Here is a 57,671-nt window from a genome sequence, read left to right as displayed (position 1 = left end):
CGTAGCCCGTTTGATATGCGGCGTTACGCTGAGGAGTTAGCTCGCTCGCGCGGATGGACGAAAGAAACGATGTTGTTTATGGTTCAAGTGTTTGCGGAACTCGGCTTTGTTACAGTCGAAAACGGAATTGTTTCTTTAGTCCGTCATGTGCAAAAGCGCGATTTAACGGAATCGCCGTCTTATCGGTTAAAACAAGCCCAAGCGGAGCTTGAGCACATGTTTTTATACTCATCTTATTCCCAACTGAAACGTTGGTTTGATTCATTGTATGAGGAGGAAAATGTCAATGGATTTAAAACAATACGTCACGATTGTTCCTGATTTCCCAAAACCAGGTATTCAATTTAAAGATATTACGACTATTATGGACAAAGGTGAAGTGTATAAATACGCGACAGATCAAATTGTCAATTATGCGCGTGAGAAGAAAATAGATGTCGTCGTTGGACCAGAAGCGCGCGGATTTATTATCGGTTGCCCAGTCGCTTATGCGCTTGGTGTCGGCTTTGTTCCTGTCCGTAAAGAAGGAAAATTACCTCGCGAAGTGATTCGAGTAGAATACGGTTTAGAATACGGCAAGGACGTATTAACGATGCATAAAGATGCGATTAAGCCAGGTCAGCGCGTCCTTATTACAGACGATTTGTTAGCAACTGGCGGAACAATTGAGGCGACGATTAAGCTCGTCGAACAGCTCGGTGGGGTTGTCGCAGGCATTGCGTTTTTAATTGAATTAACGTATTTAGAAGGTCGCGAAAAGTTGAAAGGATACGATATTTTAACGTTAATGCAATTTTAAGGAAGGAGGGGCAAAACGCTCCTCTTTTTCGCATCATTGCTCTTTACATTTGAGAAAATTTTCATGATAATATTGTCAATACGTTTAAAACAAAGGTGATTGCATGGCAAATGAACAAGTATTAACGGCAGAACAAGTAATTGAAAAGGCGAGCCGTTATTTGTCGAAGGAAGATGTACAGTTTATTGAACGGGCATATGAGTTTGCAAAAGAAGCGCATCGCGAGCAATATCGGAAGTCTGGAGAGCCATACATCATTCATCCGATTCAAGTGGCTGGCATTTTAGTCGATTTAGAAATGGATCCTGCGACAATTGCAGCCGGGTTTTTACACGATGTCGTTGAAGATACGTCTGTGACAAAGGAAGATGTAGAAAAAGAATTCGGAAAAGAAGTAGCGATGCTCGTCGATGGGGTGACGAAGCTCGGAAAAATTAAATATAAATCGCATGAAGAGCAACAAGCGGAAAATCACCGAAAGATGTTTTTAGCGATGGCGCAAGACATACGGGTGATTTTAATCAAATTGGCGGACCGTTTGCACAACATGCGGACGTTAAAACATTTGCCGCTTGAAAAACAACGGCGCATCGCGAACGAGACGCTTGAAATTTTTGCACCGCTTGCGCATCGTCTAGGAATTTCAAAAATTAAATGGGAGCTAGAAGATACGGCGCTCCGCTATTTAAATCCACAACAATATTATCGCATTGTCAACTTAATGAAAAAGAAGCGCGCCGAACGTGAACAATATTTGGAAGAAGTCATTCAAGACATGCGTGAACGGCTAAACGAAGTTGGCATTCAAGCTGAAATTTCTGGACGCCCAAAACATATTTATAGCATTTATCGCAAAATGGTGTTGCAAAATAAACAATTTAACGAAATTTACGATTTGCTCGCTGTGCGCATTATCGTTGAAAGCATTAAAGATTGTTACGCTGTTCTCGGCATTATTCATACGTGTTGGAAGCCGATGCCGGGACGTTTCAAAGACTATATTGCCATGCCGAAGCCGAACATGTATCAATCGCTTCATACGACGGTTGTCGGTCCGAAAGGCGAGCCGCTTGAAGTGCAAATTCGGACGTTTGATATGCATCATATCGCAGAGTTTGGAATTGCTGCCCATTGGGCGTACAAAGAAGGAAAAACGATTCGTCCCAATACGTTTGAAGAAAAGTTATCATGGTTTCGCGAAATTGTCGAATGGCAAAATGAAACGAACAACGCGGAAGAATTTGTAGAAACGTTAAAGATGGACTTATTTTCCGACATGGTGTTCGTTTTTACACCGAAAGGCGACGTCATTGAGCTTCCTGCTGGTTCGGTGCCGATTGATTTTGCATATCGCATTCATTCCGAAATTGGAAATAAAACGATTGGTGCGAAAGTAAACGGAAAAATGGTGCCGCTCGATCATCCATTGCAGACGGGTGACATTGTTGAAATTTTAACATCAAACCATTCATACGGCCCGAGCCAAGATTGGTTAAAAATTGCACAAACATCGCACGCTAAAAATAAAATTCGACAATTTTTCAAAAAGCAGCGCCGTGAAGAAAACATTGAAAAAGGGAAAGAGCTTATTGAAAAAGAAATTCGCAATATGGGCTTCGATGTCAAAGAAGTGCTTACCGCGGAAAATATAAGACGCGTTGCAGAAAAATTTAATTTTGCGAATGAAGAAGATATGTATGCGGCTGTTGGCTACAACGGTATTACAGCTGCTCAAGTGGCGCATCGTTTAACAGAAAAGTGGCGAAAACAACGCGACTTAGAAGAACAAGCGAAACGTTTGTCCGACATGTTACAAGAGGCAAAAACGGTGACCCCGATGAAAAAGCGAGATTTTGGCGTATGCGTCGAAGGGGTCGACAATTTGCTTATTCGTCTGTCGCGCTGCTGTAATCCAATGCCGGGTGATGAAATTATCGGCTTTATTACGAAAGGGCGAGGCGTTTCTGTCCATCGTGCAGATTGTCCGAATGTGCTTGCAGAAGAAGCGAAGGAGCGGCTTATTCCTGTGCAATGGGAGAGCGGAGCTAACTGTCAACGGGAGTATACGGTGGACATCGAAATTACCGGTTACGATCGGCGCGGTTTGCTTAACGAAGTGCTGCAGGCTGTTAATGAAACGAAAACGAACATTTCCGCTGTATCAGGAAGAACGGATCATCGCAATAAAATGGCGACGATTCATATGACTATTTTTATTCATAATGTAAGTCATTTACAAAAAGTAGTTGAGCGAATTAAGCAAATTCCAGATATTTATTCGGTACGACGGATCATGAACTAGAAAGGGTTGTCGCAATGAGAGTTGTCGTTCAGCGGGCGAAAGATGCGAAAGTTACTGTCGGTGGTGAAGTCGTAGGAGCGATCGATTTCGGCCTTGTATTGTTAGTTGGTATTACGCATGATGATACGGTTAAAGACGCAGCATTTGTCGCCGACAAAATTGCCCACTTACGCATATTTGAAGATGAACATGGAAAAATGAACGTGTCGCTTTTAGATGTTGGCGGATCGATTTTATCAATTTCCCAATTCACGTTGTATGGGGACTGCCGTAAAGGGAGAAGACCGAACTTTATGGATGCCGCAAAACCGGAGCATGCGGAACAAATATATGAAGCATTGAACGAACAATTACGCCAAAAAGGAATTCGGGTGGAAACGGGCATATTCGGAGCGATGATGGATGTACAACTGACAAACGTTGGCCCGGTGACGCTTATTGTTGAAAGCAAATAGAAACCGAGCTCTCCTGTGGGACGAGCTCGGTTTTTTTATCCTCGCGCTAAATGTTTCTTTAGTTTTTGGACGTCGCGAAGAGAAAGTCCGAATTCGGAGGCGAGTTCAAACGATGTCAAGTCGTTTTCTTTTTGAATAAATGAATGAAAGTCGACGTGCATAAGCGGTGATTGCGTATGAATAAATTCCCCTTTTTCGCTATGACGCATAACGAATCTCCTTTCGTGTCACATGTCGTTCGTATTATTCCCAATTTTTCTACCTTTTCATTCAAAGAAGGATTTTTTTTCTTTGTGAAGAAATAAAGTAGCGACTATCGACAACGTAGGGGGACTTACAACATGAAAAAATCGCTGATCATGTCATGGATCGTTTTTTGTTGTTTGTTGCTTATCGCTCAAACGGCGACAGCCGCAATGAACGTGCGCATTGCTGTCGACCGATTAAACGTGCGCACAGGGCCAGGCTTTACGTTTTCCGTGCAAGAAAAAGTAGCGAAAGGAAAGCAATATGCGGTCGTTCAAACGCGGGGAAAATGGCTGCAAATTCGGCTTGCTGCCAATCGAACAGGATGGGTGCATGGAAACTATGTCGACATTCAGAAAGAAAAGCCGGAAACGAGAAAACAACTGCAACAATCGGTTGTATGTCAAGCAGACGGATTGCGTATTCGTAAAGGACCGGGTGCGACGTTTGCGATCATCGGATATGTGAATCGTAATGAAAAAGGGACGGCAACATCGATTCAAGGCGATTGGATGTACGTTCGTTGGGAAGGAAAAGAAGGATGGGTACATCGTTCGTACGTCACGAATATAGAGCAAAATAGCGAACAAAAGACGTACGTTCAAATGTTATATGATTATACGAATATTCGCGCCGCTGCTTCCACACAAGCGCCCGTCATCGCTAAAGCGAAACGCGGAGATCGTTTTGCGGTCATTCGCAAGGAAGGACAATGGTACGTCATTCAAGTAAACAGTGAAACGATTGGTTATGTAGCGGAATGGGTCGTTCAACTGAATGAACAACCAATGGAACAACTTCCACCATCGCAACCTCAAACGACGTTGGGAAAAACGGTGGTGATTGACGCCGGACATGGTGGGAAAGATTATGGAGCAACGGGGGTCAATGGAACAATCGAAAAAATGTTAACATTACAAACTGCGCTATTGCTTAGCGAAAAGCTAAAACAGCGAGGGGTAAACGTCATTTTAACGCGTGCCGACGATCGTTTTTTATCGTTAAGTGAAAGAGTTCAAGTTGCGGCGAGAAATAAAGCGGATGCGTTCGTTAGCATTCATTACGACAGCGCATTAAACCGAACGGCAAACGGATTAACGATATACTACTATAAGCAAATGGACCGATCGCTCGCAGATGCGCTTTTTGAACCGCTCAGTCGATTAACAGGCATTCAACAGCGTGGCGTTCGCGTAGGTAACTACCATGTTTTACGGGAAAATAGCCGCCCTTCTGTACTGCTTGAGCTTGGCTATTTAAGCCATCCGAATGAGGAATTGTTCGTCGCGTCATCGACATATCAACAAGCAGCAACCGAAGCGATCTGTAATGGCTTGCTTCGCTATTTTGAAAAATGAAGGTCGTCTTGACAAATCGTTTTTTCGTACGTAATATAAAAGAAAATTCAACATTTCACCGATGATGGAGAAAAGTAGTTAAGAGTACACATGGACAGAGAGGAAATGCCGCGGGCTGAAAGCATTTCTCCATGATGACTTAACGAACGAACACTCCGTAGGTTTCTCTTTGAACGCGCAATCGTTAGTAGGAGAGAACGCCTCCGAGCGTTAACGGAACAAGTGGAAGCATGCGCTTCAACTAGGGTGGCACCACGGGAATTCGTCTCTCGTCCCTAATTTATTAGGGATGGGAGATTTTTATTTGTACATCATCATCAAGGAGGGAATGACATGTCATTTCAAATTCCGCGCGGAACGCAAGATATATTGCCAGCTCAAGCAGCAAAATGGCAATATGTTGAGCAAATTGCGCGCGAACTTTGCCGTCGCTATAACTATCAAGAAATTCGCACACCGATTTTCGAGCATACAGAACTATTTTTGCGCGGTGTTGGCGATACAACCGATATCGTTCAAAAAGAAATGTACACGTTTGAAGACCGCGGCGGTCGGAGTTTAACGCTCCGCCCAGAAGGAACGGCAGCAGTCGTTCGTTCATTTGTAGAAAATAAAATGTACGGGTATCCGAATCAGCCAGTCAAACTGTATTACATGGGGCCGATGTTTCGTTATGAGCGTCCGCAAGCTGGTCGTTTCCGCCAGTTCGTGCAATTTGGTGTTGAAGCGCTCGGAAGCAACGATCCAGCAATCGATGCGGAAGTGATTGCTTTAGCGATCGATATATATCGTTCGCTCGGATTGAAAAAGTTAAAGCTCGTTATCAACAGCTTAGGTGACGTTGGAAGTAGAAAAGCGCACCGTCAAGCGTTAATCGACCATTTTCAACACCGCATTCACGAGTTTTGCGATGATTGCCAAGCGCGGTTACATAAAAACCCGATGCGCATTTTAGATTGTAAAAAAGACCGTGAACATGAATTAATGCGCACCGCCCCATCGATTTTAGATTACTTAAATGAACAATCGTACACGTATTTTAATAAAGTGCAAATGTATTTACGAAAGCTTGGCATCGCATTTGAAGTCGACCCTCGGCTCGTGCGTGGATTAGATTACTACAATCATACCGCATTTGAAATTATGAGCGAGGCGGAAGGATTTGGTGCAATTACGACGTTATGTGGTGGCGGCCGTTATAACGGTCTCGTTCAAGAAATTGGCGGACCTGAAACGCCAGGGATCGGATTTGCATTAAGCATTGAACGGTTGCTTGCGGCATTGGATGCAGAAGGTATTTCTTTGCCGGTTTCAGAAGGCATTGATTGTTATGTTGTTGCGTTAGGCGAGCAGGCGAAAGAAGAAGCCGTTGCCCTCGTCGCCTCACTTCGTCAAGAAGGAATTGCTGCAGAAAAAGATTATCAAGATCGCAAGGTGAAGGCACAGCTAAAAGCGGCTGATCGTTTGCATGCGAAATATGTCGCTATTTTAGGTGAAGACGAGCTGCAAAAAGGGATCATTAACGTCAAATGTATGGCAACAGGAGAACAGCAGGAAGTATCGCTTGATACATTTATTTCGCATATGAAAAACGCATTGCAATAGGAGGGGACAATATGTTTGGAAGGACGCATTATTGTGGAGAAGTGACGGATACAGCAATCGGTCAAACGGTCCGTTTAAAAGGATGGGTACAAAAGCGCCGCGATTTAGGTGGGTTAATTTTTATTGATTTGCGCGATCGGACGGGCATCGTGCAAATTGTATTTAGTCCGGATGTATCAAAAGAAGCATTACAAGTAGCAGAAAAAATTCGTAGCGAATATGTACTAGACGTAGAAGGAACGGTCGTACGTCGTGAAGAAGGACAAGTAAATCACAATTTACCGACAGGGACGGTTGAGGTGCATGCGACGCACGTCACGATTTTAAGTGAAGCAAAAACGCCGCCATTTCCAATTTCAGATAAAACAGACGTATCGGAAGACGTTCGTTTAAAATATCGTTATTTGGACTTACGTCGCCCCGTCATGTTTCAAACGTTTCAATTGCGTCATCAAGTGACAAAAGCCATTCGTGACTTTCTAGACGAAGAAGGTTTTTTAGAAGTAGAAACACCTATTTTAACGAAAAGTACGCCAGAAGGGGCGCGTGATTACTTAGTGCCGAGCCGCGTTTATCCTGGTGAATTTTATGCGTTGCCACAATCGCCGCAAATTTTCAAACAGCTATTGATGGTTGCAGGATTCGAACGGTATTATCAAATTGCTCGCTGCTTCCGTGATGAAGATTTGCGTGCCGATCGTCAGCCGGAATTTACACAAGTCGACATCGAAACATCGTTTATGAGTCAAGATGATATTTTAGCGATGGTAGAGCGCATGATGGCGCGCGTCATGAAAATCGCAAAAGGGATCGACATTCCTACTCCATTTCCGCGCATGTCGTACGATGAAGCGATTGCACGCTACGGCTCAGATAAACCAGATACACGTTTTGGGCTTGAGCTTGTTGACTTATCTGAACAAGTCAAACATTGCGGCTTTAAAGTGTTTGCGAGCGCAGTACAAAACGGTGGGCAAGTGAAAGCGATCAACGTAAAAGGGGCAGCGGATAAATATTCGCGCAAAGATATTGATGCGTTAACCGAATACGTTGCTCGCTATGGTGCAAAAGGATTAGCATGGCTAAAAGTCGAAAGCGACGGGCTGAAAGGGCCTATTGCTAAGTTTTTCAATGAAGAAGAACAAAAGCAAATGATACAAACGCTTGAAGCGGAAGTGGGCGATTTATTATTGTTTGTAGCCGATAAAAAATCAGTCGTCGCTGATTCCCTCGGTGCGTTGCGCTTAAAACTCGGAAAAGATTTACAATTAATTGATGAATCGCTATTTCATTTCTTATGGATTACGGATTGGCCGCTTTTTGAATACGACGAAGAAGAAGGACGTTATTACGCGGCGCATCATCCGTTTACGATGCCTGTTCGCGAAGACGTGCCAAAATTTGATACAGATCCGGCAAGCGTTCGTGCACAAGCGTACGATCTTGTGCTAAACGGATACGAATTAGGAGGAGGATCCCTCCGCATTTTCGAACGCGATATACAAGAGAAAATGTTTACAACACTTGGTTTTACAGAACAACAAGCGCGCGAACAGTTCGGTTTCTTGCTTGAGGCGTTTGAATACGGCACTCCTCCGCATGGCGGCATCGCGCTCGGCTTAGACCGGCTCGTGATGTTGCTTGCGGGTCGTTCCAACTTGCGCGATACGATTGCTTTCCCGAAAACAGCAAGCGCGAGCTGTTTGTTAACGGAAGCGCCAAGCGCAGTAAGTGAAGCACAACTAGACGAACTGCATTTGCGCGTGAAAGACGTTCAAAAAGTAGACTAAATTTGTGACGTTGCAAAACGATCGAAAGTGTGCTAACATACAAATAACACGGAGTCCTGATGTGTTTGTCGTATCACCTATTGTTTTGACCGAACAATGTGTGATACGGGAGCTCGGGTTTTCAGGTGGCGTACATGCCTCATTTACATACCGAGGACGTACAAAAGCTTGAAACAGGGCACCCACCTGTGAGAGAGCGGGTTCAAAACAAAGGCCATCAGCGACGGCACGATTGGGACTACAGAAACAAAAACGAATAAAGCCTTGACGTAAAGAACATGCTTTACGTTGAGGCTTTTTTTGTGTCATAATGCATGTATATCCGATTGAAATACTTACATATGGGAGGAACAACATGTTACATCAATTTTCTCGCAATGAACTCGCAATCGGGAAAGAAGGTTTAAAAAAATTAAGCGAAAGCACAGTGGCCGTTCTTGGCATTGGAGGTGTCGGATCGTTTGCGGTTGAGGCGCTTGCTCGTTCAGGGGTTGGACGTCTCATTTTAATTGATAAAGACGATATTGACATTACAAATGTGAACAGACAAATTCATGCGCTATTATCTACTGTCGGTCGTCCGAAAGTGGAAGTGATGAAAGAGCGCATCGCTGACATTAATCCAGCGTGTGAAGTCATTGCATTAAAAATGTTTTATACGGAAGAGACATATGAGCAAATTTTTTCGTATGACATCGACTACGTCATTGATGCATCGGATACGATTTCATATAAAATTCACTTAATGAAACAATGTTTAGAGCGCAACATTCCGATCATCTCGAGCATGGGTGCGGCAAATAAAATGGATCCGACCCGTTTTCGCATCGCTGACATTTCAAAAACGCATACGGATCCGATTGCAAAAGTGATTCGCACCCGTTTACGAAAAGAAGGAATTAAAAAAGGGATTACGGTTGTTTTTTCAGATGAAAGTCCAATCGTCATTCGCGAAGATGTGCGAAAAGAAGTAGGAAACGATGAAGCAACGATTCGTAAGGCAAAAATGCCGCCGTCATCGAATGCGTTCGTTCCATCTGTCGCTGGTCTCATTATGGCGGCGCACGTCGTACAACAATTATTAAAAGATATTCCAATTCAACGTGTTGATCAACAATAAGCGCAAGGGGGAGCCTTTGCGCTTTTTATTTTCTATTTCAGCGCACATCGGAAGTTGCAAAATGAGAAAAATTGCATTATAGTTGTGTTATGACTATATAGTCGTAAAAAAACGACCGATTGGTCATATTATAAAAAGAAGGGAAGAGAAGCATGTTAACAAGGTTTAGTTTAAAAAATGCGGTCGCCGTATTTATCATTTCATTTTTACTCATATTAGGCGGACTATATTCGTTTTCTTCTTTAAAAGTAGACTTGTTGCCAAACATTGAATTTCCGCAACTGTCTGTTGAAGTTATTTACCCAGGTGCTTCACCAGAAGATATGAATGAGCAAGTAACAACAAAATTGGAAGAAAAGTTGAAAGCTATTGAGGGAGTAAAAAAACTCCAAAGTACATCGTTTGAAAGTATCGCAATCATTAACCTCGAATTTCCATTTAATACAGACATGGAAGAAGTAGAGCGGCAAGTTGAGTCGCTCATGAAAGAAGCGAATTTGCCGGAAAACGTGCAGACAAAAGTGAATCGCTTCTCGTTCGGGACATTCCCAATTTATAACATTTCGCTATTTGCTAAAGGGGATACGAACATCCAGCAATTGTTAGATGATACGATCGTTCCTGAGTTGAAAAAAATTAACGGTGTCAATTCCATTTCGGTTGGCGGGATGGAAGAAAACTTAATTCAAATTACTGTAGATAAACAAAAAGCATTGCAATATGGGTTGAGCTTGACACAAATTAAAGAACAAATTAATGAAAAGTTTTTAGCTTTCCCGGCTGGTAACGTACAGACAGAGACGTTACAAATTCCGATTCGCGTTCAACAAAAAATCGAAACGATCAAACAGCTTGAAAACTTACCTTTATCTTCGCCGCTTATGAACGCATCACCAGGTGCGCCAGCGAGCGGTCAAGAAGCGCCGATGACCATTACGTTAAAAGATGTCGCTACCGTTGCACCTGTGACGGAGCAAGGGGAGATCACGCGCTACAATCTACAACCGTCGCTATCGATGGCGATTACGAAAAAACAAGATGCGAATACGGTTGAAGTCGCTGAAAAAGTGTTAAACGTGCTTGATCAATATAAAGATAAAATAGACTATGCGATCGGCTTCGATTCCGCCGAGGGAATTAAAAAGTCAGTGGAAACGCTCGTGCGCGAAGGCTTGCTCGGTGCGTTATTTGCATCTATCGCCGTGCTCGTCTTTTTACGAAACGTGCGCGCAACAATAATTGCGATCATTTCTATTCCGCTATCTTTACTCGTTGCGTCAATTTTCTTACAACGCATGGACATTTCTTTGAATATTATGACGCTCGGTGGAATGGCGGTGGCGGTCGGACGCGTAGTTGACGATAGCATCGTTGTCATTGAAAACATTTTCCGACGCGTGCGCAAGTCAAAGTCTGGAATGACGGATGAGCTTGTCGAAGATTCAACGAAAGAAATTTTAAAGGCGATTACGTCATCGACGATTACGACTGTTGTCGTGTTTTTGCCGCTCGGATTTGTCGGCGGTGTCACCGGTGAGTTTTTCTTGCCGTTTGCATTAACAATCGTCTTTTCGCTCTTAATGTCACTCGTTGTTGCGATTACGATCGTTCCAATTTTAGCGAAGTTTTCATTTAAAAAAGTGCCGCCAGAAGAAAAAGAAGGAGCGCTACAACGTATATACGGTAAAGCGATTGAATGGGCGCTCGATCATAAACGGCTCGTCTTATTTTTATCCGTTTTACTGCTCGGCGGTTCATTTGCGATCGTGCCTAAGCTTGGATTTACATTTATTCCAAATGAAGAACAAAAAACATTAATTGCAGCGGTTGAACTGCCGTCATCGACACCGTTAGAAAAGACGAACGATGTGTCGCTAAAAATGGAGAAGATGTTTAGTGAAAAAGAAGAAATTAAAGAAGTGACTGCCGGAATTGGTACGCGCGATTTCCGTAGCGGCTTAAAACGGAAAAATCAAGCGAACTACTTTATTACGCTCAAAGAAAGTGCCAACGTCAGCGCGTTTATTAAAGAGCTAGAACGAGATATGGAAAATATTGCACAAGCGGAGGTTAAAGGGGCAAAAGTAGGTGTGCAAGAGCTACAATCTGGTGGACCACCATCAAATAACAACGTCAATATTGATTTGTATTCGACGAACTTAACAGCGTTGCAACAAGCTGCCAAAGACGTAGAAGCTCACTTAAAAATGCGCGACGATTTGAAATATGTGACAAACAACTTTGCTGATAAACAAAAACAAGTCGTTGTAAACATCGACCCACAAAAAGCGGCACAATATGGCGTTTCCGGATTCCAAATTCTCGGAACAATCGCTGATCAAACGCGTCCAGTTCAAGTCGGTACGTTAACATTGGATGGAGAAGAGCGGACTGTGCAACTGTCGTATGATGAACAAATGACGTCGCTTGAACAGCTAGAGAAGACGCTCATTTTTACGAAATTTGGCCCTGTACCTGTAAGCGAACTTGCGGAAGTAAAAGAAGTAGATACGTTTACGTCCATTCAAAAACTTGATGGAAAAGTGTTCGCCCGTGTGTCTGCGCAAATTGTCGGAGACAACATTCAAAAAGTAACTCAAGATGTAATTAATAGCGTGAAAAATGAAGTAGACTTACCGAAAGATGTATCCCTTCAAGGCGGCGGCGGAAGCGATGAAACGGTAGAAACGTTCCAACAGCTCGGTTTAGCGATGATTGTAGCCATCGGACTCGTTTACATTACGATGCTGATTACGTTCGGAAAAGCGCGCATTCCGTTTATTATTTTATCATCGCTCGTGTTCGTTCCAATTGGTTCATTGCTCGGATTGTTTATCGCTAATGAGCCGATGTCGGTGAGCGTAATGATCGGGCTGCTCATGCTCATTGGAATTGTCACAACAAATGCGATCGTTCTTGTTGACCGAATCGGACAAAATCGCGAACAAAAAGGAATGACGATTCGTGAAGCGTTAATCGAAGCAGGAAAGACGCGGTTACGCCCGATTTTAATGACGGCATTTGCAACGGTTGCCGCACTCATTCCACTCGCGCTGACGAAGTCGTCCGGTACGCTTATTTCTAAAGGATTAGCGATTACGGTCATCGGTGGACTGACATCGTCAACGTTGCTGACGTTAATTCTCGTCCCGGTTGTATACGAATTATTTTTCTTCCTTCAAGCGAAAAAAGAACGCCGAGTGTAATGCGACATACAACAGGCTGACTGAAAGGTCAGCCTGTTGTGCTATAATAAAACGAAGAAACGAACAGTAAGGATGGGGCGGTATGAGTAGAAAAGAGCAAATTATTGAAGTCGCCATGAAGCTATTTGCAGAAAAAGGGTATCATGCGACATCGATGCAAGAAATTGCTGAACATAGTCATTTAGCTAAAGGGTCGCTATACAACTATTTCAAATCGAAAGAAGAAATTGTATTATCTATTTTTCAATACCATTACGATCAGTTGTTTCAACAGTTTGCACACATTGCATCAGACCGTTCGTTAACGGCGCGAGAAAAATTTTTAAAGCAACTTTCGCTACAAATTGAGGCGTTTGAACAACATAAAGAAATTGTACAAATGCATATGGGCGATCACGCTCAAAAAGTAAGCGAAGATGTTCACGCCCTCGTTTTGCGCATTCGTTCTCATTTGTTTGACTGGTACGTTCAATCGCTCATAAATATGTACGGTGAGCGCATCCGTCCGTTTGTACTCGATTGCGCCATCATGTTAAATGGAATGGTCAAAGAATATTTGTTTTTTGCCCTCTTTGAACAAAAACCGTTTCCTTTTCAACGGTTAGCGCCGTTTTTAATGCGGCGGCTTGATGCGCTCGTCGATAGTTTAGAACATGATGTGCCGCTATTTGCTCACGATGCGCAAGCCGAAAAAGAGCGAGCGCTTATGATCGTGACGCAAATGATTGAAGAAACGACCGATCGCGTAATGATTGAGCTGCTCGAACAGCTGGAAGCAGAAATAAAAAAAGATGAGCCGCGAAAAGCAATTGTTGAAGCGTTTCTTTTTTATTTACAACAGAGCGATATGCGTCAGTTCGTCCCGGCGCTACGGGCAGCGCTGGCGCTGTAAGGTGGAGGGAGACAAATGAAAGAACCTCTTGCTTATCGCATGCGTCCGCGTACGATTGATGAAGTCGTCGGGCAAGATCATGTTATTGGAGCGCATACAGCGTTGTATCGTATGATCAAAAATGGGTACGTCCCTTCCCTTTTACTTTACGGTCAACCAGGTGTTGGGAAAACATCGCTCGCTTATGCGATTGCTGGCACGTTACAGCGCCCGTTTTATACATTAAATGCCACGACAGCGGGGAAGAAAGAAATAGAGGAGATTGTAGCTGACGCTCGTTTTCAAGGCAACGTCGTTTTATTTATTGACGAAATACATCGCTTTACAAAGGCGCAACAAGATTATTTATTGCCGCACGTTGAAAACGGGCTCGTTACACTCATTGGTGCGACGACTGAAAATCCGTTTCATTCCATCAACCCAGCTGTTCGTAGTCGTTTAGGGCAAATCAAACAGCTGCATCCTTTGACAAAAGAACAAACGATAGAGTTATTACGTCGAGCTCTCCATGATCGAAAGCGTGGGCTTGGAAGTTGGCATATTGATATAAGTGATGAAGCGCTTGCTATCATTGCAGAAGGAGCAAACGGTGATGCGCGCGCGGCATTAACGATGTTAGAAGAAGCGGTGTATGCGACAAAACAAGGAGATCAACGCGCTATCGTCGATATACAAACCGTCTCGTTTTGTGTAGAAAATAAGGGGCTGACGTATGATAAACAAGGGGATACGTATTATTCTTTGTTATCTGCTTTTCAAAAAAGCGTGCGAGGCAGCGATGTAGATGCGGCGCTTCACTATTTAGCCCGGCTTCTTGAAGGGGGGGACGTGACCGCCGTTTGCCGTCGCTTAGCTGTTATTGCTTATGAAGATATCGGGTTAGCAAACCCATTCATCGGCGTAAAAGTGATGAGTGCCATTCAAGCAGCCGAACGCCTCGGCATGCCAGAAGCGCGCATTCCTCTTGCTACAGTCACGATTGACATGTGCTTATCTCCAAAATCCAACAGCGCATATAAGGCGATTGATGCGGCCATTCATGATGTGCGAAACGGAAAAGGACAGTCGATTCCGCTACATTTGCAAGATGCTCATTATGCCGGCGCTAAACGTCTTGGCCGCGGAATAGGATATAAATATCCGCACGATTATCCGTATAGTTGGGTAGAGCAGCAATACTTGCCAGACGACTTAATCGGGATGCAATATTACAAACCAAAGCAAAGCGGCGAAGAAAAACAGCTTGCCCATGTATATGAGCGGTTAAACGAACGGAAGAAGCAGTAACGTTCCTTTGCGACGCATTTTTATGTTATAATGGCTTGTGTTTCTTTTGACAGTGAATGAGGGGATGATCAGTTTGAAAATATCTACGAAAGGCCGATACGGCTTAACAATTATGATTGAGTTGGCCAAGCGGTATGGAGAGGGGCCGATTTCGTTAAAATCGATTGCGCAAATGAACAATTTATCGGAACATTATTTAGAACAGCTCATTTCCCCGTTGCGAAACGCCGGTTTAGTCAAAAGTATTCGCGGAGCATATGGCGGCTATGTGTTAGCGAATGAGCCGTCAAAAATTACAGCAGGCGATGTAATTCGCGTGCTAGAAGGTCCGTTGCAAGTCGTTGAAGAACTAGAAGACGAAGAGCCAGCGAAACGCGAATTGTGGATGCGCATTCGCGATGCGGTAAAAGAAGTGCTAGATAGCACGACGCTCGAAGACTTAGCGAGCCATACGGAAGACGATGGCGGTGCATATATGTTTTATATTTAAGAAAGGAGAATGTATTTGGAGCGCATTTATTTAGATCACGCAGCGACGTCTCCTGTTCATCCGCAAGTGATAGAGGCGATGATTCCGTATATGACGACGTTTTTTGGCAACCCGTCGAGCATTCATTCATTTGGTCGTGATAGTCGACGCGCGCTTGATGAGGCGCGAGAGACGATAGCGAAAACGATTGGAGCAAAGGCGAACGAAATCATTTTTACGAGCGGCGGAACAGAAGCAGACAATTTAGCGATCATCGGCGTGGCGATGGCAAATCGTGAAAAAGGTCGTCATATTATTACAACATCTGTAGAGCACCATGCTGTATTAAATACGTGCAAATATTTACAAAAACAAGGATTTGATGTGACGTATTTACCTGTGGATGAACACGGAACGGTTTCGGTCGAGCAAGTGAAACGTGCTTTGCGCGATGATACGATCATTGTATCCATTATGTTCGGAAATAACGAAACAGGCGTGTTGCAGCCGATTAACGAAATCGGTCACTTGCTTCGTGAACATGGGGCATATTTTCATACGGATGCTGTGCAAGCGTACGGGCTCGTTCCGATTGACGTCAATGAGATGAACATTGACTTACTTTCTCTGTCTAGCCATAAAATTAATGGACCAAAAGGTGTAGGATGTTTATATGCGCGCGAAGGCGTTCGCCTTACCCCACACATATATGGTGGAGAACAAGAACGGAAGCGACGCGCAGGGACAGAAAACGTACCAGGCATTGTCGGATTGCAAAAAGCAGCTGAAATCGCTCAACAAACGATGGCCGAAAAGCAAATGTTGTATGAACAGTTTCAACATGTGATGGTAAACACATTTGAACGAGAAGGGATTCGTTACGCCATCAATGGTCATGAAACGTCTCGCTTGCCGCACGTATTGAACGTCGCTTTTTTCGGGACAAATGTGGAAGCGTTGCTTGTTAATTTAGATTTAGCTGGCATTGCGGCATCAAGCGGTTCCGCGTGTACGGCCGGTTCGATTGATCCGTCTCATGTGCTCGTGGCGATGTACGGAAGTGAGTCGGATCGCATTCGTTCATCCGTTCGTTTTAGCTTCGGATACGGGAATACGTTAGAACAAATAGAACGTGCCGCACAAGAAATATCAAAAATTGTAAAAAGACTAACGAAGGCGTGAAAGGAGGGGGAAAAATGGCAAGAGTAGTTGTTGGAATGTCAGGAGGAGTCGATTCGTCCGTTGCTGCCCTTTTATTGAAACAACAAGGGTACGATGTTATCGGTATTTTTATGAAAAACTGGGACGATACAGATGAAAACGGTGTATGTACTGCGACGGAAGATTATGAAGATGTTGTACGTGTTTGTCATCAAATTGGCATTCCGTATTATGCAGTCAACTTTGAAAAGCAATATTGGGAGAAAGTGTTTACGTACTTTTTAGATGAATATAAAGCAGGTCGTACGCCAAATCCAGATGTGATGTGCAACAAAGAAATTAAATTTAAAGCATTTTTAGAACATGCGATGGCGCTTGGTGCAGATTATTTAGCGACAGGTCATTATGCGCGCGTCGCCTATCGCGATGGGGAGTATGAACTGTTGCGCGGGTTGGATGCCAATAAAGATCAAACGTACTTTTTAAACCAGCTCGGACAAGCTCAACTATCGAAAGTGCTTTTTCCAATTGGGGAGCTACAAAAAGCGCAAGTGCGTGAAATCGCGAAAGAAGCAGGGCTTGCGACAGCAGGGAAAAAAGATAGTACAGGCATTTGTTTTATCGGCGAGCGCAATTTTAAACAATTTTTAAGCAATTACTTACCAGCGCAGCCGGGCAGCATGCAAACGCTCGATGGAGAAGTAAAAGGAACGCATGACGGATTGATGTACTATACGATCGGACAACGTCATGGACTTGGTATCGGTGGAAGCGGCGAGCCGTGGTTTGTCGTTGGAAAAAATGTAAAAGAAAATATTTTATACGTGGCACAAGGATTTGATAATGAACTTCTTTATTCGGATGAAATCATTGCGACGGGCGTAAACTGGGTAAGTGATCGACGGCCGAGCGGACAAGTTTCGTGCACAGCGAAATTTCGTTATCGCCAGCCGGATGTACCCGTTACAGTAGAAATGATCGATGAGACGACAGCCCGTGTCTCGTTTAGCCAACGTGTTCGCGCAGTAACGCCGGGACAAGCCGTCGTTTTTTATGACGGCGAACGATGTCTCGGTGGCGGTACGATTGATCAAGTGTTCCGTGACGGAAAACAGCTCACGTACGTTGGCTAACCTTCAACTCGACAGACGAGTTGAAGGTTTTTTTGTTATAATATTCATATGAGGTGAGAAAGATGGATTACAACGCGCAAGGAATTCAATATATGCAGCAAGGAAAGTATGAAGAAGCAGTCAAATGCTTTCACGAAGCAATTGAAAAGCAACCGAACGACGCTGTCGGCTACATTAATTTTGGGAACGTACTGGCGGCGGTTGGGGAAGAAGACAAAGCGATTCGTTTTTTTCATAAAGCGCTTGAACTTGATGAAAAAGCGGCAACGGCGTATTACGGACTCGGATCGATTTATTACAATCGCCAACAGTTCGAACGGGCGAAAGAGCAGTTTGAACGTGCCATTCAAGCCGGTTTAACGGACGGCGATGTATTTTTTATGCTCGGTATGTCGCTTATGTATTTAGAGCAACCGCGCTTGGCGATGCCGTATTTGCAACGAGCGGTGGAATTAAACGAGCGCGACGTGGAAGCGACGTTTCAACTCGGACTTTGCTTAGCGCAATTGCAGTTTGTCGATGAAGCGATGACATATTTCGAACGAACAATTCAACTAAACGACGAGCATGCCGATGCGTATTATAATTTAGGCGTTGCATATGCGTACAAAGACGATCCACAAACGGCGCATACAATGTTTGAAAAGGCGCTTGCGATTCAACCTGATCATTTGTTAGCTGGTCACGGGAAAAAGTTAATGGAACGAGCGCTACAATAAGAAAAGGGGGAGAGGGCGTTGCAACAACAGTTAGACCTAGATGGACGGTCGTTTATTAAAGGTGTCCATATCGGTACCATTTTCCATAACGAAGACAATTTATATTCCGTCATTCGTGTACGCGTCGAAGAAACAAACGAGGCGCATATAGAAAAAGATGTTGTTGTAACAGGCTATTTCCCTTTGCTTATCGAGTATGATACGTACACGTTTTTCGGCTCGTTTAAAGAACATCCGCGCTTTGGGAAACAATATGTTGTTGACCATTTTCGAAAAGAGTTTCCAGAAACGAAAGAAGGCGTCATTCAATATTTATCTGGTGGGATGTTTAAAGGAATCGGTAAAAAAACAGCGGCGGCGATCGTGGAAACGTTAGGGGAGCGTGCTATTTCTAAAATATTAGAAGATCCCGACGTGCTTGACAATGTGCCGAAGTTGACGAAAGCGAAGGCGAAGCAATTATACGAAACGTTGCGCGAACATGAAGGGTTAGAACAAATTATGATTGCGCTGTCGCAATTTGGCTTCGGTCCGCAATTATCGATGAAAATTTATCAAGTGTACAAAGATGAAACGCTTCAAGTCATCCGCACTAATCCGTATCAACTTGTTGAAGATGTTGAAGGAATCGGGTTTGGACGCGCTGACGATCTCGGGTTGCAGCTTGGCATTTCTGGCAATCACCCAGAGCGCATTCGCGCCGGCTGTTTATACGTCATGGAACAACATTGTATGCAAGAAGGTCACGTATATATGACGTATGAACAAGTGCTTGATGAAGTGAAACGACTGTTAGAAGCGAAACGTGAAGAACAAATTGACGTTGCATGCATTTCCCGTGAAATGATTCACTTGTCCGAAGAAGGGAAGTTAATTATGGAAGAAGATCGTTTTTATATTCCTTCCCTCTATTTCGCTGAAAAGGGCATTGTGTCAAACGTTAAACGGTTGTTGCAACAATCGGATATGGCGACATTTTCTGAAGCGGAATTTTTGCTGGCGCTCGGGGAATGGGAAGAAGAAGCAAACATGCAATATTCCCAAAAGCAAAAGGAAGCAATTCAACAAGCGATTTGTTCCCCATTATTTATTTTGACAGGCGGACCGGGAACGGGAAAAACGACGGTTATTAAAGGTATCGTACATTTGTTTGCGAAATTGCACGGACTGTCGCTTGATCCAGCGAGCTATGATGCGGATGAGCCGTTTCCGATTTTACTAGCAGCCCCAACTGGACGAGCAGCAAAGCGTATGACGGAATCTACCGGTTTGCAGGCGATGACGATTCATCGCTTACTCGGATGGAGCGGGGAAGGATTTCAACGCGATGAAAATGAGCCGATTCGCGGCAAGCTGCTTATCGTTGACGAAATGTCGATGGTTGATACGTGGTTAGCTAATCAATTGTTGAAGTGCGTCCCATCGTCTATGCAAGTCATTTTTGTCGGAGATGAAGACCAGCTCCCATCTGTTGGTCCTGGACAAGTGTTAAAAGATTTACTTCGCGCAAACGTCATTCCGACCGTTCGATTAACAGATATTTATCGCCAAGCGGAAGGTTCATCAATTATTTCACTTGCCCATGCGATGAAAGATGGGCATATTCCAGATGATTTGACTTTGCCGCAAAAGGATCGTTCATTCATTCGATGCACAGGTGGACAAGTCGTTGACGTAGTAAAAAAAGTTGCTGAAAATGCGAAGCAAAAAGGGTATCGTGCCAAAGATGTACAAGTGCTTGCGCCAATGTATCGTGGACATGCAGGAATTGATCGGCTCAATGAGACGTTGCAACAACTGTTTAACCCAAAAGATGAACAAAAGCGAGAACTTGTTTTCGGCGATGTAACATATCGCGTCGGTGATAAAGTGCTACAACTTGTTAATCAGCCAGATGAAAATGTTTTTAACGGCGACATTGGAGAAATTGTTGCGATTTTTTACGCCAACGAAAATGTAGAAAAACAAGACCTTGTTGTTGTTTCGTTCGATGGAAATGAAGTAACATATCCGAAACAAGAACTGCACCAAATTACACACGCTTATTGTTGTTCGATTCATAAATCGCAAGGAAGCGAATTTCCGATCGTCATTTTGCCGGTTGTAAAAAGTTATTATCGTATGCTTCGGCGCAATTTATTATACACAGCAGTGACGCGCAGTAAACAATACTTAATTTTATGTGGCGAAGAAGAAGCGTTCCAGCTCGGGGTGATGCGAACAGATGATGGAACGAGACAAACGACGTTATATGACAAATTAACAGCAATCATTTCGCCTGAACAGTCGTTGCTTCCGATGGAAGATGCAAACATCGGAATGGAAGGTGTTACCCCGTATGACTTCATGGAAAATGACATAACATAACGATGGACACAAACATGGGCACGCTTCTCTTCTGAATTGAACGTATGTTTTCGTAAAAAAATGCCAATGATAGAAGAAAAAATAAAAAGGAGCGTGCCTTTTTATGTTAAAGTGTCCGAATTGCCAAAGTAAAGATTTAGGGAAAATAGGAGCGAATCAGTATTATTGCTGGAATTGTTTTATTGAGCTAACCGTTCAAAAAGGGATGATTTATACGCATCAAGTAGAAGAAGATGGGACGCTCAGCTCGCTCGACGATTTATTTAGTGAACAAGAACGAACTTTGTCTTCGTAATGAAAGGAGAATGACGATGAATCGAACAATCGCTTCTTTAATTGCGATCGGTGCAGGGGTTGCTGCCTACCAATTAGCACAACGAAACGGCGGCATGAATATGCGCAATGTGAGGAAAGTCGGCAAACAAATGTTGCGCCCATTTATGTAACGACAGACGGCATCCTGCTTATAGGGTGCCGTTTTGTTGTATAACATCTCCCTTTTATTTTCACACTATATAAGTAAGGGAGGGATTGTTTTGGAACATCCGCATATCCACTTTTTTGTTCGCGTAACGAAAATGTTGCTTGTTGTCATTTTGATTTATTTCGTTGTGAAATTAAAGAACGTATGGCTACCATTTCTACATATGTTGATCAAATTAATTACACCGTTTCTCATCGCCGCGTTTATTACGTATTTGCTTCATCCAGTCGTCGAATATATTCATCGGCGTGGCATGCCGAGGGCGTTAGCGATTCTTTTTATTTATGCGTTATTTTTTGGGGGAGTCGGCTTCGCTATTTACAAAGGTACACCGCTATTTATTGCTCAGCTAGAAGACTTGAATAAAAGTTTGCCGATGTTTGTGCGCACGTATGAACAGTGGACAACGACTATTCACGAAGAGACGGCGACATGGCCTTACGATGTGCATAAACGGGTTGAAGCGTTGATAACAGAAGCGGAATCGTTTATTAGCGAAGCGGTAACAGGCACGATTATCGGGTTAAAACAGTGGATTAATCGTCTCATCGTCTTCTTTATTATCCCGTTTATCGCTTTTTACATGTTAAAAGATGTCGAACTTATTAAAAAAACAGCATGGGAGCTAACTCCGAACAAATGGCGTAAAAAAGGTGTTCAATTTTTGCGCGATGTTGATAAAACGCTCGGCGGGTATATTCGGGGGCAATTGTTCGTATGCTTGCTCATTGGGACAGCTGCCACGCTTTCGTTTTGGCTCATCGGCATGAAATATCCACTTTTGCTCGGCATCATTGTCGGTGTGACGAACGTCATCCCATATTTCGGCCCGATCATTGGCGCCATTCCAGCGGCTATCATTGCTGCGACGGTATCGATGAACATGTTGCTTCTTACTGTCGGCATCATCTTTGTTTTGCAGTTTATTGAGGGAAACATTTTATCTCCGCTTATCGTCGGGAAAAGTTTACATTTACATCCACTTATCATCATGTTTTCATTATTTGTCGGTGGAGAAGTTGGAGGGGTTCTCGGTTTAATTGTTGCTGTCCCTATCGTTGCCATTGCGAAGGCGACATTCCCCCACATTCGCTCGTTGAAAACGATGGCACATTGACAAAAAAAAGGGGCTTGTCTATAATTTTCACAAGAGTAATACATAAAAAAACGATGAAGGATCGAGTATGTTACAGTCCATCTTAACGCGCTTTTGGCGCACAGAGAGGAATTTCCGCGGCTGAAAGAAATTCCAGATGAAGGGTAACAGAACGCTAATCCTGAGTGCAGGCAAACCCTGCCGACGAAGCCACGTTACGGCGGTTGAGGTGATGGACATCTGTCCATAAACAGGGTGGTACCGCGAGCAAGCTCTCGTCCCTGAGCAGGGATGGGAGTTTTTTATATTTTTAAGGGAGGAAGGAAACGTGAAAAAGCTAACATCTGCTCAAGTACGTCAAATGTTTTTAGACTTTTTTAAAGAAAAAGGTCACGCGGTTGAGCCGAGCGCATCGCTCGTCCCGATTGACGATCCGTCGCTCTTATGGATCAATAGCGGCGTAGCGACGTTAAAAAAATATTTTGATGGCCGCGTCATTCCAGACAACCCGCGCATTTGCAACGCGCAAAAGTCGATTCGCACAAACGATATCGAAAACGTCGGAAAAACGGCGCGCCACCATACGTTTTTTGAAATGCTCGGAAACTTTTCTATCGGCGACTACTTTAAACGGGAAGCGATTCATTGGGCATGGGAGTTTTTAACGAGTGAAAAATGGATCGGTTTTGATCCAGACCGTCTTTCTGTGACGATTCACCCGGAAGATGAAGAAGCGTTCGATATTTGGCATAACGAAATCGGGTTGCCGGAAGAGCGAATTATTCGGTTAGAAGGAAACTTTTGGGATATTGGGGAAGGGCCGAGCGGGCCGAATACAGAAATTTTTTATGACCGCGGTGAACAATTTGGCAACGACCCGAACGACCCAGAATTATATCCAGGTGGAGAAAATGAACGTTATTTAGAAGTATGGAACCTCGTCTTTTCGCAATTTAACCATAATCCAGATGGCACGTACACTCCGCTGCCGAAGAAAAATATTGATACAGGTATGGGACTCGAGCGGATGTGCTCCATTTTACAGGACGTACCGACGAACTTTGATACGGATTTATTTATGCCGATCATTCGTGCAACAGAACAAATTTCAGGTGAGACGTATCGCACCGATGCAGAAAAAGACGTAGCATTTAAAGTAATTGCTGACCATATTCGTACCGTTACGTTTGCGATTGGCGATGGGGCGCTCCCGTCAAACGAAGGACGCGGGTACGTGTTGCGCCGTTTGTTGCGCCGTGCCGTTCGCTATGCGAAACAACTAAACATTCAACGTCCGTTTATGTACGAACTCGTTCCCGTTGTCGGTGAAATTATGGTTGACTATTACCCTGAAGTGAAAGAAAAGGCTGCGTTTATTCAAAAAGTGATTAAAAACGAAGAAGAGCGATTCCATGAAACGTTAAATGAAGGATTGGCGATTTTAGCGAGCGTCATCGAAAAAGAAAAAGAACGCGGCAGCGATACGATTAGCGGCGAAGACGTATTCCGCTTGTACGATACGTACGGTTTCCCTGTTGAATTAACGGAGGAGTACGCGGCGGAAGAAGGAATGAAAATTGACCATGACGGCTTTGAACGCGAGATGGAACGTCAACGCGAGCGCGCACGTGCAGCTCGTCAAGATGTCGATTCGATGCAAGTACAAGGCGGCGTATTAGGTGATATTAAAGTACAAAGTACGTTTGTCGGCTACGATCAACTTTCTGTTTCGTCTGTTGTTGAAGTGATCGTCAAAGACGGTCAACTTGTAAGCGAAGTAAGCGAAGGACAAGAGGCGCAAATCATGTTGCGTGAAACGCCGTTTTATGCAGAAAGCGGTGGACAAATTGCCGACCGCGGCTGGATTGAAGGGGAAACAGGAAAGGCGTACGTGAAAGACGTACAAAAAGCGCCAAACGGCCAACATTTGCATCATATTGTCGTTGAACATGGCACCATTCAAACGAACGGCACATATACAGCGCGTGTCGATGAAGCTGCGCGCGTCGATATTGTAAAAAACCATACAGCAACGCATTTGTTGCATCAAGCATTAAAAGATGTGCTTGGCGTGCATGTCAACCAAGCAGGCTCACTCGTTGCGCCTGATCGTTTACGGTTTGACTTCACTCATTTTGGCCAAGTGAAACAAGAAGAACTTGAGCAAATTGAAGCAATCGTTAATGAACAAATTTGGAAAAATATCCCTGTTGTCATTGACTACAAGCCGCTTGATGAAGCTAAAGCGATGGGAGCGATGGCGTTATTTGGAGAAAAATATGGCGACATCGTACGCGTGGTACAAGTGGGCGATTATAGTTTAGAGCTTTGCGGCGGCTGCCACGTCAAAAATACAGCGGAAATCGGTTTATTTAAAATCGTTTCAGAGTCCGGTATTGGCGCTGGTACACGACGCATTGAAGCGGTGACAGGAAAAGCGGCGTATCGTTTAATGAACGATCAAATTGCATTATTAAAAGAAGCAGCGGAAAAACTAAAAACGAACCCGAAAGACGTATTAACGCGCATCGATACGTTAATGAACGATATGCGTGAATTACAGCGGGAAAACGAATCGCTTTCTGCTCGTTTAAGCCATATGGAAGCAGAAAACTTAGTAAACGAGGCGAAAGAAGTAAACGGCATTCGACTTGTCGCAAGCAAAGTGAATAACGTAGATATGAACGGCTTGCGTGCGATGGTCGACGATTTAAAACAAAAATTAGGATCGGCAATCATTGTACTTGCTTCTGTACAACAAAATAAAGTAAACTTAATTGTCGGTGTAACAGACGATTTAATCGACCGCGGCTATCACGCAGGAAAACTCATTAAAGAAGTGGCGACGCGTTGCGGCGGCGGTGGCGGTGGCCGAGCGGATATGGCGCAAGCAGGTGGAAAAGATGCGAATAAAGTAGACGAAGCACTTAAATTTGTCGAACAATGGGTAAAATCTGTTTAATAAACGATGGAAATCGTGTACAATGGATGTAAGGATGGATATACCAGATTTCATGGAACGTGAGAGTGGGGTGCAAAAGAACGGTGGGATCGTTTGATAACACGATGCAATTTAACTTCCCAGAAGAACCGATGGACGTCGACGTTCGGGAAGTGTTGCTTACCGTATACGACGCATTGCAAGAAAAAGGGTATAATCCGATTAACCAAATTGTCGGCTACTTATTGTCTGGTGATCCAGCTTACATCCCGCGTCATAAAGATGCCAGAAACTTAATTCGCAAAGTCGATCGCGACGAATTAATTGAAGAATTAGTGAAATCTTATTTACGAACACATCGTGAGGAATAGCGACATGCGTATTTTAGGGTTAGATGTTGGAACGAAAACGCTCGGCGTTGCCGTAAGCGATGAGTTAGGATGGACAGCCCAAGGCATCGAGACGATCCGCATTGATGAAGAAAGCGGACAGTATGGTTTTGACCGTTTGCGGCAGCTCATTGAGCAATATGCGGTCGAAGAAATCGTCATCGGGTTTCCGAAAAATATGAACGGTACGATCGGACCGCGTGGTGAGGCGACAAAACGTTTTGCCGAACGAGTGAAACAGACGTTTTCACTCCCTGTCGTCTTATGGGATGAGAGATTATCCACGATGGCGGCAGAACGGATGTTGATCGCTGCGGACGTCAGTCGAAAAAAGCGAAAGCAAGTCATTGACAAAATGGCCGCAGTGATGATTTTACAGTCGTATTTAGACAATAAACAATTGAGGTGAACATGATGGAACACGGTGAAAAACACATTACGGTCGTCGATGAAGACGGCAATGAGCAACTTTGCGAAGTATTGTTTACATTTGAATCTGAAGAGTTTGGAAAATCTTACGTGTTGTACTATCCAATTGGTGCAGAAGAAGATGACAACGACGAAATTGAAATTCATGCTTCTTCTTTCATTCCAGGAGAAGACGGACAAGCAGGAGAACTGCAGCCGATCGAAACAGAAGAAGAATGGGATATGATTGAAGAAATGTTAAACACGTTCCTCGGTGAGGAAGAAGAGGAAGATATGGAAGGATAAGGAGCTGACTGCGCGTCAGCTTCTTTTTTTTTATTTATGTCATGTCTTCATTTGTAGTATAATGTCAAAAGTGAGGGGAGGATGACGCATGTTACAAGAACATGAAGCGAAAACGGTGCGAAAAATTGTTTTATATATTACTGCACCTCTTTTATTCCTTATGATTGTTGCTTGCATTGGCTTGTTTGTATATATTCGTTCCGCATTGCAGCCTGTGGATCCGAATGATCGAACGCCGATTCAAGTAGACATTCCGATCGGCTCATCCGTATATACGATTGCCAACATATTAGAAAAAAACGGTGTAGTGAAAGATGCAACGATTTTTCGTTACTACGTAAAATTTAAAAACCACGCCGATTTTCAAGCTGGTCGTTATACGTTTACAAAAGCGATGACGTTAGGAGAAATTGCCGAACAACTGAAAACAGGAAAAGTCGTGAAGGAAGCGAAGTTGAAAATAACGATTCCAGAAGGAAAGCAGCTGACGCAAATTGCGACGATTATTTCGCAAAAAACAGGCTATTCCTCGCAAGACGTGATGGCGAAGTTAACAAATCGTACGTACATTGAAGAGTTGATGAAAAAATATCCTACCGTTTTAACAGCTGATATGTTGAACAAAGATATTCGTTATGCGTTGGAAGGATATTTATTTCCCGCGACGTATTCGTTTACAGAAGAAAAACCGGAGCTTGAAGAAATAATCGAAACGATGATTGCTAAAACGGAAGAAGTGTTAGCGAAATACGGAGAAGATATGGAAGCGCGCGGCATGACTGTTCATCAGCTATTGACGATGGCATCTTTAATTGAAGAAGAGGCGACTGAAAAGGCGGATCGTGAAAAAATCGCCAGCGTCTTTTACAATCGTCTTGAAAAAGGAATGCCGCTTCAAACGGACCCGACTGTTTTATATGCGCTCGGACAGCATAAATCGCGTGTATACTACAAAGACTTAGAAGTAAACTCGCCTTACAATACGTATATGTATAAAGGACTTCCGCCAGGGCCGATTGCAAACGCAGGCGAAATGTCGATTCATGCGGCTCTTCATCCTGCTGAAACAGACTACTTTTACTTTTTAGCTACGCCGGCAGGGGAGGTTATTTTCACAAAAACGCTTGACGAACACAATCGGGAAAAGGCAAAATATATCGGAAAGCAATAAAACGTTCGCATTTTGTTTTGAATTATGATAGTATATATAAAGTTATGGATCGTGATGAAACAAGAGTTCAACTCGTTTGAACTCTTGTTTTTACGAGGAGGACGGTTCGTTGGTAAATCAGGAAATTGTTCAATATATTGAATCATTGCTTCCAGAAAAAGATGAAGCGATCGTGGCTATTGAACGATATGCGCGCGACCACGGAGTTCCGATTATGGATGCGCTGAGCATCGAGACGATGTTGCACATATTAAAACTTATTCAACCGGCGCGCATATTAGAAATCGGCACAGCTATTGGCTACTCTGCTATTCGGATGGCAAAAGCGTTACCGAATGCGAACATTGTCACGATCGAGCGAGATGAAGCGCGCTATAACCAAGCGCTCGCTCACACGGAGCAGACGAATACGAAAGGGCAAATTACGTTGTTATTTGGCGATGCGCTCGCTATGAGCGATGAAGTGAAAACATATGCCCCGTTTGATGTGTTGTTTATTGATGCGGCAAAAGGACAATATCGCCGCTTTTTTGAGTTGTACGAGCCATTTTTAACAGAACGCGGCATCATTATAACGGATAACGTCTTGTTTAAAGGGTTTGTCGCTTTAGACGAACGAGTGGAACAAAAACGTATTCGCCAACTCATAAAAAAAATTCAAGCATATAACGAATGGCTTATGGCGCATCCGCGCTATGAGACGGTCATCATTCCGATCGGTGACGGAATGGCGATATCAAAAAAACGAGGTGAATGAAATGAAAAAACCAGAATTGCTTGTTACGCCAACGAGCGTCGCTCATATGGAACAGCTTGCTCAAGCGGGAGCAAACGCTGTCGTTATTGGTGAACAACGGTACGGCTTGCGTCTAGCAGGGGAGTTTTCCCGACAACATATCGTCGATGCGATGCACGTGGCACGAAAGCACGGTGTGCGCGTATATGTCGCGATGAACGCCTTGTTTCATAACGATAAAGTGGACGAATTAGGCGACTATGTCCGCTTTTTAGCGGAACAACAAGTTGATGCGATCGTATTTGGCGATCCAGCCGTGCTAATGACGGTACGTGAAGTCGCACCGCATATGAAGCTTCATTGGAATACAGAAACGACAGCGACAAACTGGTATGCGTGCAACTATTGGGGACGAAAAGGGGCAAAACGCGCCGTTCTTGCGCGCGAGTTAAATATGGAAGAAATAATTGATATTAAAAAGCATGCCGAAGTGGAAATTGAAGTGCAAGTGCACGGCATGACGTGCATGTTCCAATCGAAACGTTCCCTCATCGGCAACTATTTCGAATATCAAGGAAAGTTTATGGAAGTACAACAAATGAAATATACGAAAGGGCTCTTTTTATACGATAAAGAGCGCGATAATCGCTATCCAATTTTTGAAGATGAAAACGGCACGCATATTATGAGTCCGAACGATATTTGTATTATTGATGAATTAGAAGAGATGATTGATGCGGGCATCGATAGTTTTAAAATTGACGGCGTGCTTCATGAGCCAAAGTATATTACCGAAGTAACGAAACGATATCGCCGTGCCATTGATTTATGCGTAGAACATCGCGAACAATACGAAGAAGAAAAAGCGAAGTTGTTTGCAGAAATTGAAGCGATTCAACCGCAACATCGCCCGTTAGACACCGGCTTTTTCTTCAAAGAAACGGTATATTAAACGAAAAGGAGGGAGACGTGTGAGCATCTCACAAATCATTAATGGAAAGCGCGTTATTGTGAAAAAGCCAGAGCTGCTCGCCCCAGCAGGCAACTTAGAAAAGCTAAAAGTGGCAGTTCATTACGGAGCGGACGCTGTTTTTATCGGCGGACAAGAATACGGTCTTCGTTCCAATGCCGACAACTTTACGCTTGAAGAAATGGCGGAAGGTGTGCAATTTGCAAGCAAATACGGAGCGAAAATTTATGTGACGACAAACATTTACGCACATAATGAAAACATTCCGGGGCTAGAAGAATATTTGCGTGGGTTAGAGCGCGTTGGTGTGCACGGCATTATCGTCGCTGATCCGCTCATTATTGAAACCGCGCGCCGCGTCGCACCAAAGTTAGAGGTGCATTTAAGTACGCAACAGTCGCTCACGAACTGGAAAGCTGTGCAATTTTGGAAAGAAGAAGGACTTGAACGGGTCGTTTTAGCTCGTGAAACAAGTGCGGAAGAAATTCGTGAAATAAAAGAAAAAGTCGACATTGAAATCGAAACGTTTATTCACGGCGCGATGTGTATTGCGTATTCCGGACGTTGCGTATTAAGCAACCATATGACTGCGCGCGATTCGAACCGCGGCGGCTGTTGTCAGTCGTGCCGCTGGGATTACGATTTGTACAAGCTCGAAGGAGACCGTGCTATCGCATTGTTTGATGAAAACGACGATCCGTTTGCGATGAGCCCGAAAGACTTAAACTTAATTCAATCCATTCCAAAAATGATTGAGCTTGGCATTGATAGTTTAAAAATCGAAGGGCGGATGAAGTCGATTCATTACGTCGCAACGGTTGTAAGCGTGTATCGTAAAGTGATTGATGCATATTGTGCTGATCCTGACAATTTCGTCATTCGCAAAGAGTGGTTAGACGAGCTTGATAAATGCGCGAACCGTGACACAGCGCCAGCCTTTTTTGAAGGTGTTCCTGGTTACAAAGAGCAAATGTTTGGCGTTCATAGTAAAAAGACGACGTACGATTTCGTCGGACTCGTGCTTGACTATGATAAAGAAACACGTATCGTCACATTGCAACAACGTAACTTCTTTAAACCGGGCGATGAAGTAGAATTTTTCGGGCCTGAGATTGAGAACTTTACACAAGTTATTGAAACGATTTGGGATGAGGAAGGAAATGAGCTTGATGCTGCTCGCCATCCGCTCCAAATTGTTCGCTTTAAAGTCGATCGCGAAGTTTTCCCATACAACATGATGAGAAAGGGGCACTAACATGAGGAAGAAACCGGTTGTCATCGGGGTCGCTGGCGGCTCCGGTTCGGGGAAAACGACCGTTACGAAAGCCATTTATGAACATTTTCAAGGACATTCCATTTTAATGCTCGAACAAGACTATTATTATAAAGATCAAAGCCACTTGCCGTTTGAAGAGCGCTTAAAAACGAATTACGACCATCCGCTCGCTTTTGATAACGATTTACTGATCGAGCATATTAACAAGCTTTTAAATTACGAGCCGATTGATAAGCCTGTATACGACTATACGCTTCATACGCGTTCAAACGACGTTATTCGCGTCGAACCGAAAGATGTCATCATTTTAGAAGGTATTCTTGTATTAGAAGACGAACGATTGCGCAACTTAATGGATATTAAAGTGTACGTCGATACCGATGCTGACATTCGTATCATTCGCCGTTTATTGCGCGACATTAAAGAACGCGGTCGTACGCTTGAGTCGGTCATTGAACAATATGTAAACGTCGTGCGCCCGATGCACAATCAATTTATTGAACCGACGAAACGATATGCTGATATTATTATTCCAGAAGGCGGGCATAACCATGTCGCTATCGATTTAATGGTTACAAAAATTCAAACGATTCTTGAACAAAAGTCTATTTTGTAATACCATAGCATAGATAATATGTAAACTTTTTGTCTTTTGTACGAACAGACCGTTCGTACATTTTCCGTACATAAATAAAAAGGAGTGGTTTACATGTCAATGGAAAAAGAATACCCGATGACGAAAGCGGGGAAGGAGAAGCTCGAACAAGAACTTGAATATTTAAAAACGGTAAAGCGTAAAGAAGTGGTTGAACGCATTCAAATTGCGCGCAGCTTTGGCGATTTATCGGAAAACTCGGAGTACGATGCGGCAAAAGATGAACAAGCATTCGTGGAATCCCGCATTCAAATGCTTGAAAATATGATTCGCAATGCGAAAATTATTGAAGAAGATTTAGAAACGACAGATACCGTATCGCTTGGAAGAACGGTAACGTTTATTGAGCTTCCAGATGGGGAAGAAGAATCGTATACGATCGTCGGTAGCGCGGAAGCTGATCCATTTGAAGGAAAAATTTCGAACGACTCTCCGATCGCCAAATCATTGATCGGTCGCCGCGTCGGTGAAGAAGTGACAGTTCATACACCGGGTGGCGATATGGTTGTGAAAATCATTGCTGTAAAATAGGTTTTAAAAGACAACACCTCGTCGACAATGAAGACGAGGTGTTTTTTATGGTAAAAAAACGAATGATCATCATATTAACGATCGTTGAACTATGTATATTCGCATTCATAGGACGGCTCGTTCAACTACAACTCATTAGTACCGAATCATTCCACGGTGTAAATTTAATTGAAGCGAGCGTCACCCAACGTACGCAACAACTCGTCATTGACGATGGACGAGGATTATTTGTCGATCGTCACGGAGAGCCGCTGACGTATGCATACGTGCCAACGCTCGTTTTATTTCCTTTTTTAAAAAAAATCGATTGGCCAATCGATGACATCGCAACGATCATTTCGTTGCCGAAAGAAGCGATCAAGCGACAGCTAGAGGAAGCGAAAGGCCCAATCATTTTACATGACGGTCAACAACCTGTTCAACTTCAGCCATGGCAAATGGAACGGATAAATGAGATGCGCATTCCGGGCGTTATCGCTGTGCATAAGCAAATCGAACAGAAAGAAAAATATGCTCAACATTTGATTGGGCTGCTCGGTCAAAACGAAAAGGTGCTAAAAGAACGATACGGAGGGCGAAAGTTATCGCCAAATATGAAAATTGGCGTATCTGGCTTGCAAAGCTCATTTGATGAATTTTTAATTCCAGACGGAGAAACAAAGCTATTGTATCATGTCGATGCGCGTGGTGAACCACTTTTTGGCATGGATGTGAAATATACAGAACAAGCGAACCCGTTTTATCCGATTACGGTGCAGACGACAATCGACCGTTCTTTTCAGCAGCGCGTCGAACAAATCGTTTCGCAATATCATATGGAAAAAGGTGCTGTCGTCTTGCTTGATATTGAAACGAATGATCTTGTCGCGCTCGTTAGCGCCCCGGCGATTGACGAGCGAGATCCGTATGCAAACGACGCCGCTCAAAATCAAGCGTTGCTTCCTCACGTGCCAGGCTCTGTTTTTAAAGTTGTCGTTGCCGCTGCGGCGCTTGAACACGGGCTTGTCCAAGGACAGCAGTTTAACTGCAATCGAAAAATTAACGGCGAACCGGAAGAAAAAAAGAAAGGAATGCGCACGTTTGAAGATAGTTTTGCAATTAGCTGTAACAACACGTTTGCCGAGTTAGGAAAGCAGCTAATCGCCATAGACGAAAAGATGTTTGATGTATATGCACAAAAACTCGGTTTGCTTCCGCGCGTCGGCTGGGAAGGGGATGTGTATCATTTTTCATCATTTCGCCCGCTTCGTGAAGAGAAACAAGGAAAGATTTGGACAGATGAACGGGATAAAAAAATTCCTCTTGCCGTTGCCCAAACGTCCATTGGGCAAAAAGATGTGCGCCTCTCACCGCTTGCGGTGGCGAATATGATGGCGACGATTGCGCGCGGTGGCGAGGCGAAACAAGTGCGTGCGGTTGAAAAAATGATGTATAAAAATGGAACGACGTTTTTTACATTTGCTGAGCAGCGACTGACAACGGATTCGTTACGGAAAGAGACGGTTGAACAATTACAACAACTTTTGCGACTTGTCGTCACGCACCGAGAAGGCACCGGGCGTTCGTTTCAATCATTGCCTTACGAAGTAGCTGGAAAGTCGGGAACGGCACAAACGGGGAAAGAAGGGATCGTGAACAGATGGTTTGCAGGTTATTTTCCGGCTGATCGTCCAAAATACGCGCTCGTTGTGGTACAATTAGAAACAACGTCATCTGCCTCAGCCACAAACGCTATTTTTGCCGATATCGTTCGGGCAACATACGAGTTAGAACAGAAAGGAAGGAAAGAAGAGTGAGCAGCCGTTTTGCGAAACGTTCAAAGCAAAGAAAAGTGAACCGCATCTTAAATACGTTCATTATGATTGTGTTTGCGCTCATTTTATTTTTCGGCTGGAAATGGCTGTTTGCCAACGACCGTTCAGTAAAGGAAACGAACGCCTCTCCGCAACCGGTTGAAGTCGAAACGAGCGAACAAGAAACGAACGAACAGCAACAACCATCTGAACAACAAACAGAACAAGAAGAAAATAAGGAACAAGTCGAAGAAACGGTTGTTGATGATCCAAACTCAAACGTGATTCGTGAAATCGTCAATCCGACATGGCAGCCGATCGGCACGACCCAATCTGAGCCACATGTGACACAATACGATAAAAACTCGGTCGATTGGAAAGAGATGCTCGATGCTATTAGTTATGCGACAGGCATTTCTTCGTCCGATCTTATCGTCTGGTTTATCGGAAATGGGGGAAGCCCGAATCATGCGGTTGCTACCGTCTCGAAAAAAGATAAAACGGAACATTATAAAGTATTTATCGAATGGGTAACCGATGAAGGCTGGAAGCCGACGAAAGTGCAACAACTAAAAGAAATAGAGCGTCGTCCGTAACGCTCTATTTTTTTGCTTTAAAATGCACGAGCGCGCTATAAAGGAGCTGTCCGTTTTCTAATCGTTGCATTTGATATGATACGAATCAAACGTGATCATCGTCTTCCTCCTTTCTATCCGTAGTTTAACACATTTCCATTGAACATCGACAAAAAATGTGATAGATTGAGAACAGTAATACGCTTAATTCATACTATACTTATAGGAATTATTACTTTTAAATGGAGTGTGACATCATGGGACGTGAGTTTTTAGACATCTTTGAAACGTGGGCACAGTCGTACGATTCGTCAGTATACGGGCACGATGAGCAATATCGTGACGTATTTGACGGATATGAGACGATTTTAAATACAGTCGTTGAAAAAAGCGGCAACGTCGTGTTAGAGTTCGGCGTTGGCACAGGAAATTTAACGAAAAAATTGATTGAAGCGAACAAGACGGTATATGGCATTGAGCCGTCTGCACCGATGCGCGAGCTGGCGAAAGAAAAGCTTGCGCATGTGTCAATTGAAGATGGAGACTTTTTACAGTTTCCATTGCCGAGCGAACCGATTGATACGATTGTAAGCACATATGCGTTTCACCATCTGACCGACGAAGAAAAAGAAGAAGCGATCGGCAAATATAGCGCACTTCTCCATAAAGGTGGTAAAATAGTGTTTGCTGATACAGCGTTTATTGACCACGAGGCGTATGAGGCGATGATCGCAGAAGCGAAACAAAAAGGATTCGTCGCTTTAGCGGAAGACTTACAGCGCGAACATTATACGACGATTCCAGCCCTTGACCGCATGTTTACTACACACGGTTTTACGGTCACATTTACGCCGATGAATCGCTTCGTTTGGTTGATGGAGGCTGTCAAACAATAAGTGAAAGAGGTTGAAACGATGAACATAGCGATCATTGGAGCGATGGAAGAAGAAGTAGCCATTTTACGAGAAAAAATAGCGAACCGAACAGAAACAACGGTGGCAAATTGTTCATTTTATAGCGGCACATTAGACGGGGCAAACGTCGTTTTATTAAAATCAGGTATCGGTAAAGTGAATGCGGCGATGTCAACAACGATTTTGTTAGAGCGGTTTGCGCCAGATGTCGTCATTAACACAGGTTCAGCTGGCGGTTTTGCGCCGTCGCTAAACGTTGGCGATATCGTCATTTCAACCGAAGTTGTTCATCATGATGTAGATGTGACGGCATTCGGCTATGCGTACGGACAAGTGCCGGGCATGCCGGCGCGCTATGCGGCAGATGAGCGGTTAGTGCAAGCAGCTGAAACGAGCGCTGCGCACATTCGCGACATTCAAGTAGCGAAAGGGCTCATTGCAACAGGCGATTCCTTTATGCACGATCCAGCGCGCGTTGACTTTGTACGCACGCAGTTTCCTGATTTATATGCTGTGGAAATGGAAGCGGCTGCGCTTGCGCAAGTATGCTATCAGTTTGGTGTACCGTTCGTCGTCATTCGCGCTTTATCGGACATCGCTGGCAAACAGTCGAACGTGTCGTTTGAGCAATTTTTACAAAAAGCAGCCCTTCATTCCTCTGAGCTTGTTCAATTAATGGTGAACGAGTTAAACAAATAGGAGAGTTTTCCTCTCCTTCTTTTTATCTTTCGGGAGGTTACATCATGAAAGTAGCGAAAAACGTGCATGAATTAATCGGGCATACGCCGATCGTTGAAATTACGCAATTTCCGCTGCCAAAAGGGGTGCGCATATTTGCGAAATTAGAATATTTTAACCCGGGCGGAAGCGTCAAAGATCGTCTCGGCCAAGAATTGTTAAACGATGCGCTAGCGACAGGCAAGTTAAAAGAAGGCGGAACGATTATTGAACCGACGGCAGGAAATACAGGCATTGGACTGGCGCTTGCGGCGATCGGAAAAAACATTCGCGTCATTTTTTGCGTCCCTGAAAAGTTCAGCATCGAAAAACAACAACTGATGCGCGCGCTCGGCGCAACAGTAATCAACACCCCAACGAGCGAAGGGATGGAAGGAGCGATCCGAAAAGCGAAAGAGTTGGCGGCTGAAATTCCAAACTCCTACTGCCCACAGCAGTTCGCTAATCCAGCGAACCCGCGCACGTATTATAAAACGCTCGGTCCAGAAATTTGGGAGCAACTGGACGGACATATTGACGTATTTGTCGCCGGTGCAGGAACAGGCGGTACATTTATGGGAACGGCGCAATTTTTAAAGGAGAAAAATGCGTGTGTGAAAACGGTCATCGTAGAACCAGAAGGCTCGATTTTAAACGGTGGAAAACCGGGTCCGCACCGAACGGAAGGCATCGGTATGGAGTTTTTACCGACGTATATGGATCCGAGCTATTTTGATGCGATTCATACGATACTTGATGATGATGCGTTTCAGCGCGTGAAAGAGTTGGCGCAAAAGGAAGGCTTGCTTGTTGGTAGCTCGTCTGGTGCGGCGTTTCATGCTGCGTTATTAGAGGCGGAACAGGCAAAAGAAGGAACGAATATTGTCGTCGTGTTTCCAGATAGTAGCGAACGGTATTTAAGTAAACATATTTACGAAGGCGGGATGTAACGTGAGAAGAAAGACGAAATTCATTCATGGTGGCATTGCTGGAGATGTGCATACAGGGGCTGTTTCTGTTCCGATTTATCAAGTGAGCACATATAAACAAGAAGCGGTCGGCGTGCATAAAGGATATGAATATTCACGCACAGGTAACCCGACGCGCCATGCGTTAGAGCAGCTTATTAAAGATGTGGAAGAAGGATATGCTGGCTTTGCGTTTAGTTCAGGTATGGCGGCCATTACCGCAGTTATGATGTTGTTCAATAGCGGTGATCATGTCATTTTAACAGATGACGTATACGGTGGCACATACCGCGTCATGACGAAAGTATTAAACCGCCTCGGCATTGAATCAACATTTGTCGATACGAGCGACCTAGCAAACATTGAAGCGCACATTCAACAAAACACGAAGGCGATTTATATTGAAACGCCAACGAATCCGCTATTGAAAATTACCGATATACAAGGGGCATCCGCGCTTGCCAAACGTCACGGTTTATTAATGATCGTCGATAATACGTTTAGCACGCCGTATTGGCAAACGCCAATAGCCCTCGGCGCTGACATCGTTATTCATAGCGCAACAAAATATTTAGGCGGCCATAGCGACGTCGTTGCTGGACTTGTCGTCGTCAACTCCGAACAGCTAGCGACCGATTTACACTTTATCCAAAACTCGACTGGCGGCATTCTCGGTCCGCAAGATTCATGGCTATTGATGCGCGGCATAAAGACGCTTGGCATTCGCATGGAAGAGCACGAACAAAATACGCGCAAAATCGTTGAATTTTTAACAAACCATCCAGCTGTCACGCGCGTATATTATCCTGGTCTCCCGTCCCATCCGAACTATGACATAGCGAAAAAACAAATGCGCGGCTTTGGCGGCATGGTATCATTTGATGTTGGGAGCGCCGAAAAAGCGGAACAAGTGTTGACGCGCGTCCGCTACTTTACGCTAGCGGAAAGTTTAGGAGCGGTGGAAAGTTTAATTTCCCTCCCAGCGAAAATGACGCACGCTTCCATCCCGAAAGAACGTCGCGATGAACTAGGCATTACCGATGGTCTCATTCGCATTTCTGTCGGATTAGAGGACGTCGACGATTTAATAGAAGATTTAGCACAAGCTTTGGCATAAATTACATCGCCCCCTTTTTCCGCTCCTATGATACATTGAAAAGAGGAAAGGGGGCGATCGGTTTGGACGAGCAAAAACAAAATTGGTTAGGAAAAGCGCGCGACTATAAAGCATATAGTCTCGTTTTATTTGCTGTTAGCGCCTTTTTATATATCGGCACACTCATTCCAGAAGCGATCGACGCAACAAAGCGCCCGCTCGTAATCGGAGGCGTATTCGTACTTATGCTTGCATCGATCATTTTCTCTCACCGCGCCAACACATATTTGCGCAAATTAGACAATGAACAGTAAATTCCCCTGTTTTCGTACAAAGAAAAAACGTGTAAAATAAAAGAAAATGGGTAAAGGGGGAATAAACGATGATGTGGATGATTACAGGTCTAGTCATTACAGCTGTTATCGGTTTCGTTATTATCGCGGAAGTGAATGCAGAAGCATAAAAAAACAGTCTCCAAATCGGAGGCTGCTTTTTATATCCGATATATTTGTGCATAATTTCACAGCTGTCGTCGACCTCCAATCGTGCAAAAACCCCGGGGGATCGACGACAGTTTATTTTTTGTGGATTTTTCAGTCGTATCAACGCATATAGCGATTGACTGAATTTTCGAAAGGATATATAATGATGTTGTATAGCTTTTCCATATGTTGATTTATCAACGCTTTTTTGGGGTTTGTATCGTACCTATGAGGAATTGAAACGGAATGGGGCATCGCCAGGAACGAACTATTCCCCAACGTTTGTATCGTACCTATAAGGATTACAAAAAAGCTGTTCCGAGCATACATCGGAACAGCTTTTTTAGTTATTATGCTTTCCAAAGCCCTTTCTTTTCTTGACGTGCTTTTCGTTCCGCTTGAATGAAGCGTTGTTGATACTTTACATTTGGTTGAATTGTCATTACGTGTGCATATCCGTCTTTGACGAGCGTTTCGTTAAAAAGCTCTTTTCCGATCCATACGTACGCGAGCAGTCTGCCATATTTATCTTTCACCCCGGCGTCGAATTCGAGTGTAACTGTTTGATTCGTCAAACGTTTTTTCGTATAGTTAGATGCTTCCTTCCCATATTTCTCTACTGATTTTTGCGGATGAACAGTCTCAGGGGTGTTCACACCAATGAGACGAACACGAGAAGTCGCACCGTTAGAAAAGCGTACATCAACTGTATCCCCATCTATTACGCGAATCACTTTGACCATATGCTTCGAATTGATTTGAATGGCAGGGAGATTTGTTTGATTCGATTGTTTTTTCTGGCGAATGATATTTCCGTTCTTATTGTGGTAATGATACTCTCCTGTTTTTAGCCCCCATTTTTCGCAATTTGTGCGGCAAGTATGCCCCCCATTTGCATCTGTTTTTCCAGGGTGGGCATATACAGGGTAAGTAAATAAAACAGTAAAGACGGTGATAAATGAAAGTATAGTTCTAAACAAAACGCCTTCCTCCTTTGTCCTCTATGTTTTTTGCTCCCGTTCTTAATTATTTGTATATGTAAATATTATGTCAAGAAAACGTAGAAATATAGATAAATATTTGTAAGTCTTTGAATTTGGATGTATTAATATAATGACTATATTGTACGTTTTAAATTGTTAAATTTTTTCAAAATTTTTTCTATTTGACAAAAAACGACAACATTTTCTTTTCTTTTTCGATAAAATTAGGCCAAAGGAGGTGTCTTATGAGAATTATTTGTTTCTTTCAAGTGAAAAAGCTCCCTATTCATTATCGAATGGCGATCGTTTCAATCCTTAAAGAAAGTATACGAGCGTCTAGTGAGGAGTATTATGAGCGGTTATATGCGCAATCCAATGTAACAAAGCCTTTCGTATTTTCGCCTTTTTTAAAAAACTTCCGCTTAAAAGGTGATGAAATTGAGTTAGATGAATTACGTGTTATTATTAGTTCACCCGACTATGAATTTCTGCTTCATGTGTATAACGGTTTACAAAGTCAAAAAAGCTTTAAGTACAAAGGATATGAATTTACTCGAAGAAAAATAGTCATGGGAGATGAAAAAAAGATTACATCATCTGCCGTCATATTTCGAACGCTCTCCCCTTTGTTAATAGAAGATGAAAATAAAATTCCCATTGCTCCAGATGATCCAAATTATGAAAAACATATGAATTACTTAGCCGATATGATTTTATATGAATATCGTGGGAAGGGATTATATAAATCGCTGACGGTGCGACCTGTTCGATTTAAAAAGACGGTCATAAAGGAATCTAATCGTCAATTTGCCGAAAAGTATGGGGAAGGGCAGCATTTATATTTTACTGCTTATCACGGATTGTTTGAATTGAAAGGACATCCTGCTGACTTGCAGTTGTTATACCAACTTGGTTTATCAAAACGGCGTAATCAAGGATTTGGAATGCTCGAAGTGGAGGAGGTGAAGGAATGAAAGTCGAACTTCGCATGAGTGAATGGATGGTCAACATGGGGCTTGTCGGGCTATATCGTGTGTTTGAGTATGGTCGGAAACAAGGAATCATTAGCGATGAATACAAAGATAGCGTGACAGTCAAACCGTGGGGGATTGAACTAGATACCGACGTGCTTCCGCAATTGCCAAGGGCGTATTTTCTGTATTTGTTGGAGGAGTATAGTGTTGCTAAAAGGGAATGTGACAAGTTAGATGCTTATATCGAGAAAGTAAAAAATGAAGAGCAGTTTAAAAATGTTGTTTCAATAATAAAAAAAATCATATCCGATACAGGAAAAAAAATTGTGAAGTACTTTCCTAACCCTAAACTAGAAGACATGCTCAAAAATATGAAAGACATAAAAAAATACGAACATGTCGACCGGATTTTAGACTATATTCATGAATTTAAATCTATTGTAAATGAAGAAAAGGTCAACGAAAAACTAACTTTCAATTATTTTAAAGCGGCTATACTACAATCTTTCTTTGGACAAGTATCTTTCTTAAATGTTACTAAAAATACATTGGATCTAAATGGCCATGTGGAAGAGTTTGATAAGAGCTACGTTTTTCCTGTAGTAAATGATTTACAATTAGAGCAGATCGTTAAAACGACACACTCTACGAAAGAAATAAATTCTTTTTTGGAAGAGAAATGTAATTATCAACCGTTTAAACAATTGAAAAGGGAGTGGAAGAAGAAAACGATAGAGGAGATAAAGGAGTACATCGAAACAAGAATAAATAAGTGTTTACTTTTTAATGACCGCCTTGCCTTTTACAACTTTGAAGAGATGGTGTTTTCACCGATTGGTGTGGCGAAAGATAATGCATTCAACTTCAATTGGTACTTTGATAGCCAGCAGCCTAAACCGCTATCCTCGTTAGCTAGACTTATTCTGCTATTTGCACCAATTGGGTCGACTATTTATGTAAAAAGTGAAGGCATGAATGAGCAGAAGGAACAACGATTGTACGCAGGATTTGTTCAGACGGATGCTACTTTTGCGGAAGTTTTACAGAAAAACAATCATTTTAGACAATTAAAGAAAAAAAGAGAGCCTTTTAACAAGATCGTTAGTCAGCTTGTTCAAAGCGTAAAAAAAGAATCAGAGTATGTCGTCGATCACTTGTTTTTTTTAGAATTTTTTTCTGACTATAGCAGTAAAAAAACACACCTACATTATTATCATCTGCCTATGTACTTAGCCCATTATTTCAAACAACATGCTGATAGGCTTGATTATATAAAACCATATGACTATCGGGAGCAGTTTGTGCAATACGTGCTGCGTGGTGCTGATCCGATCCATGTCATCTATAACTATTTGCGCGATTGTATTAAAAACGAACGACATACGATTGGCCCGTACATTGCTGTGCGGGAGCGAAATCGAATTTTGCAGTTTAAAAAGGGAGTGAGAGATGTGTCTAAGACAGATAAAAGGGTGAGCGCGTTGTTTATGCAAGGAAGGGAAATCCGTGACGCGATTATGCGTTCAAGCGGTTCAGAGAAAAAAGTAACGAGCATTGCTTATCGTTTATTAAATGCTGCAAAAGCAGGGAATAAAAAAAGCTTTATGGACACCCTTTTGCGTATTTACATGTCAGCGGATCGTCCGATTTCACCAATTTTTTTAAACGCGCTACACGAACGCGACTTAGATTTTGCGACAGTGGCGAATGCGTTTATTGCTGGATTATTAGCAAATCAATATAAAGAAGAACAGGAGGAAGTGCAAGCATGAAAAAAGCGTTAACGATGACCGTTATTTTTCAAGCAAACTCATTAAACTACGGAGAAGGAATTGCTAATATTTCGGAGTTGAAAAAATTTCATCGTGGCGATGGGGAAGTATATACATACGCATCAAGACAAAGCATTCGCTACGATATCGTTCGCCTCGGAAATGAGCTGTTTGGATGGAATTTAGATACTGTTGATAAATCAAGTGGAGTAGTCCAATTTAAAAAAGATGTGACGATTAGTGACTCTGTTGAGATGGACTTATTCGGCTACTTAAAAACGGATAAAAATTCGCAAAAACGCCCCGCTGTTGTTCGCTTAAGCCATGCGATTTCACTTGAGCCGTATAAAAGCGACTTAGAGTTTTTAAATAACATGGGGCTAGCAAGCCGAATTGGACAAGATGCTAACTTAGCCAATATTGAACAACATCATAGTTTTTACACATATACGCTCACAATTGATTTAAACCGTGTCGGTGTCGATGGGGAGATTGAACTTTCAAATGAGGAAAAAGCAAGCCGTGTACTTCAACTACTTGAAGTTTTAAAAGTGTTAAACCGCAACATTCGCGGCCGGCAAGAAAATTTAGCCCCACTTTTTGTCATCGGTGGGATGTATAACGTTGCAAATCCATTTTTCCTTGGACGCGTTCAACTAAGTGCGGCGGGGAATGGCTGGAACATTCAAACAGGATTGATTAAAGAAACAATGGAACAAACATTTGCTGGGGAAGCGATCGGCAAAGATACACGCATCGGCATATTGAGCGGTATATTTGCAAATGAAGGAGAATTTTATGATTTATTTAACGAACAAGTGATGCCTATCGAACCGTTTTTCCAATACATTTCGAAACAAATTCAAGCGTACTACGGTGTGTAAGTATGAAAGCACTACGATTAAAGTTATTTCAAGAAACAGCGTGCTATAAAAAGCCGTTTGCTTCCAAAGTGGCGGAAACGTATCCGCTTCCGCCATATTCAACAGTAAAAGGAATGATTCATGCTTTACTTAACGCAAACGAATTCATTCCTATGCGTTTAAGCGTACAAGGGACGTATGAAGCAAAACTGCTAGATTATCAGCGATATTACTTTTTCAAAAAGAAAGAACTATCAAGTTTTCCACTTGTTCTAGATGGGTTAGCGCGAGTTGAATTTTCTTACGATAAAAATGAAATCACGACAATGCCAATGTACACGCATTTGTTGCACAACGTCCATTTATTAATCCATGTCGAAGCCGAGCAACGTACATTAGAGCAACTCATTCATGCGATCGAGCATAGTACGACTCATTATAGCCTTGGTCGTTGGGAAGATTTAGTTCGGATTGATGAATATAAACTCGTGGACGTTCAAGAGTTTGAAGAAGAGGAAACTTTACAATGGAACGCTTATATTCCTAGCCATCTTCTTGATCGAGAGACAAAAAGTATCCCTTATCAACTCAACTGGAAATATGAAATTGTTAACGGGATTCGGCAGTGGGAAAAAATTAATGTTGGTTATGTACAAAAAGGAATCGAGGCTCCAGAAGGAGTATGGATTGATGAAGACGGGGAACTAGTTTTTTATCATCTCTAGGAGGGGCAATGATGGTTTTTTATGCAAAATCAGAGGGAAAAGAGACGATTCGTGAACATACGGATCGTCTCCTTTATAATTTAAATTTGTTAAAAAACGCTTACAGACACAAATTCATGTTAATGGATGAACAAATGTGGAAGCTGTTAGAAATCGCCGTCCAATATCATGACGTTGGCAAAGCGAACACGGTGTTTCAAAATAAAATCCGACAGGCAATTCGTGAATCTGTATTAGAAACGGATATGGAAGCAAATGTACCTCACAATTATTTATCAGTAGGATGTATCCCGCTGAAACAACTAGACCTCACGAAAGAAGAAGAGCGACTGCTCATTCACGCGGTTGGTTATCATCATGAGCGTGACCAGCATCCAGACAAGGAAATGATTCGTCATGTTTTAGAGAACGATATAAAACAACAGTTACCGGAACTAATTGAACACATGCGTTTACCTATGACAGAAAAATTCTCATATCGATTCGTCGATCGATTGTTAAAGCGATATACGTATCATGACGGAGAAGAATTTTGGAAATATGTCATGATTAAAGGATTGCTGCATCGTTTAGACCATGCGGCATCTGCTCATATTGATGTCGAAAGAGATATACATCAGTCCGTCTACATAAATGTAAGTGAATACATGAAAAAGAAAAAATTTCATAAAAATGATTTACAACAATTTGCTGAACGACATAGCGATAAGCATGTGATTGCGATTGCCCAGACAGGAATGGGTAAAACAGAAGCGGCGCTCTTATGGATCAGGGGCGATAAGGCGTTTTTTACACTGCCTCTTCGGGTAAGTATAAATGCAATATATGACCGCATAAAAGAAAAAATGGGTTACGATGCTGTGGGTTTACTACATTCAACAAGTTTGCATTATTTGATGGAAAAGGGAGAGGAAAATTGGGAAGAGCTGAAGCAACAGTCTGAGCATTATGCGAAGAAACTGCTGCTTACGACAGTCGACCAAATTTTAAAGTTTCCTTTTTACTATAAAGGTTTTGAAAAGGAACTAGCAGCGATGGCAAATGCGAAAGTGGTCATCGATGAAATACAAGCGTATGAGCCGCGGATTGCAGCGATGTTAATTAAATCTCTCGAGATGATTCATCATGTAGGTGGAAAATTTATGATTATGACAGCTACACTCCCGACTTTATATTTAGAAGAACTGAAACAGCGAAATGTGATTAACGACGATGAAATAGCTATCGGAGAGTTCGTGGACACAAGCATTAATCGTCATCGCATTTGCCTACGTTCCGAAGGAGTAGAGGAAGCAATTGGGGAAATGTCGGACTTGGGGAAAACATCGCAAGTGCTCGTCATTGTCAACACCGTTCGGAAGGCGATAAGTCTTTACGATAAATTACTAGATAACGATATACAAGTTCCTATTTATTTGCTCCATTCACAATTTACACAAGAGGATCGTCAGTTGTTAGAAAAACGTATTAAACAATTTAACGAAAATCATGAACGGGGAATTTGGATTACGACGCAACTTGTTGAGGCAAGTATTGATATTGATTTCGACTATTTATTTACCGAGATGTCAACGTTAGATAGCCTGTTTCAACGCTTTGGACGTTGTTATCGCAAAAGAGCGCTAGACCATGATCAATGCAATATTCATATTTTCACCGAAAATATTTCCGGTGTTCCGAAGGTGTACAACGAACATCTTGTGAACGAAAGCATTAGGCTGTTAAAACAATACGATAAGCAAATTGTCGATGAACGCGCAAAAGTAGAAATGGTAGCGCAATTATACGACCGAAAACGATTGGCAGGAACATCATTTTTGAAGGAATTTGAAGATGCTTTATACATGTTCGACAATCTTGATCCATACGGAATGGATAAAAGAGAAGCACAACAAAAACTACGTGATATTCAAAACATTCAAGTCATAACGAGAGAAGTATATGATCAAATAGAACATATGTTTGAGCAATATAAGAAAGAAAAGGAATGGAAAAAAAGGTTAAAATTACGGATGGAACTAGAAAAGAAAACGGTTAGCGTTCAGCGATATGTAGCAGAAAAATATGTGTCGGAGCGCTTGCCAAAGCCATTTGACTACATATATATCGCTGATGTTCAATACGACTTCAATCGGGAGCAATGGAAGGGAAAAGGGATTTTGTTGGACAAACCTTCTTCCAATTTTCTTTAAGAGAGGTTTATGGTGATGGTTAGTGGTGTGCAAATGCAGTATTACAAAGTGTGCAAGCGAAAGTTATGGTTGTTTTCAAAAGGAATTGCGATGGAAAACGAACATGAGCGAGTGATAGAGGGGAAGATTTTACATGAGCGTGCATATCCGCGTTTAGAAGAGCGAGAGATTTTGGTAGACGATTCATTTAAGCTAGATGTTTTAGATGGAGAGTACATTCGTGAGATTAAGCTTTCAAGTAAAATGTCGGAGGCTGATCGATTTCAAATGTTGTATTACCTCTATGAACTAAAAAAGCGTGGCATTCAGAAGAAGGGGTTAATTAGCTATACGAAAGAGCGGAAAACGGAAGAGGTGGAACTAACAGAAAAAGATGAAAAAGAGATTGAGAACGCAGTAAAGGAAATTTATGCAATTGTCCATTCCCCTTCTCCACCAAAACTAAAAAAACTTTCTTACTGTACGAAGTGTGCATATTATGAATTTTGCTTTGCATTAGAGGGTGATGATTAAATGTTAAGGGATCATTATATTTTTTCTAACGGGAGACTAAAAAGAAAAGACAATACGCTATATTTTTTTGACGAAGAAGAAAACAAAAAGAGTCTTCCCATTCATCAAACCGATAATTTGTACGTATTTGGGGAAGTGGATTTGAACTCATCGCTATTGAATTTACTGAGTCAACACGATGTCCATCTTCACATATTTAATTATTATGGTTTTTATGCGGGAACATTTTGTCCGCGAAATAAAAAAGTTTCAGGATTTACAGTGGTACAGCAAAGCGCTCATTACCTTGATCATGAGAAGCGGTTATATATGGCGAGGTCATTTTTGGAAAGTGCTGTCCACCATATGCTACGGAATATTCGACGATATAAAGAGAAAACGGAAGAATACGTAAAGAATATCGAGGAAGAAGCGAAAAAAATGGATGGTGCGATGACAATTCAAGAACTAATGGGAATAGAGGGGCGCATTCGTCAACATTATTATCAGTCATTTAATGCCATTTTAAAGCAAGATTTTATATTTGAAAAACGTACGAAGCAGCCGCCACAAGATCCGCTTAATACGCTTATTTCGTTTGGAAATTCACTTTGCTATGCGACTGTCTTGTCGGAAATTTATAAAACGCAATTGGATCCAACTATTAGTTTTTTACATGAGCCGTCAACAAAAAGATTTTCTTTATGTCTAGATTTAGCAGAGATTTTCAAGCCATTACTCGTCGATGTTGTGATTATTTCATGTATTAATAATCGTATCATTGCCCAGAAGCATTTTGATTTTTTAGATGGCATGGTTTTGTTAAATGAGGAAGGTAAAAAGCGTTTCATCAAAGAATGGGATGACAAATTATCAACGACAGTACAACATCGAAAACTGAAACGAAAAGTGAGCTATCGGTATTTTATTCGTCTGGAATGTTATAAGCTCATTAAGCATTTCATTGGCGATGAACTTTATAAACCATTGAAGGCATGGTGGTAACATGTTTGTGATTATTACTTACGATGTGGGGGAAAAGCGTGTAAATAAGGTGTGTAAGAAGTTGAGGGAATACTTAACATGGACGCAAAACTCTGTGTTTGAGGGGGAAATTACTAAAAGTTTGCTTATGAAATGTTTGAACGAGATTGATCAAATTATTGATGAGAATGAGGATTCCATTTACATTTACGAAGTGTCTAACCCGAAGAACATCAAGAAGCAAATTTTCGGACAAGAAAAAAACTTTGACGAACTGTTTCTTTAACAGTTGCAGTGAACCCTGCTTTCAAAAAATAAGGAAAAATTGCTTGATATATCAACAAAAAATGCGGTATTTTTAGTGTAAGGGCAAAACACAACTACCGCTTCACTGCAAAAAGTAGAAACTTGTCGCATCAACGATTTTTCAAAATCGCTGATACGACAGCACTTTGCGTTTTTAGATTTTAGGGAGTTATCTGAACGTAGTGGGATGTAAAGTTGTAAAATCTTCTTTTTTGAAAGAAGTATCTTTTTGAGTTATCTGAACGTAGTGGGATGTAAAGAACCGTTCGGAGTAAAGAAGCCGAATAGCTTCTTCGAGTTATCTGAACGTAGTGGGATGTAAAGAAAGAAGCAAAACAAGAGCAACAAACAGAAATCAAAGAGTTATCTGAACGTAGTGGGATGTAAAGGTAAAAATGATTTCTATTCCGTTTAATTCTTCGTTAATGAGTTATCTGAACGTAGTGGGATGTAAAGACAAATCGAGCGGAGCATGCGAAGATCTCGAAAAAGGAGTTATCTGAACGTAGTGGGATGTAAAGCTCATTACGAGCGGACTTCATACGGAATAGCGTAGTGAGTTATCTGAACGTAGTGGGATGTAAAGTTTTTTTCCGTTTTTTTGATGTAAAACTACCCCCCGAGAGTTATCTGAACGTAGTGGGATGTAAAGACTGTAATACTCTAACATGTTGTTGATATGCGTTTTGAGTTATCTGAACGTAGTGGGATGTAAAGTTCCCATGCGACCACTCATGGCAAGCCGATTCAATGAGTTATCTGAACGTAGTGGGATGTAAAGAACAACAGACAACAAACGTCTTGGCGTGACCGTTACGAGTTATCTGAACGTAGTGGGATGTAAAGACATTATAACTTTCATGTGCTATCATCACAGCTGCAGGAGTTATCTGAACGTAGTGGGATGTAAAGTGATAATGTTTGTTATATAGGCGATTCGCTTCCTACGAGTTATCTGAACGTAGTGGGATGTAAAGTTATTATTATGATGCTTATCATATCGTATTAAATCGAGTTATCTGAACGTAGTGGGATGTAAAGGCGGAAAAGTTACATCATTATTGCCTGATCTTGCAGGAGTTATCTGAACGTAGTGGGATGTAAAGTTTATTATAATTTACTTAAATTATATCATTACTTTCGCGAGTTATCTGAACGTAGTGGGATGTAAAGGAACTTATTAGACAAAACTACAGCATTACTAACTGAGAGTTATCTGAACGTAGTGGGATGTAAAGAACATACTACAAGAAACAATGGAATATCAAGGAAAGAGAGTTATCTGAACGTAGTGGGATGTAAAGACGAATGTTAGCGAAAGTCCTTCTAGTAAAAATCCGAGAGTTATCTGAACGTAGTGGGATGTAAAGTCACCGCCGCGCGTAAGAAGCGTGATGTTTGCCCGCGAGTTATCTGAACGTAGTGGGATGTAAAGCTGTCTCAAGCTGGGCGATGTTCGGGATGTGGTACGAGTTATCTGAACGTAGTGGGATGTAAAGACAACGCTCATGATCGCAAACATAATCTCGTCTTAGAGTTATCTGAACGTAGTGGGATGTAAAGGCAAACTGTCGTGGCAATGACCGTCACATGTATTATGGGAGTTATCTGAACGTAGTGGGATGTAAAGAAAACTACACCGACAAACATATTAAAGAGCAACTAAAAGAGTTATCTGAACGTAGTGGGATGTAAAGTAAAGCATCATAACGATCAATTTATAAAATCGGTTTGTGAGTTATCTGAACGTAGTGGGATGTAAAGCGATCTTCCCATCTTTGACCGAAACCCATACCTGTGAGAGTTATCTGAACGTAGTGGGATGTAAAGAAGTTTTCCCACATGCTTGAGAAAATGGCCGAGCGTTGAGTTATCTGAACGTAGTGGGATGTAAAGTTTATATGCCGAAACGATCGGTGAGGAAAGAAAAGAGAGTTATCTGAACGTAGTGGGATGTAAAGCGCTTAATATACTCGTTCGTCCGTTCGAGTTGATAGCGAGTTATCTGAACGTAGTGGGATGTAAAGTGATAATGTTTGTTATATAGGCGATTCGCTTCCTACGAGTTATCTGAACGTAGTGGGATGTAAAGGACATTATGAAAAAGCGTTTCAGCCAAAGTTTGAAAACAGCGTTGCTCAAGCGGAGAGGATGATGGCGCCACCGGAGAAGTTTCATGAAGGGGAGTTTCCACATAAAGAACGGCACGGAAGCAGCCATCCATTGCTTGTCCTTTTCAATCACTTTTCTTTTTGGGCTGTAGTCATCGTTTTTGTATATTATATTGAAAAACGCATAAGAAATAGACGGAAGCTTAGTAACGTATGAAAAGGTGTCCCGAGCGTGTGGGACACCTTTTTAGCTACGATCCTTTTTTTCCTTGATCATGTTTATAACATTCATGAAACAGTTTCATTAATGCGCGCTTTTCGATGCGTGAGACGTAGCTGCGCGAGATACCGAGATCTTTGGCGATTTCGCGCTGAGTGCGTTCCGGTTGCATATTTAAACCGAAGCGGCTAATAATGACTTGACGTTCACGTTCATCGAGAATGTGTAAGTGTTGAGCAATATTTTCGAGCTCATTACTTTTTTCGATCATATTGATAATGTCTTCATCTTCCGATTTTAATACATCCAATAAACTAATTTCGTTTCCATCGCGATCTTGCCCGATCGGGTCGTGAAGGGAAACGTCTTTTCTCGTTTTTTTCAGCGAACGAAGATGCATCAAAATCTCGATTTTACTGTCAGTACTAAGCGTAAATTTTTGGTGTGTTTTTGTTAAGGATCTTATTTTGAATATAATCCAAGCGTTCCATGCAAACTTGTGTTGTGATGCGAAATGTTTCTTGCATTTCGTAAATAATAAAGTCGCGTTTTTGGGTAAAATCGATATATGTAAGCATATGGTGTGGAATCGCTGCAAATGCTGTAAATCGCTTTGCCTGCGATTCTTGTAAATATCTGAACGATGCTGGAAGTTTTGTTTGATCTCCGCAATGTCGTAACAAGTGACCTAACTCATGAAAAAACACTTCTCGTCTTTTGAGATCATCAAATTTCAAAGAGTCATTCAAGAAAATGAGTTTGCAATCATCTGATAACTCACAGAAAGAACGGAACTTAGTATAGACAACATAAATGTCCAATTTCTCTGCGATTGTTTTTTCATCAAGATCGTAAGGTTGTATAATTCCAATGCTTTTATACAGTTCTGAAACATATTTTTCTAGTTGGGAAGGAAGATACATTGATTCCATTTTTTTTCACCTCAATGGAATTATACAAACATTTGTTCTATATTGCAACAAAGTACCTGTCATTTCTTTGGGACAGCCACCTGTTGCTTTGCTGCTTCTCGCTCTTTCCAAGGAATGATTTTTGTTTCAACAAACACTACATCGGACGTTTTCATTCGACGTGTGTCTGCTTCCGCAAGCGCAGCGTTTGTAAATGTCCCGGAAGTAATAAACCATGTTCCTATACACCGATGATTCTTTTTGGCGCTGTCAAGCTCACGAATATCCTTGACAGTTACTTGGGTTTTCGACATATAATAATGCTTTACTTGTACAGCAATTTTTAAACCGTCAATTTTGTTCTTGACTATGATATCAACCCCGCCGTCTTTTGCTTCCGATGTTTTTATCGGTTTCCATCCAGTCGCTTTCAAATATAAATATACGAGCTGTTCAAATTCCAGCCCTTCTAATTCTTTTAAGGGGAGTCGTATTATTACGTCATCAGGACGAACGTTATATTTTCCTGTTGTTTGACTGGAAGAAGCTCGAGATGTACGTTTCTGAGATGAGGAGATTTTGGCAGGCTTCTTCTCTGCGGTTTTTTGAGGGAGTCCGGTATATGGATTCTTATTCTTATTTTCTTTTTTACGCATATCGGGCACATATCTTGCTGCCCAAGACCCAATAATAAGGGAGATAAACAGAATAATGATTAAACCTACTATTTCAATAATTCCATTCATTAGAAGATAAAATCCGACAATGGCTGCAGGGAAAGTGAAAAGGGAGATTACAGCATTTTGTCTTTCCCTTCTCGATGGCAATTTCTTAGCCATGTTAGATTCCCCTTTCTTGTTTTGCTTTCCATTTTATAAACTCAATATGTTTTTTTATTTCCTCGATTTCTTGTTCTGTCAATCCGTCCATGTCGAAAAAGAAAAGGTGTTTTTCACTGTCTGTCTTCTCTTGACCAGTTAGCAAATAATCAGTTGAAACCCCGAACAAGTCGGCAATTTTTAGAAGCGTTTCATAGTCAGGTTCTCTCTTTCCTTGTTCGTACATTGCATATGTAGTTCTTCCAACTCCTATTTTTTTTGCCACATCTTCTTGCCGCAAATTCATTTTGTTTCTTAGTTCTTGCAAGCGATCGCCGAAACTCATCATAAAGAGATTCCTCCTTTTCTAGGTCAATTATAACGTCACATTTAGTGACAAAAAAATATTTTACACAAAATGTGTAATTAAATATTGACACTACACTATATGTGACATATACTTAAAATATCAATACGCAAAACGTGACATTACGGGAGGTGAAAAAATGAGAGAATGGCTCAAAAATAAACGATTAAGCAAAGAGTTAACACAAAAAGAAATTGCTAAATTAGTTGGGATTTCTCGCAGCACATACGCAATGATTGAAAAAGGCGAGAGAAATCCAAGTGTTTCAGTAGCAAAGCGAATTGCCGATGTTCTTAAATTTGATTGGACAATTTTTTTTGAAGATAAATGTCACGTTTTGTGTATCGAAAATTACTCAGCATAATGCCGAAAGAAGGTGATCTTTTTTGCAAAAATTCAAACGGTTATGGCTCAGTCCAAACGGAAAGTACCGTGTTGTCGGGATACAGTTTTCTGATGAGCTGACGGCGACGATCTTTGTTGATGTAGAAGGACGGAAACACCGTTTGACGTATGGAAGCATGCGCGCTCATGGAAAGCTTCCAAAATATGTTGTTCAAGCATGTGAACAAATAAAGAAAGAACTTTCATTTCTTTGTAATCATTGTAAAACAAATAAAAAAACGAAAGAAGGTGTCTAAATGCTCAAAAAAGGGTTTTATCTCGAAGAAATCGACAAGAAAAATAAAGCTTTATTGTGTATTGATTACATGCTTGAGGCGATTTTTAACAAAGATTATGAAACGGCAGAAATCGAAGCGAGAGAATTTTTAGCAGTAATTACAATGCTCAAAGAAATTGAGGTTAAAAAAAAGCGTCGTGCAGAGCTTGAGAAATTAATTACTGAAATGAAGGAGCGAGGAATAAAGATCGATTTCGCGACGAGAGTACATGCCTAGTTAGGAGGGATTGGGGGTGAAGATCACCGTTGTAAAAGGACCGTTGTTCAGCCAAGTGGAGAAAGAAGTGTATGCGTATTTGGCCAAAGTGCTTCCAGAACAATACGAAAAAGTAAAAGGAAGCGAAAACAATGAGAAAGCGTCATAAAAAAAAGCAGCAAGTGCGGCAACACTTACTGCAAGGCACAGAAAAAATATTCTTACTGAAAATATAGCACGTTTCGCGATATTTTTCCATATTCGGTTCTCTTTTTTGGGAGCCGCGCAATCAAAAAAGGGCGGTGTTTTTAATGAAAAAAGCAAAAACAAAAGAAAATCCGATGGAAAAATACGTTCCTGCGGTCATGCGTTGGATTGAAAATACGTTTGATATGAGTGCAATTCAAGTCGAAGATTTTTCGGTTTTTCCTGCTGGTAAACTCATTCGCGACGAAAACGGGCACACAATGGTTGTTTTCTATGACATTTGGACAGAACAAGTCAAATATACATTTCCGACTGGAAAGTGAGGAACGAAAATGCAAGCAGCTATGGACATTCAAACAGGGCTTGAACGGCTTTTTCCGTCTGCGAAAAAGCCGTTGAAAATCATTCGTCTAATCGGCTATTCGCGCATGAATACGGAAAATGATCCGAACAAAGCATATAGCGTTGCAAAACGACCGTGCATGAAAGGCTGGCAAGACCTAAATCGTCCAGGAATGACAGAAGGCGAGATTCGCTCCTGGTTGCGCCAAAAAGGTTGGACAGGTCTTGTCATTCCAGACGGCTATGACGTGATTGACATCGACGAGCAGAAAGAAGGGGAGCTGATTTTCAAAGGGCTGTTACGCGAAGGATATAAATTTCATGCGATTCGAACGGTACGAGGCTTTCAGTTTTTCTTTCGGTCGACCGAAAAAATCAAAGGACAAGACGCGACAGTGCTTATGGCTGGCGGCTTTGTCGGCGACTATCGCCTTTCCGGGCGCGGTCAAATAGTTATTCCAAGCGAAAATACAGGCGGACGCGAATGGGTACATATTGCAGACGGGGAACTTTCGCCGATGCCGATCTATTTTGAGCGATTAAAAAAGATTGATAAAACGCAACGTCCTTTTCCGATTCCGATGCACGAGGGAGGACGGAACAACGCACTATATGCGCATTGCTGCCGTCTTGTCGAATTTGGCTATACATCGGATCAAGTTTCCGAGATTGCTAGTTTCTTAAACCGTTATTTTTTCTTTCCGCCACTTGATCAACGAGAGTTTTCAAACACGTTGAACAGCGCACTCAAGCATGAACCAAGTGGAACGAACTATTCTTCTCCTCCACCGATGACTTTTCCAGCCCGAAAAGAAGGAGAGCCGAAAAAGTTCAACCTAACGGAAATGGGAAACGCCGAACGACTTGTCGCTCGGAACGGTCAAAACTTGCGCTATTGTGTCGAATTTGAAGAATGGCTCATATGGGACGGAAAAACGTGGATAGAGGACAAGAGGAAGCAAATTGAACGCATTGCGATTCGCACGTTCCGCGAAATGTACGCCGAGGCGGCGCACGAAGAAAACAACGAAGCGCGAAACGAGTTGCTGAAATGGGCGAAGGCGAGTGAAAAAAGTTCGGTGTTTCTCAACTCAATTGCAAGGGCACAAGCGATGTTACCAATAAGTCAGGAGGAACTAAATATGGATAAATTTTTGTTGAATTGCGCAAATGGTGTGGTCGATTTACGGACAGGTGAGCTGCTTCCTCATGATCGCAAATATATGATGACGAAAAACACACATATTCCATACGATCCAAATGCAAAATGCCCGACGTGGATTGCCTTTCTTGACTCCATCTTTCGCGATGGGGATGAAGTGAAGCAAGACATTATCAGTTTCCTTCAAAAAGCAATTGGATACGCGTTAACTGGAGATATTAGCGAACAAGTGGTGTTCTTTCTATGGGGAACAGGGAGAAACGGAAAATCGACGTTTATAAACACGGTGAAGGCGCTATTAGGCGATTACGCAAAGCAAACGAATTCGAACACTTTTACAGCGAAAATGAACGATTCGGGGATAAATAACGATATTGCACGTTTGCACGGTTCACGTTTCGTGTCAGCCGTCGAAAGCGAGGACGGCCAGCGTTTATCTGAATCGCTGATTAAACAGCTTACAGGCGGTGAGCCGATCACGGCGCGTTTTTTACGAAAAGAGTTTTTCGAGTTTGTGCCAGAGTTCAAAATCTTTTTCACCACAAACCATAAACCAATCATCAAGGGCGATGATGAAGGTATTTGGCGGCGTATTCGCCTTGTGCCATTCACTTACACGATTCCAAAAGAACAAGTGGACAAGCATCTCCCGGAAAAATTGATGAACGAGCTTCCTGGAATCTTGCGCTGGGCAGTCGAAGGGTGCTTGAAATGGCAAAAAGAAGGCTTAGGAGAGCCGGATGAGATTAAGAACGCAACGGATGAATACAAAGACGAAATGGACCTTCTCAGCAATTTCTTGAACGATTGCTGCGTCGTTCATCCAGGCGCGAAAGTGCAATTGAACGAGCTGTACAAAGAATATATCGACTGGTGCGAGGAAAACAGCGAGATTGCGATGAAAAAGCAAAAATTTTCGGCGCGTTTAGTGCTAAGAGGATTCGAAAAGCGGAAATCCACCGGAAACAAAACGTTCTTTTTCGGTATCGGTCTTTCAACCGAAAGTTACAAAGTTACCACTAGTTACTCAAATTCGGGTAAATCGCTTATAGGTGATACATTTACGGAAATACAGGAAAATAAGTCACTTGAGGTAACTAGTAACTTTGTTGAGGAAGAAATTTAGTTACAAAGTTACCATGAGTTACTCATTTCTAGGTAAATCTTATATATAGCGATATATAGGAAAATACCCTATTTTAAGTAACTCGAAGTAACTAGGTAACTTATAAGGAGGCTCTATATGTTATATAACATTTTTTGTGAAATAGATAATCTAAATATTCAAATAAAAATAAAAAACAAAAAACTAAGTTTGATATATGAAGAAGGCACATTGCCTTTGGATTTAAGACAACAAATTAAGCAGTATAAACAACAGATAAAAAAGCGCTTGGAAGAGAATGAAATGGCACGTGCGAAAGGTTTTCTCATCTATCGCTACGGTGAACTGTACGAGTATCGATACGGACTGGGAGCATATTTGTTTATCGAGCGAATGGGAGAACTTGCGATTGCGTGGCGTGGAAATTATATGCCTGGTGAAGAACAACCATACAAAGTCAAAACGCTAGTTGAACGTGTTCCGTTTGAAAAAGCATTCAAGGAAGCAGGTAATTTCATCGACTGGCTACAAAGACAAAAAAGAGGTGTAAAAGGTGCTTAAAAAAATGATTATGCCGACGAGCTTCATGTTGATTTGCATAATGTTAGCAATTTATTCGGTAACTATTGTAAGAGATCCAATGGATCAAGTGATGGTAATGAGTGTTTTGTTTGGATATGGAGCAGGATACTTTGTTTGTGCTTTCGGAAAAGAACTGGAAAAGAGGGACGCTGATGACAAGAACATTTAGATCATATTTGCGCGAGGCACTGGAAGATGTAAAAGTCAAACGGATCGAGCAACTTATCCAATTAGGTCGAGTGAAAATGGAGGACGGTCGACAACTTTATGAATTGACGATATCTGAATTAGAACATGAATACAAATGCATGAAAGAAAAGAGGATGCTTTTATGATCTATCGTTTCTTTTGTGACGAATGCGGATTTGAAATTTGGTCCATAAAGGTTATTCCCAACTTGAAGTGTCAATGTGGCTTTTATGCGATGTGCGAGGAAAAGGAGGACTGAAAAATGCGACTGGACATATACACTTGTTCATTGTGTGGAGAAGGTTTTTCAGTTGAAGAGGACAAGCAACCTATTGCTTGTCCGCTTTGTGAATCAAAATTTCTTGAATTTTCACACACACACAACATGAAACAAAGGAGAGACGATTGTGAGAAATGTATTCAGGGAAATTGCTGAATCAGTGGCGCTGTCCTTCATTTTTTCACTTTCCGTAGGAATATTTTTGTACTTTTTCATTTCAAGATAGGAGGGCTGGATGGGATGGCATATCTTTCGCAGGTGAAGTCAAACGGGAGGCAATACATTTATTTGTGCATTTATGTTGGCTCACAAGAATATTCAACACGAAAAGAAAGACGAGTGTATTCGTTTGGTGAAGCAAGACGAGCGCTTATTCGCATGAAGCGCTGGAAAAGAAAATTTTCTGAGTTTCCGCGCGAGCTTCTCGATCTCGGCTGCGGCATGAAAGAACTTGAAGAATGGATTCAAACGCTTGAAACCGGCATAACAAAAACAGGGAGATATTTTCAAACAACGGCGAAAAAACGTGCAACATTTTAAATTTATATTAATAAATATAAAAACTCACGGTTCGTCATTCTCACTATATTATATTTCACGATAAAAGATAATTTTCTAGGCTTAAGAATAATCATTTTTCGGACGAAAAACTTTCTTTTCGTCCCAAAGTGTTGAAAAAGTGGGGAGTCAAGAAAAAGTTCACTTTCCTCGTGAATTTTTTCTTCTTTTCTTTTTTCCTTATTTGTGGTAACTTAAATCTATACCATGTGATTGAAGGGATCGTAACTTGG

At 42.1% G+C, this 57,671-nt stretch carries 59 protein-coding genes, 1 other RNA gene, 1 pseudogene, 1 CRISPR repeat array and 1 other annotated feature (1 of these 63 running past the window's edge); of the genes and pseudogenes, 55 read left to right on the top strand and 6 right to left on the bottom strand.

Annotation, left to right across the window (positions count from 1 at the left end):
- From recJ to dtd, 4 genes are all read left to right on the top strand, one after another.
- On the top strand, nucleotides 1-321 hold the final stretch of the coding sequence (recJ, locus tag K1I44_RS09665) for a single-stranded-DNA-specific exonuclease RecJ (RefSeq protein WP_003396237.1). The gene continues 2,040 nt to the left of window position 1, outside the view; only the last 321 of its 2,361 coding nucleotides appear in the window; its start codon lies off the left edge, out of view; it ends in the stop codon at nucleotides 319-321.
- The gene (locus K1I44_RS09660; protein ID WP_003396235.1) at nucleotides 287-799 is read left to right on the top strand and encodes an adenine phosphoribosyltransferase; all 513 of its coding nucleotides are present in this window, start codon (nucleotides 287-289) and stop codon (nucleotides 797-799) included. The genes recJ and K1I44_RS09660 overlap by 35 nt, the downstream gene beginning before the upstream one ends.
- Nucleotides 800-902: 103 nt before the next feature.
- Entirely contained in the window at nucleotides 903-3,101 is a 2,199-nt protein-coding gene (locus K1I44_RS09655) for a RelA/SpoT family protein (protein WP_219986032.1), read from the top strand.
- Nucleotides 3,102-3,115: 14 nt separating this feature from the next.
- Nucleotides 3,116-3,556 (top strand): D-aminoacyl-tRNA deacylase, encoded by a 441-nt coding sequence (gene dtd, locus K1I44_RS09650; protein WP_219986031.1) that lies wholly within the window; start codon nucleotides 3,116-3,118, stop codon nucleotides 3,554-3,556.
- Nucleotides 3,557-3,591: 35 nt separating this feature from the next.
- On the opposite strand, the gene K1I44_RS09645 is transcribed toward dtd, so the two are convergent.
- Nucleotides 3,592-3,765 carry a hypothetical protein gene (locus K1I44_RS09645; RefSeq protein WP_003396230.1) on the bottom strand — a complete coding sequence of 58 codons (174 nt, stop codon included), beginning with the start codon at nucleotides 3,763-3,765 and terminating at the stop codon, nucleotides 3,592-3,594.
- 132 nt (nucleotides 3,766-3,897) lie between these two features.
- Between K1I44_RS09645 and K1I44_RS09640 the strand changes: the two genes are divergently transcribed.
- The 33 genes from K1I44_RS09640 (at nucleotide 3,898) to K1I44_RS09475 (ending at nucleotide 38,249) form a co-directional block, all read left to right on the top strand.
- The gene (locus tag K1I44_RS09640; protein WP_003396228.1) at nucleotides 3,898-5,160 is read left to right on the top strand and encodes an N-acetylmuramoyl-L-alanine amidase family protein; all 1,263 of its coding nucleotides are present in this window, start codon (nucleotides 3,898-3,900) and stop codon (nucleotides 5,158-5,160) included.
- A gap of 52 nt (nucleotides 5,161-5,212) precedes the next feature.
- Nucleotides 5,213-5,440 (top strand) — a binding site (T-box leader).
- 53 nt (nucleotides 5,441-5,493) lie between these two features.
- Nucleotides 5,494-6,765, top strand: a complete 1,272-nt coding sequence (gene hisS, locus K1I44_RS09635) for a histidine--tRNA ligase (protein ID WP_219986030.1) — start codon at nucleotides 5,494-5,496, stop codon at nucleotides 6,763-6,765.
- Nucleotides 6,766-6,776: 11 nt separating this feature from the next.
- A complete protein-coding gene (gene aspS / locus K1I44_RS09630) occupies nucleotides 6,777-8,555 on the top strand; it encodes an aspartate--tRNA ligase (protein ID WP_219986029.1) in 1,779 nt (592 codons plus the stop codon).
- 50 nt (nucleotides 8,556-8,605) lie between these two features.
- A non-coding RNA gene (ssrS, locus tag K1I44_RS09625) (6S RNA) lies at nucleotides 8,606-8,798 on the top strand.
- 112 nt (nucleotides 8,799-8,910) lie between these two features.
- Nucleotides 8,911-9,675 carry a tRNA threonylcarbamoyladenosine dehydratase gene (locus K1I44_RS09620; protein ID WP_219986028.1) on the top strand — a complete coding sequence of 255 codons (765 nt, stop codon included), beginning with the start codon at nucleotides 8,911-8,913 and terminating at the stop codon, nucleotides 9,673-9,675.
- A 152-nt stretch (nucleotides 9,676-9,827) separates the two neighbouring features.
- The gene (locus tag K1I44_RS09615) at nucleotides 9,828-12,881 is read left to right on the top strand and encodes an efflux RND transporter permease subunit (RefSeq protein WP_219986027.1); all 3,054 of its coding nucleotides are present in this window, start codon (nucleotides 9,828-9,830) and stop codon (nucleotides 12,879-12,881) included.
- 82 nt (nucleotides 12,882-12,963) lie between these two features.
- The gene (locus K1I44_RS09610; RefSeq protein ID WP_219986026.1) at nucleotides 12,964-13,773 is read left to right on the top strand and encodes a TetR/AcrR family transcriptional regulator; all 810 of its coding nucleotides are present in this window, start codon (nucleotides 12,964-12,966) and stop codon (nucleotides 13,771-13,773) included.
- A 15-nt stretch (nucleotides 13,774-13,788) separates the two neighbouring features.
- On the top strand, nucleotides 13,789-15,060 hold the full coding sequence (locus K1I44_RS09605; protein ID WP_219986025.1) for a replication-associated recombination protein A: 1,272 nt from the start codon (nucleotides 13,789-13,791) through the stop codon (nucleotides 15,058-15,060).
- A 73-nt stretch (nucleotides 15,061-15,133) separates the two neighbouring features.
- Nucleotides 15,134-15,550, top strand: coding sequence for a cysteine metabolism transcriptional regulator CymR (gene cymR, locus K1I44_RS09600; RefSeq protein ID WP_003396211.1), 417 nt, complete (start codon nucleotides 15,134-15,136; stop codon nucleotides 15,548-15,550).
- 15 nt (nucleotides 15,551-15,565) lie between these two features.
- Complete coding sequence (locus K1I44_RS09595) at nucleotides 15,566-16,711, top strand: cysteine desulfurase family protein (RefSeq protein WP_219986024.1); 1,146 nt, start codon at nucleotides 15,566-15,568, stop codon at nucleotides 16,709-16,711.
- A gap of 14 nt (nucleotides 16,712-16,725) precedes the next feature.
- Entirely contained in the window at nucleotides 16,726-17,823 is a 1,098-nt protein-coding gene (mnmA, locus tag K1I44_RS09590) for a tRNA 2-thiouridine(34) synthase MnmA (RefSeq protein WP_003396207.1), read from the top strand.
- A gap of 62 nt (nucleotides 17,824-17,885) precedes the next feature.
- Nucleotides 17,886-18,542, top strand: a complete 657-nt coding sequence (locus tag K1I44_RS09585; protein ID WP_219986023.1) for a tetratricopeptide repeat protein — start codon at nucleotides 17,886-17,888, stop codon at nucleotides 18,540-18,542.
- 18 nt (nucleotides 18,543-18,560) lie between these two features.
- Nucleotides 18,561-20,909 carry an SF1B family DNA helicase RecD2 gene (gene recD2, locus K1I44_RS09580; RefSeq protein WP_219986022.1) on the top strand — a complete coding sequence of 783 codons (2,349 nt, stop codon included), beginning with the start codon at nucleotides 18,561-18,563 and terminating at the stop codon, nucleotides 20,907-20,909.
- A 103-nt stretch (nucleotides 20,910-21,012) separates the two neighbouring features.
- The gene (locus tag K1I44_RS09575) at nucleotides 21,013-21,204 is read left to right on the top strand and encodes a hypothetical protein (protein ID WP_003396198.1); all 192 of its coding nucleotides are present in this window, start codon (nucleotides 21,013-21,015) and stop codon (nucleotides 21,202-21,204) included.
- A gap of 10 nt (nucleotides 21,205-21,214) precedes the next feature.
- The gene (locus K1I44_RS09570) at nucleotides 21,215-21,355 is read left to right on the top strand and encodes a YrzQ family protein (RefSeq protein WP_006320530.1); all 141 of its coding nucleotides are present in this window, start codon (nucleotides 21,215-21,217) and stop codon (nucleotides 21,353-21,355) included.
- Nucleotides 21,356-21,445: 90 nt separating this feature from the next.
- On the top strand, nucleotides 21,446-22,510 hold the full coding sequence (locus K1I44_RS09565; protein ID WP_003396188.1) for an AI-2E family transporter: 1,065 nt from the start codon (nucleotides 21,446-21,448) through the stop codon (nucleotides 22,508-22,510).
- A 307-nt stretch (nucleotides 22,511-22,817) separates the two neighbouring features.
- The gene (gene alaS, locus K1I44_RS09560; protein WP_219986021.1) at nucleotides 22,818-25,451 is read left to right on the top strand and encodes an alanine--tRNA ligase; all 2,634 of its coding nucleotides are present in this window, start codon (nucleotides 22,818-22,820) and stop codon (nucleotides 25,449-25,451) included.
- A gap of 83 nt (nucleotides 25,452-25,534) precedes the next feature.
- Entirely contained in the window at nucleotides 25,535-25,801 is a 267-nt protein-coding gene (locus K1I44_RS09555; RefSeq protein ID WP_219986020.1) for an IreB family regulatory phosphoprotein, read from the top strand.
- A 4-nt stretch (nucleotides 25,802-25,805) separates the two neighbouring features.
- On the top strand, nucleotides 25,806-26,228 hold the full coding sequence (gene ruvX / locus K1I44_RS09550; RefSeq protein ID WP_003396178.1) for a Holliday junction resolvase RuvX: 423 nt from the start codon (nucleotides 25,806-25,808) through the stop codon (nucleotides 26,226-26,228).
- 5 nt (nucleotides 26,229-26,233) lie between these two features.
- Complete coding sequence (locus tag K1I44_RS09545; RefSeq protein WP_003396176.1) at nucleotides 26,234-26,533, top strand: DUF1292 domain-containing protein; 300 nt, start codon at nucleotides 26,234-26,236, stop codon at nucleotides 26,531-26,533.
- A gap of 88 nt (nucleotides 26,534-26,621) precedes the next feature.
- A complete protein-coding gene (gene mltG, locus K1I44_RS09540; protein ID WP_003396174.1) occupies nucleotides 26,622-27,704 on the top strand; it encodes an endolytic transglycosylase MltG in 1,083 nt (360 codons plus the stop codon).
- A gap of 109 nt (nucleotides 27,705-27,813) precedes the next feature.
- The gene (locus K1I44_RS09535) at nucleotides 27,814-28,461 is read left to right on the top strand and encodes an O-methyltransferase (protein ID WP_219986019.1); all 648 of its coding nucleotides are present in this window, start codon (nucleotides 27,814-27,816) and stop codon (nucleotides 28,459-28,461) included.
- A gap of 1 nt (nucleotide 28,462) precedes the next feature.
- Nucleotides 28,463-29,392, top strand: a complete 930-nt coding sequence (locus K1I44_RS09530) for a peptidase U32 family protein (protein WP_219986018.1) — start codon at nucleotides 28,463-28,465, stop codon at nucleotides 29,390-29,392.
- Nucleotides 29,393-29,411: 19 nt separating this feature from the next.
- Nucleotides 29,412-30,665, top strand: a complete 1,254-nt coding sequence (locus tag K1I44_RS09525) for a peptidase U32 family protein (RefSeq protein ID WP_003396169.1) — start codon at nucleotides 29,412-29,414, stop codon at nucleotides 30,663-30,665.
- A 1-nt stretch (nucleotide 30,666) separates the two neighbouring features.
- Complete coding sequence (gene udk, locus K1I44_RS09520; protein ID WP_003396168.1) at nucleotides 30,667-31,302, top strand: uridine kinase; 636 nt, start codon at nucleotides 30,667-30,669, stop codon at nucleotides 31,300-31,302.
- A 93-nt stretch (nucleotides 31,303-31,395) separates the two neighbouring features.
- A complete protein-coding gene (gene greA / locus K1I44_RS09515) occupies nucleotides 31,396-31,872 on the top strand; it encodes a transcription elongation factor GreA (protein WP_003396167.1) in 477 nt (158 codons plus the stop codon).
- A gap of 47 nt (nucleotides 31,873-31,919) precedes the next feature.
- The gene (locus tag K1I44_RS09510; protein WP_219986017.1) at nucleotides 31,920-33,668 is read left to right on the top strand and encodes a peptidoglycan D,D-transpeptidase FtsI family protein; all 1,749 of its coding nucleotides are present in this window, start codon (nucleotides 31,920-31,922) and stop codon (nucleotides 33,666-33,668) included.
- Nucleotides 33,665-34,261 (top strand): YrrS family protein, encoded by a 597-nt coding sequence (locus K1I44_RS09505; RefSeq protein WP_003396162.1) that lies wholly within the window; start codon nucleotides 33,665-33,667, stop codon nucleotides 34,259-34,261. The genes K1I44_RS09510 and K1I44_RS09505 overlap by 4 nt, the downstream gene beginning before the upstream one ends.
- Before the next feature lie 236 nt (nucleotides 34,262-34,497).
- Nucleotides 34,498-35,136: a class I SAM-dependent methyltransferase gene (locus K1I44_RS09495; RefSeq protein ID WP_219986016.1), complete on the top strand. Its 639-nt coding sequence runs from the start codon at nucleotides 34,498-34,500 to the stop codon at nucleotides 35,134-35,136.
- 18 nt (nucleotides 35,137-35,154) lie between these two features.
- Nucleotides 35,155-35,853, top strand: a complete 699-nt coding sequence (gene mtnN / locus K1I44_RS09490; RefSeq protein ID WP_219986015.1) for a 5'-methylthioadenosine/S-adenosylhomocysteine nucleosidase — start codon at nucleotides 35,155-35,157, stop codon at nucleotides 35,851-35,853.
- Between the two features lie 44 nt (nucleotides 35,854-35,897).
- Complete coding sequence (locus K1I44_RS09485; protein WP_219986014.1) at nucleotides 35,898-36,821, top strand: PLP-dependent cysteine synthase family protein; 924 nt, start codon at nucleotides 35,898-35,900, stop codon at nucleotides 36,819-36,821.
- 1 nt (nucleotide 36,822) lies between these two features.
- Nucleotides 36,823-37,956, top strand: a complete 1,134-nt coding sequence (locus K1I44_RS09480) for a bifunctional cystathionine gamma-lyase/homocysteine desulfhydrase (RefSeq protein ID WP_219986013.1) — start codon at nucleotides 36,823-36,825, stop codon at nucleotides 37,954-37,956.
- A 62-nt stretch (nucleotides 37,957-38,018) separates the two neighbouring features.
- Nucleotides 38,019-38,249: a YrhC family protein gene (locus tag K1I44_RS09475; RefSeq protein WP_003396153.1), complete on the top strand. Its 231-nt coding sequence runs from the start codon at nucleotides 38,019-38,021 to the stop codon at nucleotides 38,247-38,249.
- A gap of 518 nt (nucleotides 38,250-38,767) precedes the next feature.
- On the opposite strand, the gene K1I44_RS09470 is transcribed toward K1I44_RS09475, so the two are convergent.
- A complete protein-coding gene (locus tag K1I44_RS09470; protein WP_219986012.1) occupies nucleotides 38,768-39,397 on the bottom strand; it encodes a thermonuclease family protein in 630 nt (209 codons plus the stop codon).
- Between the two features lie 248 nt (nucleotides 39,398-39,645).
- Here K1I44_RS09470 and cas6 point away from each other — a divergent pair, with 248 nt between their 5' ends.
- From cas6 to cas2, 8 genes are read left to right on the top strand one after another with little or no spacing between them, the layout of a single operon-like run.
- Nucleotides 39,646-40,374: a CRISPR-associated endoribonuclease Cas6 gene (cas6, locus tag K1I44_RS09465; protein WP_219986011.1), complete on the top strand. Its 729-nt coding sequence runs from the start codon at nucleotides 39,646-39,648 to the stop codon at nucleotides 40,372-40,374.
- The gene (gene cas8a1 / locus K1I44_RS09460; RefSeq protein ID WP_219986010.1) at nucleotides 40,371-42,146 is read left to right on the top strand and encodes a type I-B CRISPR-associated protein Cas8b1/Cst1; all 1,776 of its coding nucleotides are present in this window, start codon (nucleotides 40,371-40,373) and stop codon (nucleotides 42,144-42,146) included. Before cas6 ends, cas8a1 begins: the two co-directional genes overlap by 4 nt.
- The gene (cas7i, locus tag K1I44_RS09455) at nucleotides 42,143-43,030 is read left to right on the top strand and encodes a type I-B CRISPR-associated protein Cas7/Cst2/DevR (protein ID WP_219986009.1); all 888 of its coding nucleotides are present in this window, start codon (nucleotides 42,143-42,145) and stop codon (nucleotides 43,028-43,030) included. The genes cas8a1 and cas7i overlap by 4 nt, the downstream gene beginning before the upstream one ends.
- 2 nt (nucleotides 43,031-43,032) lie before the next feature.
- Nucleotides 43,033-43,734: a type I-B CRISPR-associated protein Cas5b gene (cas5b, locus tag K1I44_RS09450; RefSeq protein ID WP_219986008.1), complete on the top strand. Its 702-nt coding sequence runs from the start codon at nucleotides 43,033-43,035 to the stop codon at nucleotides 43,732-43,734.
- 11 nt (nucleotides 43,735-43,745) lie between these two features.
- A complete protein-coding gene (cas3, locus tag K1I44_RS09445) occupies nucleotides 43,746-45,926 on the top strand; it encodes a CRISPR-associated helicase Cas3' (RefSeq protein WP_219986040.1) in 2,181 nt (726 codons plus the stop codon).
- A 15-nt stretch (nucleotides 45,927-45,941) separates the two neighbouring features.
- Complete coding sequence (gene cas4 / locus K1I44_RS09440; protein ID WP_219986039.1) at nucleotides 45,942-46,439, top strand: CRISPR-associated protein Cas4; 498 nt, start codon at nucleotides 45,942-45,944, stop codon at nucleotides 46,437-46,439.
- Nucleotides 46,440-47,423 (top strand): type I-B CRISPR-associated endonuclease Cas1b, encoded by a 984-nt coding sequence (cas1b, locus tag K1I44_RS09435; protein WP_219986007.1) that lies wholly within the window; start codon nucleotides 46,440-46,442, stop codon nucleotides 47,421-47,423. It abuts the gene before it with no gap.
- 1 nt (nucleotide 47,424) lies between these two features.
- Complete coding sequence (cas2, locus tag K1I44_RS09430; protein ID WP_003393824.1) at nucleotides 47,425-47,688, top strand: CRISPR-associated endonuclease Cas2; 264 nt, start codon at nucleotides 47,425-47,427, stop codon at nucleotides 47,686-47,688.
- Between the two features lie 186 nt (nucleotides 47,689-47,874).
- Nucleotides 47,875-49,800: direct repeats of the CRISPR family, unit length 29 nt; unit sequence GAGTTATCTGAACGTAGTGGGATGTAAAG.
- Between the two features lie 270 nt (nucleotides 49,801-50,070).
- Here the strand turns inward: cas2 and K1I44_RS09425 are convergent.
- The 4 genes and pseudogenes from K1I44_RS09425 to K1I44_RS09410 all read right to left on the bottom strand — a co-directional run.
- Nucleotides 50,071-50,448, bottom strand: a pseudogene (locus K1I44_RS09425) (sigma-70 family RNA polymerase sigma factor); the annotation flags it as partial.
- A 16-nt stretch (nucleotides 50,449-50,464) separates the two neighbouring features.
- Nucleotides 50,465-50,971: an ImmA/IrrE family metallo-endopeptidase gene (locus tag K1I44_RS09420; protein ID WP_255573358.1), complete on the bottom strand. Its 507-nt coding sequence runs from the start codon at nucleotides 50,969-50,971 to the stop codon at nucleotides 50,465-50,467.
- 59 nt (nucleotides 50,972-51,030) lie between these two features.
- Entirely contained in the window at nucleotides 51,031-51,789 is a 759-nt protein-coding gene (locus K1I44_RS09415; protein WP_219986005.1) for a restriction endonuclease, read from the bottom strand.
- Between the two features lies 1 nt (nucleotide 51,790).
- Nucleotides 51,791-52,114 (bottom strand): helix-turn-helix domain-containing protein, encoded by a 324-nt coding sequence (locus K1I44_RS09410; RefSeq protein ID WP_219986037.1) that lies wholly within the window; start codon nucleotides 52,112-52,114, stop codon nucleotides 51,791-51,793.
- Nucleotides 52,115-52,274: 160 nt separating this feature from the next.
- Between K1I44_RS09410 and K1I44_RS09405 the strand changes: the two genes are divergently transcribed.
- The 10 genes from K1I44_RS09405 to K1I44_RS09365 all read left to right on the top strand — a co-directional run bounded on the left by K1I44_RS09405 (nucleotide 52,275) and on the right by K1I44_RS09365 (nucleotide 57,420).
- Complete coding sequence (locus K1I44_RS09405) at nucleotides 52,275-52,499, top strand: helix-turn-helix transcriptional regulator (protein ID WP_219986004.1); 225 nt, start codon at nucleotides 52,275-52,277, stop codon at nucleotides 52,497-52,499.
- Between the two features lie 22 nt (nucleotides 52,500-52,521).
- Complete coding sequence (locus K1I44_RS09400) at nucleotides 52,522-52,776, top strand: hypothetical protein (RefSeq protein WP_219986003.1); 255 nt, start codon at nucleotides 52,522-52,524, stop codon at nucleotides 52,774-52,776.
- Nucleotides 52,777-53,034, top strand: coding sequence for a hypothetical protein (locus tag K1I44_RS09395; RefSeq protein ID WP_043967621.1), 258 nt, complete (start codon nucleotides 52,777-52,779; stop codon nucleotides 53,032-53,034).
- 16 nt (nucleotides 53,035-53,050) lie between these two features.
- The gene (locus K1I44_RS15395) at nucleotides 53,051-53,182 is read left to right on the top strand and encodes a hypothetical protein (protein ID WP_255573357.1); all 132 of its coding nucleotides are present in this window, start codon (nucleotides 53,051-53,053) and stop codon (nucleotides 53,180-53,182) included.
- A gap of 142 nt (nucleotides 53,183-53,324) precedes the next feature.
- Nucleotides 53,325-53,543 carry a hypothetical protein gene (locus tag K1I44_RS09390; RefSeq protein WP_221248127.1) on the top strand — a complete coding sequence of 73 codons (219 nt, stop codon included), beginning with the start codon at nucleotides 53,325-53,327 and terminating at the stop codon, nucleotides 53,541-53,543.
- A 9-nt stretch (nucleotides 53,544-53,552) separates the two neighbouring features.
- Nucleotides 53,553-55,850: a phage/plasmid primase, P4 family gene (locus K1I44_RS09385; RefSeq protein ID WP_219986001.1), complete on the top strand. Its 2,298-nt coding sequence runs from the start codon at nucleotides 53,553-53,555 to the stop codon at nucleotides 55,848-55,850.
- Between the two features lie 117 nt (nucleotides 55,851-55,967).
- Nucleotides 55,968-56,390: a hypothetical protein gene (locus K1I44_RS09380; protein WP_219986000.1), complete on the top strand. Its 423-nt coding sequence runs from the start codon at nucleotides 55,968-55,970 to the stop codon at nucleotides 56,388-56,390.
- Nucleotides 56,383-56,580: a hypothetical protein gene (locus K1I44_RS09375; protein ID WP_219985999.1), complete on the top strand. Its 198-nt coding sequence runs from the start codon at nucleotides 56,383-56,385 to the stop codon at nucleotides 56,578-56,580. Before K1I44_RS09380 ends, K1I44_RS09375 begins: the two co-directional genes overlap by 8 nt.
- Entirely contained in the window at nucleotides 56,564-56,746 is a 183-nt protein-coding gene (locus tag K1I44_RS09370) for a Fur-regulated basic protein FbpA (RefSeq protein WP_219985998.1), read from the top strand. The genes K1I44_RS09375 and K1I44_RS09370 overlap by 17 nt, the downstream gene beginning before the upstream one ends.
- 374 nt (nucleotides 56,747-57,120) lie before the next feature.
- Nucleotides 57,121-57,420 (top strand): hypothetical protein, encoded by a 300-nt coding sequence (locus K1I44_RS09365; RefSeq protein WP_219985997.1) that lies wholly within the window; start codon nucleotides 57,121-57,123, stop codon nucleotides 57,418-57,420.
- The last annotated feature ends 251 nt before the right edge of the window (nucleotides 57,421-57,671 follow it).

The sequence above is a fragment of the Anoxybacillus sp. ST4 genome, from assembly GCF_019448545.1.
Taxonomy (GTDB): Bacteria; Bacillota; Bacilli; order Bacillales; family Anoxybacillaceae; genus Anoxybacillus; species Anoxybacillus pushchinoensis.
This window is presented reverse-complemented; position numbering and strand designations above follow the sequence as displayed.

What these genes read in the sequence shown, in the direction of transcription:
- K1I44_RS09660 (WP_003396235.1), top strand. Translation starts at nt 287, where the DNA reads ATGGATTTAAAACAATACGTCACGATTGTTCCTGATTTCCCAAAACCA.
- K1I44_RS09655 (WP_219986032.1), top strand. Translation starts at nt 903, where the DNA reads ATGGCAAATGAACAAGTATTAACGGCAGAACAAGTAATTGAAAAGGCG.
- dtd (WP_219986031.1), top strand. Translation starts at nt 3,116, where the DNA reads ATGAGAGTTGTCGTTCAGCGGGCGAAAGATGCGAAAGTTACTGTCGGT.
- K1I44_RS09645 (WP_003396230.1), bottom strand. Translation starts at nt 3,765, where the DNA reads ATGCGTCATAGCGAAAAAGGGGAATTTATTCATACGCAATCACCGCTT.
- K1I44_RS09640 (WP_003396228.1), top strand. Translation starts at nt 3,898, where the DNA reads ATGAAAAAATCGCTGATCATGTCATGGATCGTTTTTTGTTGTTTGTTG.
- hisS (WP_219986030.1), top strand. Translation starts at nt 5,494, where the DNA reads ATGTCATTTCAAATTCCGCGCGGAACGCAAGATATATTGCCAGCTCAA.
- aspS (WP_219986029.1), top strand. Translation starts at nt 6,777, where the DNA reads ATGTTTGGAAGGACGCATTATTGTGGAGAAGTGACGGATACAGCAATC.
- K1I44_RS09620 (WP_219986028.1), top strand. Translation starts at nt 8,911, where the DNA reads ATGTTACATCAATTTTCTCGCAATGAACTCGCAATCGGGAAAGAAGGT.
- K1I44_RS09615 (WP_219986027.1), top strand. Translation starts at nt 9,828, where the DNA reads ATGTTAACAAGGTTTAGTTTAAAAAATGCGGTCGCCGTATTTATCATT.
- K1I44_RS09610 (WP_219986026.1), top strand. Translation starts at nt 12,964, where the DNA reads ATGAGTAGAAAAGAGCAAATTATTGAAGTCGCCATGAAGCTATTTGCA.
- K1I44_RS09605 (WP_219986025.1), top strand. Translation starts at nt 13,789, where the DNA reads ATGAAAGAACCTCTTGCTTATCGCATGCGTCCGCGTACGATTGATGAA.
- mnmA (WP_003396207.1), top strand. Translation starts at nt 16,726, where the DNA reads ATGGCAAGAGTAGTTGTTGGAATGTCAGGAGGAGTCGATTCGTCCGTT.
- K1I44_RS09585 (WP_219986023.1), top strand. Translation starts at nt 17,886, where the DNA reads ATGGATTACAACGCGCAAGGAATTCAATATATGCAGCAAGGAAAGTAT.
- K1I44_RS09575 (WP_003396198.1), top strand. Translation starts at nt 21,013, where the DNA reads ATGTTAAAGTGTCCGAATTGCCAAAGTAAAGATTTAGGGAAAATAGGA.
- K1I44_RS09570 (WP_006320530.1), top strand. Translation starts at nt 21,215, where the DNA reads ATGACGATGAATCGAACAATCGCTTCTTTAATTGCGATCGGTGCAGGG.
- ruvX (WP_003396178.1), top strand. Translation starts at nt 25,806, where the DNA reads ATGCGTATTTTAGGGTTAGATGTTGGAACGAAAACGCTCGGCGTTGCC.
- K1I44_RS09545 (WP_003396176.1), top strand. Translation starts at nt 26,234, where the DNA reads ATGGAACACGGTGAAAAACACATTACGGTCGTCGATGAAGACGGCAAT.
- mltG (WP_003396174.1), top strand. Translation starts at nt 26,622, where the DNA reads ATGTTACAAGAACATGAAGCGAAAACGGTGCGAAAAATTGTTTTATAT.
- K1I44_RS09530 (WP_219986018.1), top strand. Translation starts at nt 28,463, where the DNA reads ATGAAAAAACCAGAATTGCTTGTTACGCCAACGAGCGTCGCTCATATG.
- udk (WP_003396168.1), top strand. Translation starts at nt 30,667, where the DNA reads ATGAGGAAGAAACCGGTTGTCATCGGGGTCGCTGGCGGCTCCGGTTCG.
- greA (WP_003396167.1), top strand. Translation starts at nt 31,396, where the DNA reads ATGTCAATGGAAAAAGAATACCCGATGACGAAAGCGGGGAAGGAGAAG.
- K1I44_RS09510 (WP_219986017.1), top strand. Translation starts at nt 31,920, where the DNA reads ATGGTAAAAAAACGAATGATCATCATATTAACGATCGTTGAACTATGT.
- K1I44_RS09495 (WP_219986016.1), top strand. Translation starts at nt 34,498, where the DNA reads ATGGGACGTGAGTTTTTAGACATCTTTGAAACGTGGGCACAGTCGTAC.
- mtnN (WP_219986015.1), top strand. Translation starts at nt 35,155, where the DNA reads ATGAACATAGCGATCATTGGAGCGATGGAAGAAGAAGTAGCCATTTTA.
- K1I44_RS09485 (WP_219986014.1), top strand. Translation starts at nt 35,898, where the DNA reads ATGAAAGTAGCGAAAAACGTGCATGAATTAATCGGGCATACGCCGATC.
- cas6 (WP_219986011.1), top strand. Translation starts at nt 39,646, where the DNA reads ATGAGAATTATTTGTTTCTTTCAAGTGAAAAAGCTCCCTATTCATTAT.
- cas8a1 (WP_219986010.1), top strand. Translation starts at nt 40,371, where the DNA reads ATGAAAGTCGAACTTCGCATGAGTGAATGGATGGTCAACATGGGGCTT.
- cas7i (WP_219986009.1), top strand. Translation starts at nt 42,143, where the DNA reads ATGAAAAAAGCGTTAACGATGACCGTTATTTTTCAAGCAAACTCATTA.
- cas5b (WP_219986008.1), top strand. Translation starts at nt 43,033, where the DNA reads ATGAAAGCACTACGATTAAAGTTATTTCAAGAAACAGCGTGCTATAAA.
- cas3 (WP_219986040.1), top strand. Translation starts at nt 43,746, where the DNA reads ATGGTTTTTTATGCAAAATCAGAGGGAAAAGAGACGATTCGTGAACAT.
- cas4 (WP_219986039.1), top strand. Translation starts at nt 45,942, where the DNA reads ATGGTTAGTGGTGTGCAAATGCAGTATTACAAAGTGTGCAAGCGAAAG.
- cas1b (WP_219986007.1), top strand. Translation starts at nt 46,440, where the DNA reads ATGTTAAGGGATCATTATATTTTTTCTAACGGGAGACTAAAAAGAAAA.
- cas2 (WP_003393824.1), top strand. Translation starts at nt 47,425, where the DNA reads ATGTTTGTGATTATTACTTACGATGTGGGGGAAAAGCGTGTAAATAAG.
- K1I44_RS09420 (WP_255573358.1), bottom strand. Translation starts at nt 50,971, where the DNA reads ATGGAATCAATGTATCTTCCTTCCCAACTAGAAAAATATGTTTCAGAA.
- K1I44_RS09415 (WP_219986005.1), bottom strand. Translation starts at nt 51,789, where the DNA reads ATGGCTAAGAAATTGCCATCGAGAAGGGAAAGACAAAATGCTGTAATC.
- K1I44_RS09410 (WP_219986037.1), bottom strand. Translation starts at nt 52,114, where the DNA reads ATGAGTTTCGGCGATCGCTTGCAAGAACTAAGAAACAAAATGAATTTG.
- K1I44_RS09405 (WP_219986004.1), top strand. Translation starts at nt 52,275, where the DNA reads ATGAGAGAATGGCTCAAAAATAAACGATTAAGCAAAGAGTTAACACAA.
- K1I44_RS09395 (WP_043967621.1), top strand. Translation starts at nt 52,777, where the DNA reads ATGCTCAAAAAAGGGTTTTATCTCGAAGAAATCGACAAGAAAAATAAA.
- K1I44_RS09390 (WP_221248127.1), top strand. Translation starts at nt 53,325, where the DNA reads ATGAAAAAAGCAAAAACAAAAGAAAATCCGATGGAAAAATACGTTCCT.
- K1I44_RS09385 (WP_219986001.1), top strand. Translation starts at nt 53,553, where the DNA reads ATGCAAGCAGCTATGGACATTCAAACAGGGCTTGAACGGCTTTTTCCG.
- K1I44_RS09380 (WP_219986000.1), top strand. Translation starts at nt 55,968, where the DNA reads ATGTTATATAACATTTTTTGTGAAATAGATAATCTAAATATTCAAATA.
- K1I44_RS09370 (WP_219985998.1), top strand. Translation starts at nt 56,564, where the DNA reads ATGACAAGAACATTTAGATCATATTTGCGCGAGGCACTGGAAGATGTA.
- K1I44_RS09365 (WP_219985997.1), top strand. Translation starts at nt 57,121, where the DNA reads ATGGCATATCTTTCGCAGGTGAAGTCAAACGGGAGGCAATACATTTAT.